The following is a 49,114-nucleotide window of genomic DNA, read 5'->3' as shown; positions in this document are numbered from 1 at the left end:
CAGGAATGCTCCTTTCTTTAACAGTTGATCGGTCGGGATGGTTAGGCGAAACACCGTTTGCCCTGGTTTGCTTTTGACAAGTTCGATGTGTCCGGAGAAGCTTTGCATGATATCGCGCGCATGAGTAAGACCGATGCCTGTTGATGGATTGCCATATGAATCATATTTGGTCGTAAAACCGGGCTGAAAAATCCAAGCCGCGTCTTCTTTGGCGATGCCCGTTCCGGTATCGGTAATTTCGATCACAAGGTGGCGTTCCTGCAACCGCGCATGCAGATGGATTGCACCGGTCGACGGAATCGCTTCCACCGCGTTGGCTACTAAATTGTTAAGAACCGAAAGCAGCGGGTAGACGTGATCGGTGGACAAATCTACTGGGCATGTATGCGTAAATGTAATCGTTTTTCCCGCCATCTCGGCATATTTTTCGTTTGCGCGAATTACCATGCCGCACAGCTCATCAATCGGAAGACGTTCCTTAAGCGGCTGGCGTCCGATTAATTTGGACAGGCCGGCGAAAACGCGCTGTATATCTTTTTTCACTTCATGAATATGTTCGGCGATATAAAGTGCAGCGTGTGGTTCAACTTTTTTTCCTTCTATCAAAAAGGAATATAGTTCATAGCTTTTGCGAGTAATTTCTTCGATTAACTGCATCGATTTTTGTAAATAAAACGTTTCCTCATACATTCCTGTGTTAATCATAAGCAATCGTTCTAATTCCTGCTTTCGCGCCTCCGCCAGTGACTGAAAATGTTTGGTCATCAAAATATTGTACACTCCAATGACACAATAGCTGCGTAAAATGGCAAATAATACTAATACAACCATTGATTGATAGGTAACGGTAAACGGTTCGCCTAGCAAATAGCGGACGAACAATTCACAAGCATTGGAAAAAAAATCAAGCCCCGCGCCAAACACCCCGGCACGGATTGGCATTTTCATCAAGCGGCGAAAGCGAACTGCGGATACGATGAGAGCAAAGCTGATATAGTAACATGCCGCCGGGGCATGGGTGAAAAAGCTATCGGCAACAGCCGCCTCTCCTGTCAATAGATCGAGAAGAACGCGGAAAATGACGACGAAACAGCCTGCACAAATCCCGATTATAAGCGGGGGAAGCGCTGCAAAGGAAATGAGTCCGAAAAAAAATACTGCTCCTCCTAATGAGAATCGAAACGGGCTGTCAAACGGATTAATTTTCATTTCGCCGAAGAAGGCGGTAGCCATGATGAGGATGGTGATCATCAAAAGCCGTTCATGCATTGTTTTTCCCCTGTCCACACGCTATTTCCCCTTTTTTGTTCTATTATATAACAAAAGGGGGAAAATAGACCTAATTACACGAGGTTTCCTAGATTAGCGCTGTCTGTATTCCAGTTTTCGAGAAACAAGCGACAGTGAATAATTGACAGCAAAATACATCAGCGCTACTAAAATGAAAATTGGAATGACATAGTTGACATTTTGTCCGTTAATAATTTGCGCATGGTTCATCAATTCTGGAAGGGAGATAACGATCGCTAACGATGTATCCTTCAGTAATGAAATAAATTGACTGACAATGGGCGGCACCATTCGGCGCAAGGCTTGCGGCAAAATGATATACCATAATGTTTGCACATACGTGAGCCCGGAAGAGCGCGCCGCTTCGATTTGCCCTTTGTCAATCGAGTTGAGCCCGCTGCGCACAATTTCCGACAGCATCGCTGATTCAAAGACAACTAGGGCGACAATGGCGGCATAAAATTTATCCAGCTTCAACCCTACTTCCGGAAGGGCGAAATACGTAAAGAAAATAATCAAAAGCAGCGGGAGATTGCGAATCGTTTCCACCATAACAGCAAAAATTTGCGAAATGCCAGGAATTTTTGTATAGCGTATCACACCAATGATGATTCCAAAGATAAAACTAAAAATAATGGATATAAACGCAACTTCTAACGTCACTAAAAATCCTTGCAATAAAAAGGTGAGATGCGCTGGGGCGTATGCACCGGCAAAGTCCATCGCTGTGTCCCTCCTCGCTTACCGGGTTTTGGCCAGGCGGCGTTCCAAATAGCCGACGCCTAAACTTAACGGTATGGTTAATACAAGATAAAATAGAGCGACGAAAATATAGACATCAAAGGTGACGAACGTTTCCGACGAAATTAAATCGCCGAAATACATAAGGTCGAACCCGGCGATCACTCCTAACACAGATGAGTTTTTCACTAGATTGATAAATTGGTTTCCAAGCGGCGGAATGACAATTTTAATCGCCTGCGGCAAGATGATGTAGCGCATCGTCTGCAAGTACGTCAGTCCCGAAGAGCGCGCGGCTTCCATTTGTCCTTTTGGAACGGCCAATATTCCTGAACGGATGACTTCGGCGATAAATGCGGCGGTGTATACCATCAAACCGAGCGTGCCCGCGGTAAACGGATCAAGGCGGATGCCAACGGCGGGCAGACCGACGAAAAAGACAAAGACGATTAAAACAAGCGGAATGTTGCGGATGAATTCGACATAGGCCGCACCAAGCCAGTTTAACGGACGGATCGGCGCAATCCGAAAAATGGCGATAATGATGCCGATGGCTAAGCTTCCGATGAGAGCGAGAACACTAGCTTTTAACGTATTGGTAAACCCTTGCAAATACATATCCCAATGGTCGAACAAAATGGAATATCGTAACATGACGGCTTTTCACCTCGTTTCGTCCTGAAGATGAAACAGATGAGCGAAACCAATACCGCTCATCTGTTTTTTCGTATTATTGTTGCGGTTTTTTTCCGATCCATTTTTCGTAAATTTTGTCGTACTCGCCGTTTTCTTTAATTTCTTTTAAGTATTCGTTAATGACTTGCAATAATTCTTTATCTCCTTTGCGGACGGCGATGCCGTATGGTTCTTCGGTAAACGTTTCGTCAAGAACGCGGTAGTTTGGATCTTGTTTTGCCATTCCCCAAAGCAGCGCATTGTCTGTTGTAAGCGCATCGCCTTGTCCAGCTTTTAAGGCCGTAAACGCTTCGGCGTAGTTTTCAAATTCTAATACATTGACTTGTGGTGCTGCTTTGCGAATGTTTTGCGCGGAAGTAGAACCTTTTGCCGTTAACACGGTCATCCCTTTTTTCAAATCTTTCACGCTGTTAATCTTGCTGTCTTTTTTGACTAGCAGCGATTGGCCGGCCATAAAATAGACATCGGAGAAATCCACTTCTTTTTTCCGCTCTTCCGTGATGGTCATCGTAGCGATAATCGCGTCGATTTCGCCGTTATTCAGCATTGGGATGCGTGTTTTGGATGTTACTTCTTTTAATTCGATTTTGTTTTCGTCACCGAGAATTTTTTTCGCCAACCCTTTGGCGATATCGATATCAAATCCTTCTACTTTTCCGGTTTCCGGATTTTTGAGCCCAAACAGGTTTAAGTCATATTTGACGCCGACAATCAGTTTGCCGCGCTTTTTAATTTTCTCTAACGTGTTCGTCCCGGCCGACGTTTCCGTCGATTTCGCCCCGTCCCCTTTGTTGGACGTGGATGATTCGCTGCTGCATCCGGCTAAAGCAGTAATACTCAATAATGCGATAAGTGCAAGGGTGATCCATATTTTCCAAACCGTTTTTCTTTTCATAAAAAAACCCCCTTTGTTTGATTCGAAACATTTCTTTGCTCATTCATTAATGGTTGAGAATGCGGCGCAGAAATACTTTCGCCCGTTCTTCTTTTGGGTTGGCGAAAAACTCTTCCGGCGGCGCTTCTTCTAAAATGCGGCCTTGGTCCATAAATACGATGCGGTCTGCTACCTCGCGGGCAAATCCCATTTCGTGGGTGACGACGACCATTGTCATGCCTTCTTTCGCCAATTGTTTCATGACGTCGAGCACTTCGCCGATCGTTTCCGGGTCAAGCGCTGATGTTGGCTCGTCAAAGAGCATAATTTTCGGTTTCATCGCCAAGCCTCTGGCGATCGCCACGCGCTGCTGCTGGCCGCCGGATAGCTCGGAAGGGTAGGCATTTGCTTTGTCAGGAATGCCAACTTTTTCTAAATAATACATTGCCGTTTCTTTCGCTTCTTTCTCAGGAATGCGAAGCACTTTCATCGGCGCTAGTGTAATGTTTTGCAATACGGTCATGTGTGGATACAAGTTAAAATGCTGAAACACCATGCCGATGTTGCGCCGCAGTTGGTTAATGTCGATGTGTTTGTCATTGACTTTGACGTTATCCACGATTAATTCGCCGCTCGAAATTGTTTCCAAACGATTGATGCAGCGAACTAATGTGCTTTTCCCCGACCCGGATGGCCCGATAATGACGACGACTTCCCCTTGATGGATCGTTAAATTAATATCTTTTAAGACATGGAAATCACCGTAATATTTGTTTACTTGATGAAAATAAATCAATAAACCCCCTCCTTTTTGTGAAAATTGTTGTTGTTTTCAGAATTGATTGTAAACAAGAACTACAGAAATCTACCGAAAACGACGATAATCTTCTAAGAGGAGCGATGTGGGATGTAATAGGTATCGGAATATTTTATAAAATTTATTTCCACATGAATATTAAAAGTATTATAATGATTATGTGTACGAGTGGATTTGTCTATACTTTTGGAAAGGGGAGAAAACGATGAAATACCGGAAGCTCGGGCGAACAGGGCTGAAAGTAAGTGAGATTAGTTTAGGCAGCTGGCTTACATACGGCAATTCAATTGAGAAAGAAGCGGCGATTCGTGTCATTGATAAAGCGTATGAGTTGGGAATCAACTCGTTTGATACAGCCAACGTGTACGCCCGCGGGGAAGCAGAAAAAATCGTCGGCGAAGCATTGCGCAAATATCCGCGCGAATCATACGTATTGGCGACGAAAGTGTTTTGGCCGATGGGGGACGGCCCAAACGACCGCGGCTTGTCGCGCAAACATGTGTTTGAACAGCTCCATGCCAGCTTAAAACGTCTGCAATTAGATTACGTCGACATTTATTATTGTCACCGCTATGATAAGGAAACGCCGGTAGAGGAAACGCTCCGTACCATTGATGATCTTGTGCGTCAAGGCAAAGTGCTATATGTCGGTGTCAGCGAATGGACAGCCCAGCAAATTCAAGAAGCGCTTGGCACGGCGGATAAATATTTATTGGACCGCATCGTTGTCAACCAGCCGCAATATAACATGTTCCACCGTTACATTGAGAAAGAAATCATTCCGGTTTGCGAACAAAACGGCATTAGCCAAATCGTTTTCTCGCCGCTGGCACAAGGCGTGCTGACCGGAAAATATAAACGCGGGCAAAAAGCGCCGGAGGGAAGCCGGGCGAGCGACCCGAAATCCAATATGTTTATGAGTGACTTACTAAAAGAGGAAATTCTCGTCAAAGTCGAGCAATTAGAAAAAGTAGCCGCCGAACTCGGCATCACCCTTTCCCAATTGGCGCTCGCCTGGGTATTGCGCCAGCCGAACGTCGCAAGCGCCCTCATCGGCGCCAGCCGGCCGGAACAAGTCGAAGAAAACGTCAAAGCCGTGGACGTCCAATTAACAGAAGATGTGCTTGAGAAAATTGAACAAATTCTTGCATAGGTAAACTAGAGAGAAAGAGACAGGTAAGATGCCTGTCTCTTTTTTAGTCTAAAGATTTTTGTCTATTCAAAGTTAAATTTATGAAGAGTAAATGAGTTGTGTGTTGAAGGAATATTTATAGGGAGAAAAAAAGAAGAACAAATGGCTAACAGTATGATTATAATTTCTGTATACAATCAAACTTATCGTGTGAAATTTATTTTAAAATCTCACTTATCTCATTAATACTCGCTCATCTTTGCGAAAATTGAATAAATGTAACGAAAATCTATATATTAGAAGAGAAGGGATTTCAACAGAATTATGTAGACATTTTTAATAAAAATTTAGCTTGACTATTATGAAAATTTGTAATATTATAAAATCGATTCAATGGCGTTAATTATTTTTATCTATATTATAAAACTGTGTTTTATAATATAAAACAATAATGTTGCTTTCTACCCATACACAAAAACAACTTCTTTGGATGATGATTACCGTCACAGAAATTCTTTTTATCTTGGTTATATTAATAAACACGGTTTTATAATTTAAAACGAAACTTTCTTGTTTTTTAAATATATTTTGAAAGCGCTTAATATATTCACCTTTTCTGGTTGGGTAAGTAGCAAATTTTGTTTCTAGAAATCAAAAAAGAGAGGAGCTGTTCCAAAAAAATGAAAAAAATTGGCGTACTCTTTTTCACGTTTTTCGTTTTCATTTCTGTTATTTTGTCAGGTTGTAGTACTGAAAAACAAGCAGCACAGGGGGGAGGGAAAAATGGAGGAACTAAAGTGATTAAAGTAGCAAACTATTTTGCAGAAGATCATCCACAAAATATTGCTTTGAGAGAAAAATTTAAAAAAATGGTTGAAGAAAAGTCAGGTGGAACTCTTAAAGTACAGATTTATCCCAATAGTACTCTAGGGGCTGAAAAGGAATTTTATGACGGTGTGCGCAATGGCACTATTGAAATGGGGATTCCTGGCTTGATTATGCAAAATGATATTCCAAAAATGGGGGTACCAGAGTGGCCGTTTTTATTTAAAGATTTTGAACATGTAAGAAAAGTATTAAATGGACCGATTGGAAAGGAAATTACGGCAGATCTCGAAAAAAAGCATGGTGTTCATCCGTTAGCATGGAGTGCAAATGGATTTAGAATGTTTTCGTCTAATAAAACAATAAATTCTATGGATGACTTTAAGGGGCTACGCATTAGAATGCCTAATATTCCCAACTATATTACTATAGGAAAATTACTTGGAGCAAATGTTACGCCAATGCCAATATCAGAGGTTTTTACGGCACTGGAACAAAAAGTGGTTGATGGACAGGATAATCCTATTGCCACATTACGTGCTTCGGGATGGTATGAGGTCCAAAGTAATGTACTAGAGTCCAAGCATATGTTTAGTCCAAATATCTATATTATTAACAGTAAATTTTGGCATAGTTTGACCCCGGAGCAACAAAAAATTATTGAAGAAGCTGCAAAAGAATCAGCCAATTACGAATTTGAACTTATGGAAAAGAGTTATGAAGAAGATAAAAAATTTTTAGAACAACATGGAATTAAGTTTACAACACCGAGCCCAGAATTTACTAAACAAATGCAAGAAGCAGTACAACCGTTATATGATGAACTTTTTAAAAAATATGATTGGGCAAAAGACTTATATGAAAGGATAAAATCAGAAGCTAAGTAAAACGGATAAAAATGGAAAAAGGATGGTGAATCTATTGAAGAAACTTAGCAAACTAGTAAATGGTATTTTAAATGTATTGATCGTATTGACTCTTGCCATGATGTGTATTTTGGTATTCGGTAATGTTGTCTTACGTTATGTATTTAATTCAGGTATAACTTGGTCCGAAGAAATGTCCCGTTTCCTATTTGTATGGATGGTCTTTTTAGGGGCAATTGCTGCTTTGAAAGAAAATATGCATCTTGGAGTAGACATAGTTATCAATGCATTGCCTCATAAAGCCAAAAAAGTAGTGTTTATCGTTAGCAATTTGTTGGTTCTATATGTTCTTTGGTTATTGTTAAACGGAAGCTGGAAAATGGCTGTGTTGAATATGGATAGCAAAGCGCCCGCGACGGGAACTCCTTTAGGTTTAGTATATGGCATAGGCGTAGTAACAAGTATAGGAATGGCCATTATAGTCTTAGTCAATATGTTTCGAACGCTTTTTGTACGGAACGCATCGTTATCTATGATTTCCAATTCTGATGAGGCAATTATCACTCAGGTGGTCGGTGATGGTGATCAAAAAAAGAACAATATAAAGGATATCGACGCTAATGATTCTACAAAACTAACCGTTTAAATTAAATTACATAATTGGAGGTAAATTATGGTAGGTATATTTTTAGGATCGTTGTTCGGTTCATTAGCTATAGGCATCCCTATTGCTTTCGCACTTATTATAAGTGGTATTGCCTTAATGATTTTTATGGGAAATTTCGATAGCCAGATTATTGCGCAAAATCTTATAAACGGAGCAAATAACTTTTCATTAATGGCAATTCCGTTTTTTGTCCTTGCTGGTGAGTTAATGAATGCAGGAGGAATATCAAAACGAATTGTTGCTTTTGCAATGTCGCTTGTTGGCCATATACGTGGCGGGTTAGGTTTTGTTGCAATTATTGCAAGTGTTTTATTTGCTGGTTTATCTGGTTCGGCAGTAGCCGATACTGCTGCGCTTGGCGCGATTTTAATCCCGATGATGGTTTCCAGAAAATACAATGTTAATCGGTCAACTGGTATTGTTTGTGCCGCCGGAATTATTGCTCCTGTAATTCCTCCTAGTATACCGATGATTATTTTTGGTGTAACAGCAGGCGTCTCTATTACCCAATTGTTTATGGGAGGAATAGTCCCAGGAATTTTAATGGGAGTAGGGTTAATGATTGTGTGGGCGATACTTTCTAGAAGGGATACATGTGAATTGCCGAAAAGAAAAACAACTAAAGAAATTCTTGCTGCAGTACGCGAAGCTATTTGGGCATTGCTATTACCAGCGATTATTATCGGTGGATTAAGAGGAGGGATTTTTACTCCTACCGAGGCAGGAGTTATAGCCGTGTTTTACGCCTTATTGATAGGAACATTGATTTATAGAGAGTTAAAAATTAAAGATTTGTATCAAGTCTTCCTTGCGGCTGCTAAAACAACAAGTGTTGTTATGTTCGTTGCGGCTGCTGCTATGGTTTCGGCCTGGTTAATCACAGTGGCGAATGTACCAGCGGAAATGGCGAATATGCTAGGGGGGTTAGTTAATAAACCTTTACTACTTATGATTATAATTAATATCTTATTATTATTGGTTGGATTGGTTATGGACCTTACACCAGCGATCCTTATCTTTACTCCGGTTTTATTGCCGCTTGCTAAATTAGCTGGAATCGATCCGATTTATTTTGGGATTATTATGGTGATTAATTTATGTATTGGATTGATTACTCCGCCAGTAGGAACAGTTTTATACGTAGGCTGCGGAATCAGCAAACTCAGTTTGTGGGAATTAACTAAGGGAATTTGGCCGTTTTTGATCGTTCACGTTGTAATATTAATGTTGCTGATTTTATTCCCTTCAATAGTTGCTGTTCCTTTAGGATGGTTTAACTAAATTTGTTTAGGCAATAGTCATAGGATGGGGGACTGAAAATGAAAAGGATGTTAGGGGGATAAAGTATGAAAAAAATCTTTAAGGCTAGGAAATTTATTGTTGGCCTTCTATCAGTGGGGTTACTTTTTCTAAGCGCTTGTGGTTCTAATGCTACCCAAGGAGGAACAAAGTCTAATAATCATGGAATCCAAGAAAGGATTATTAAAGCAGGAATCGGGCTAAATGAAGATCATCCAGAAGGGCAAGGACTTCTGAAATTCAAGGAAATAGTAGAGAAAAAAAGTGGGGGAAAATTGAAAGTTCAAACGTATTTTAGCGCAACTTTAGGCGATGATTTAAAAATGACCGAGGCGCTGCAAAGTGGCACACAAGAAATTACTATCCCATCAACTTCTCCTTTAGTTGGAATAGTCAAAGAATTCGGTATATTCGATTTTCCATTCCTTTTTAATACTGCAGAAGAAGCGGATGCGATTTTAGACGGACCTATAGGTAAAAAATTGTTAGAAAAACTTCCTGAACATAGGTTGATTGGTCTTGCTTATTGGGAGAACGGGTTCCGGAATGTCACTAATAGCAAACATCCAATTAATACGATAGATGATTTTAAAGGCTTAAAATTACGGACCATGCAAAATCAGGTGCATATTGATGCGTTTAAAAAACTTGGTGCTAACCCAACGCCAATGGCTTTTTCAGAAGTTTTCACAGCTCTTGAAAGCAAAACAGTTGATGGTCAAGAAAATCCATTAGCGACAATTAAATCTAATAAATATTATGAGGTACAAGACTATTTAAGCCTTACTAAGCATGTTTACACACCATTTGTTTTCTTAGTCAGCAAAAAATTCTGGGATAGCTTATCACCAGAAGAACAGAAGATTCTACAGGATGCAGCTGTGGAAGCTGGCAAGTATCAACGAGAGCTTAGTCGTCAAGAAGATAAAAAGGCATTAGAGGAGTTAAAGAAAACCGGTATTAAAATTAATGAAGTAAGTGATGGGGAACGGAAAAAGATGGAAGAAGCTATTAAACCTGTTATCGATAAATATGCTAAAGAATTTGGAGAAGATCTCGTAAATGAAATGTATAGCGAATTAGAAAAAATTCGCAAATAATTGGAAAAATATGGTTAATATTTATTAAGCAGGTTTTAAGATGAATGCAAGGATTGATAGATAGGGAAGAGGTACTTCTGGCTTTAGTATTGGCGTTTCTTCCCTATTTCCTCCAAAGATACGCTGATAGAGAATTCTATTGCTGTGGTTTGTTTATGTAATAAAAAAATCAATTTAATAGAGGGAGGAAAAATGGGAATAATTAATGATCTGCTCAAAGACGTGCCAATTCCGAAAATGATCAAGATTAGGCAAAACTTTCACGCTCCTGAAATTGCAGATGTTCCTAAAGCAGTCCATAAGAGTATTCAGCAAGCCAATGTTCTCCATAGAATTTCCCCCGGCGATCGAGTGGCAATTGCTGTAGGAAGCCGCGGCGTGGCAGATATAGCCATTATTACTAGGGAAGTCGTAAACGCTGTTAAACAGGTAGGTGGAAATCCTTTCATCGTACCGGCAATGGGTAGTCACGGGGGGGCAACTGCTGAAGGTCAGAAAGAGGTACTAATACACTTGGGAGTTACAGAAGAATTTGTAGGTGCGCCTATTTGTTCTAGTATGGAAGTAGTAGAAGTAGGAAGGTTAGATAATGGGCTTCCAGTTTACACGGATAAACTTGCATATGAGGCAGATAAAATAATTGTCATAAATAGGGTTAAACCACATACCGCTTTTCGGGGGCCAGTTGAAAGCGGATTGATGAAAATGATAACAATTGGTCTCGGTAAGCAAAAAGGTGCCGAAGCAGCCCATAAATATAGCTTTAAGTATATGAGTAAACATGTGATTGAAATGGCAAAAATAGTTATTCGTAAGGCGCCAGTTATTTTTGGTGTAGCTGTTTTGGAAAATGCATATGATCGCCCTGCCAAAATTGTTACAGTCCCAGCCGAGCATATCGAGACAGTGGAACCTGAACTATTGATAAAGGCAAAAGCATTGATGCCCAGAATTATGTTTAGCCCAATTGATGTGCTTGTAGTAGATGAAATAGGGAAGGATATTTCAGGAGATGGAATGGATCCAAATATTACAGGCAGGTACGCTACTCCCTATGCAACTGGCGGCCCGGAAGTGACACGCATAGTGGTATTAAGTTTATCTGAAAAAACACAGGGCAACGCCAATGGTATCGGTCTTGCTGATATCACAACAAATAAAGTTAAGGAACAAATCGTATGGGAAAAAGGATACGCTAATGCTTTAACAAGCACAGTGGTTTCTGTAGTAAAACTACCAATGTGTTTAGAAACAGAAGAATTAGCAGTGAAAGCAGCTATCAAAACCTGCAATGCTTTTGATATGAACAGAGTCAGAATGGTCAGGATAAAAAATACGCTGGTACTTAGAGATATTTGGATTTCTGAGAGTCTCTTAGATGAAGCCAGACAAATGAAGGATATAGAGATTTTATCAGAACCTTTCGAAATGGATTTTTCAATCACTTAGAAAAAATATAATTTCTGTGTCTAGTGTTAACTAACTTTATCCTCATTCAAATTCAAATAGCCACAAACAAATCTTCTATTTATTGGGGAAGGGGTAATATTATGCCAGCGGTTAAATATCCATATATTGAGAGCAAAGTCAATCCATATCGTGATAACGTGCAGGGAAAAGCAAATGAACCTATATGTGTGGCAGGCCTGCTTGATCGTTCTAAACAGATCCTTGGTCCCGAATTAAAAGGAATGCAGCCAGATTGGACGTTGGAAGAAATATATGACAGATTACATAATAATGCTCCTAGAATTGCAATTATAGGAGGATCCGCTGATCACCCTGCTCATATTATGGATTTTCAAACGATCGCTCGAGCCGCCATTCGCATTTGGCAAAATGGAGGAGTTCCGTTTCAATTTTCGACACCAGTAATGTGTGACGGGACGGCACAGAGCAATCAAGGAATGAGTTATTCCCTACAAAGTCGAAATGCTGTCGCACAGATGATTGTTAATCAGATGGAAGCACATAGCTATCATGGGGCTTTTGTTATTCAAGGTTGCGATAAACAACCGCTTGGGGTTGTCAGTGCTTTAGCACATCTTGATCGTGTTCGGAGGGAAAGAGGCGAAGCTCCTTTCTTTGCCACTTTTGCTCCGGCGCATGTTTTAAAAGGAGGAACCATTCCCCCGCGCTTATATGCTGAATTAGAAGAAGTTGCCCGGCATGCCGAGTCAATAGGGGAGGAAGATATTGCATACGATTTGCGCGATGCACTTTCATATATTTTGCAATGTTCATCAAACACTGCATTCCAAGGTGTATTGGAAAGAGCAAGAGAAAAAGGGATTATTACAATAGAACAACATGAAGATTATGAAAAACGTTTAGCAGTAGCAACTTGCGATAGTCAGGGTGGGGTGTGCGCATTTAACGGAACTGGCAATAGTTCCAGACATCTCATAGCAGGTTTGGGACTGATTCATCCCGCACTGGAGCTTTTAACTGCTCCGCCTACACAGGAACAAATAAACGCCGCGCTGGATAGCTTGGTGCATTTCATTAATAACCCAATATATGGAGTTACTAATATAATGGCTGCGAATATTAAAAATGCCATTAGAATTCACAGTGCTACTGGCGGATCTACCAATATCATGATGCATATTGTGGCAGCAATGCTTTATGGAGGGTACAAGTTTGATTTACGGGAGTACGATAAAATCCATCATGAAGTACCGATTCCAGATTTATTTGACTACAGTTTAACACAAGGAAGAGATATCTACGCTTTAGCCATTCAGTGCTGCAGTGGGAAAATAAGAGGAATGGAAACCGTATTTCATGAGTTGATGAATAACGGAGTTCCAATGGACATTGATGCGCCGACGGTTACGGGAACGACATGGAGAGAAAGACTTTCCGTGAAGAAAGATCAATTGCCAGCCGAAAACGTTGAAAATAATCCGATTATTCTCTCTAAACCAAAACGGCCATTTAGTGGCGTTGATGTTTTATCAGGAAACTTTTTTGAAAGTGCGGTAGTAAAAATTAGCGGAATGTCAACCACACAAATTGATGAGTTCGATAAGAAAATTGCATTTGTTCTATATTATGAGAATGAAGATGACGCAAATGAAGGGCTTCTAGATGTTAATCTGTTAGAAAAACTGAAGTTAAATCGTAGTTTTAATTATAAAAGCTTGATCGCTGTATTAAAACATAATTCCCCGCATCTATTTGATTCGTTAAAAGACAAGGAATATGATGAATTATTCGATACGATGGTGAAAGAAGGTGCACTTAAAATAGCTGTCGTTATATCCGGTCAAGGACCAGAGGCGTTTGGTATGCCGGAAATGTTTACACCAATGCAACATATTAATGCGAACAGACAGTTAAAGCGCATTGCTACTCTCATTAGTGATGGGCGCTATTCAGGTGTAACATACGGTGCGGCTATTGGTCATATGACTCCCGAGGCGATTAAGGGTGGAGGCATACTCTATTTGAAAACAGGAGATCTTCTATATATTGGCCTTCGGGAACGGAAAATTCAGTTTTTAAATGAAAGTGCTTTTCAAGACGGTAAACTTTTATTTGAATTTGAGAGTATTAAACAGGAAAGAAAAGAGATTGCGAAAAACAGACTAGAAAATATGCGGAAACGTCAACGGCGTATTGCAGCTAGCAATCGTTTAATTGGGCATACGGATGCTGCAAATGGGGTAGTTCCTTTCTATGTAGCCGAGGAAGCAGTATACGATTATAAAAAAGATGTTATCTTCCCTGTTTATGGAAAATGAAATAGTAAGTAATTAAGGAGGTGAGGGATATTATTAAGTGCCGAACAATGATACTCAAACAGCAAAAAATAAAAATAGTAGGAATTTTTAGTTAGTATTCTTCACTCTCTATATATTATAATTATAAAGTAATTCATTGCTAAAAATGTTCTAGAAAACACAGGTATAGTTCCAATATCTATTGTTAAAGAGGGTGAAGAATATGCCATTGATTCAATCTGTTGACCGTGCTCTTCGTATCTTAGATCTATTTGATGAATATGAAACAGAGTTAAAAATTACGGATATTAGCGAAAAAATGCAACTTCATAAAAGTACTGTACATTCACTGTTAAAAACACTCCAACACCACCATTATATAGAGCAGAACCCGGAAAACGGTAAGTATAGATTGGGAATGAAATTGTTTGAGAGAGGAAATTTAGTGATTCGCCATCTTGATATTCGGGCAATTTCCAAGAAGCACCTAATTGATATATCAGTAAAAACTGGTAATACCGTTCATCTTGTTATACTTGATGGGAAAGAAGGAATTTATATTGACAAGGTAGAAGGAACCTCGGGGACAGTTTTATATTCGAGGATTGGAAGGAGAGTTCCTGTTCACAGTAGTGCGGTAGGAAAAGCATTAATTGCTTTCAAAGATGATAAAGAACTTAAAGAGTTTTTAAAAGGGTATGTTTATAAGCGTCATACTGCTAACACTATCACTAGTGAAGAACAATTTCTTGCCGAGCTCGAAAAAGTTAGAAAAAATGGCTATGCGCTTGATAATGAAGAAAACGAACCAGGTATTACATGTGTAGCTGTTCCTATTTGGGATCATTCTGGAAATGTTATAGCGGCGATGAGCATATCCCAACCGTCTGCGAAAGTCAATGATTTGGTACTTAAGGAAGAAGTACAGCTATTAAAAAATGCCGCTAATCTCATTTCTAAAGAGTTGGGGTATTCTAAACATGGCAGTTCACATCTGTAAATACCATTTAGGTCCCTTTTTTGTCGAAATAATAAAACAGAGTTTTTTAATATAAAACAAAAGGAGACGAATGTATGAGGATCATTCGATATTTAAACGAAAATTCAGATGCCGTATTAGCTGCTGTTACAGATGATAATCAAATATACCCTCTTCCATTCAACGACTTTATCGATATTATTTATGAAGCAAAAAATGCCGGATTGACCCCTTTAAATTATATTTATGGATTCATTACCGGAAAAAAGAGTTTGCAAAAAGATTTGTCTCAATTAAACCTGCTTGTGCCGATTGTTGCGCCTGAGGTTTGGGCTTCAGGTGTAACGTACGAAAAAAGTCGTGAAGCAAGAAATTACGAAACGACAGATAAAGCAAATGGTGGTGAAACATGTTACGACAAGGTATATAACGCGGCAAGACCTGAGATATTCTTGAAATCTACCGCTGCCCGTACTATAGGTCCTAATGAACCGGTTTATTTGCGGAGTGATTCTAACTGGCAAATTCCCGAACCTGAAGTGGGCTTAGTGATAACCAAAGAAGGGGAAATTGTTGGATATACGATTGGTAATGATATGAGCTGCAGAGATATTGAAGGGGAAAATCCTCTTTATTTACCACAGGCTAAAATATGGAAGAATTCCTGTTCGATTGGCCCAGCAATCCGACTTTCTGAAACGGTAAAAAATCCGTATGATCTTCAAATAACGTGCCGTATATATCGAAACAACCAACTTGTAGTAGAGGAAAGTGCAAATACAAGACAACTAAAAAGAAGATATGATGAATTAGTTTCTTTCTTAATTCGTGATAACAAAGTATTTGATGGAACCGTATTGTTAACGGGTACATCAATAGTTCCGCCAAATCATTTCACCCTTCAAGATCAGGATCGTATTGAGATTGAAATTCCAGAAATAGGTGTGCTTTCAAATCCAGTAAAAGCATTAGCACACAAAACAGTTGTAAAGTAAATATAAAAGTTTTCCTTTATGTTGCAGATAGCAAGGTTATTTAGGTTTCCATATTCAAAAATAATAGGGAATAGGAGTGAAGTTGTTATGACAGTGCAAACAGAAGTAAAAACCTATTTCAACTATATCAATGGAGAATGGGTAAGTTCAGTAACGAATGAAGTGGAAGCAAGCATAAACCCGGCTAATAAAAACGAAGTTGTTGGATATATTCAACGTTCATCTATAGAAGATTTAAACGAGGCAGTGGCCGCAGCGAAACGGGCGCAAAAATCATGGCGGAAACGATCCGGAGTAGAGAGAGGGGAGTATTTATACAGAGCAGCAGATATTCTTGAAAGACGTCTCGAAGAAATTGCGGAAACGATGACAAGAGAAATGGGAAAGACGTTTGGTGAAGCAAAAGCAGAAACAATGAGGGGAGTCCATATATTACGTTATTATGCCGGAGAAGGAGTTAGAAAAATTGGCGATGTTATTCCATCAAGTGATAATGAGGCTTTAATGTTCACTACGCGAGTTCCGCTCGGAGTAGTTGGTGTCATTTCGCCGTGGAATTTCCCTGTAGCTATTCCTATATGGAAGATGGCGCCTGCTCTTGTATATGGAAACACAGTTGTTTTAAAACCTGCAAGCGAAGCTGCTGTAACGGCTGCCAAAGTGATAGAGTGTTTCCATGAAGCCGGTTTTCCGAAGGGAGTCGTCAATATGATATGCGGTCCGGGTTCTGTAATCGGTCAAGGGATCGCGAATCATCCGGATATTAACGGAGTTACGTTTACAGGTTCAAATACTGTAGGAAAACTGGTGGGAAAAGCAGCTTTTGAACGCGGCGCGAAATACCAACTTGAAATGGGAGGAAAAAATCCTGTCATTGTCGCTAAAGATGCGGACTTGGATCTTGCTGTCGAAGGAACGATAAATGGGGGATTGCGTTCAACGGGTCAGAAATGCACTGCTACAAGCCGTGTCTTTGTGGAAAGCGAAGTATATGAAACATTTAAAGAAAAACTTCTCGCAAAAGTAAAGCAACTAAAAATAGGAAATGGGATGGACAGCGAAACATGGATGGGTCCATGTGTAAGTGAGGCACAATTAAATACCGTTCTCTCCTATATTGAAAAAGGAAAAGCAGAAGGGGCAGATTTAATTTACGGCGGCAAAAGATGTATAGAAGGTGAATTCGCCAATGGTTTTTATGTAGAACCGACTATTTTTGAAAATGTAGACATAAACATGACTATTGCACGGGAAGAAATATTTGGACCTGTGCTTGCATTGATCAAAGTTCATAGCATCGAGGAAGCGTTAGAACTCGCCAATGACACAGAATACGGGTTAAGCGCCTCCATTTATACAAAAGATATTCGCAACATTCTCTCGTTTATTAATGAAATAGAAGCTGGACTAGTAAAAGTGAATGCTGAAACAGCCGGAGTGGAGTTTCAAGCGCCTTTTGGTGGAATGAAACAATCAAGTTCTCATTCTAGAGAACAGGGGCAAGCAGCAATAGAGTTTTTTACATCTATTAAAACAGTATTGGTTAAAGCATAAATCATCGTGTTCCCCTCATCCATTTTGAGGGGAACATCCTATCACTTCATTAAAGATATGTGCGGCGACCAATATAGTATGTATCCATCTTTTGATAAACGAAGCTGTATCCACGGAGGGATATAAATTTGGAAGAGAACTTATTGGAGACAAAAAAAGAGCATCTTATTCATCTCTTAAGAGATATGGGAAACGTATTGGTGGCTTTTTCGGGTGGAGTAGATAGTACATTCCTGTTAGCGATTGCAAAGCAAGTACTTGGTGATCGCGTGATGGCGGTTACTGCAGTTTCAGAAACGTTTCCGACTAGGGAAGTACAGTTGGCCTCCAAGCTTGCCAAACAAATAGGTGTCAAACACTTGAAGCTTCAAATAAATGAATTAGAAAATGCCGATTTTGTCAAAAATGACTTTACCCGCTGCTTTCATTGTAAGAATCATTTGTACACACAGTTAAAAGAGTTGGTGAAGAAATATGGAGATGTATATACGATTGTTGACGGTTCTAATATGGATGATTTAGGAGAATACCGTCCGGGACTGAAAGCAGCAAGACAGCTTGGTGTGCGGAGTCCTCTCCAAGAAGCAAGGTTTTACAAAGATGAAATCCGAATATTGTCAAAGGAAATGGGGCTAGAAACATGGAATAAGCCTTCCTTTGCCTGCTTATCATCGCGTATCCCTTACGGAACGAAAATTACAAAAGAGAAAATCGATCAACTTGATAAATCGGAAGAATTTCTTTTGGGGCTTGGTTTTTATCAAGTTCGTGTTCGCCATCATGGAGAAATAGCTAGAATTGAGGTTTTTCCTGAAGAGATGCCGCGTATCATTCAATATCATCAGGAAATCCATCATAAATTAAGAGAACTGGGATTTCTATATGTAACCCTTGACCTAGGAGGATATAGATCAGGAAGTATGAATGAAGTTTTGAAAAAAGGAATGGTAAAATGAAGGATTCGCTTAGAGAAATACTTGAGCAATTAAAAGGCGGGAATATCTCTGTAGAAGAAGCATACGAAACATTGCGCACATACGATGATATTGGATATGCAACGTTGGACATTCACCGCGAAAAAAGGAAGGGTTTCCCAGAAATAATTTTTGGAGAGGGGAAAAATAAAGAACATTTACTTGGTATTTTCGAAAGATTAATGAAATTCCACAAAAAAGTACTTGCTACACGGATTAATAAGGAAAAGGCAGATTATCTGATAATAAATTTACAAGATCGTTATCCTCTCGAATGCTTTCATTATCATCATGATGCAAGGGTTTTTTATTGGGTTTCTAAAGACTATGTGGAAACAAAAAAACAAGGATACATTGCTGTTGTCAGTGCAGGAACATCCGATTTTGCCGTTGCTGAAGAAGCTGCTGTGACCGCTGAGTTTTTCGGTTGCGAAGTCAAGAGAGTATACGATGTAGGTGTTGCTGGTATTCATCGTTTATTGGATAGAGTTTCTGTTATTGAACAGGCACACGTTGTGATCGTAGTTGCAGGTATGGAAGGGGCGCTTGCAAGTGTAGTGGGAGGGCTTGTTTCCAAACCTGTTATTGCTGTACCTACAAGTGTGGGATATGGAGCTAATTTCCAAGGGATTTCCGCTTTGCTTACTATGTTAAATTCATGCGCTAGCGGAGTTGCAGTTGTTAATATTGATAACGGTTTCGGGGCCGGATATTATGCTGCTACTATTCTATCTGTCATTGAACAGTCCGTTGCGAAGGCAATGAAACAAGAGGTGGAGAAAAATGAAGATTCTCTATCTTGATTGTTTTTCGGGAATTAGCGGCGATATGATGGTTGGCGCTTTAGTAGATGCGGGGGTATCACCGGAACGGATTGAAACAGAATTAAAAAAGCTTCCGATTTCAGGATATAAATTACAATGGAGCAAGGTTATAAAAAAGGGGATTTCTGCTACAAAGTTGGATGTAATCCTGGATGATAACTACAGAGACAAACATGATGCCTACTCCCACCATCATGACTCGTTAAATCATTCAACCCTGCATTCACATCGGCATTATTCTTACATAGTCGATATGATCAATCACTCGGAATTACATCCGGAAGTAAAGAAACGCAGCCAACAAATTTTTCATGCTATTGCCACGGCAGAGGCAAAAATCCACCATATTCCTGTTGAAAAAGTTCATTTCCACGAGATAGGTGCAATTGACTCAATTGTTGATATTGTCGCCACTGCTGTCGCGTTAGAAGAGCTTAAAATTGATCAAATCATTTCTTCTCCTATTCCGGTTGGAAGTGGATATATCGATTGTGCGCATGGGACCTACCCTGTTCCAGCTCCTGCGACGTTGGAGATACTTCGAAACGTACCAATCAAGGCTAGCAAATTGCCGTTTGAGTTAACAACCCCAACGGGAGCAGGGATTGTGAAAAGTCAAGTGACTTCATTTGGACCAATTCCGACGATGACCATATCGTATATTGGGTATGGTGCAGGAACACGTGATTTACCGAACCAGCCAAATGTTTTACGAGTTGTAGTAGGCGAAATGGCTGATGCTTTGCTAGAACATGAATATTTATTACCTTTGCAACAAGAGATCATTCATATTCTAGAGTGCCATGTAGATGACATGTCGGGGGAGGCGTTGGGATATGTAATGGAAGGGCTTTTTCAAAGGGGGGCACTCGATGTGTTTTATACACCCATTTTTATGAAGAAAAACCGCCCTGGGGTCCTTCTTACTGTTTTGGCTTCGTCCAATAGTGTAGAGGAATGTGAACAATTTATTTTCAAAGAAACGACAACCCTTGGTGTCAGAAAAAATATATGTACAAGAAGTATTCTAGGAAGAAATAGTGTAAGTGTTCCTACACCGTATGGAAATATTCGTGTAAAACAGGCTATTCAAAATGGAAAAATAATAAGACAAGTACCAGAATACGAGGATGTAAAAAAAGCCGCTACGGATCATCAAGCTGCTTTTTTAGAAGTATATACAGCGGCGGTGGAATATGCTAGGAAAAGATCAAGGGGAGAAGAATCGTAATGGAATTAGGTGTATTTTCAACTTTAATGGTCGGACTTTTTTTAGGAATTAAACACTCTTTGGAGCCTGATCACGTAATAGCTGTCTCAACTATTGCCAACAAAAGCAAAAGCTTGTTTCGCTCCCTGCTGGACGGTATTTTAAATTTATTTTGGAAGGATGAAAGCAATGGATTATAAGTTTAAAGGAATCATCCCACCTGTAGTTACGTTATTTAATAAGGATGGAGAGTTCGATTGGGAAGCCAATTATATGCTTGCGGATCATTTAATCAAAAAAGGCGTTCATGGATTGCTCTATATGGGAAGCATGGGGGAATTCTCTTCTTTGACTGTTGAAGAAAGAAAACTTTTTGTCGAAAAAATGGTTCGATATGTAGATGGGCGTGTCCCTGTTTTAATTGGTACAGGAACTGCCTCATTAAAGGACACTATTTATTTATCACAACACGCTGAGTATATCGGAGCTAACGGTGTACTAGTGGTAAATCCGTTTTATTGGAAATATACGGAGCGCCAATTATATGACTATTATGTAAATGTAGCTAAAAGTATCAAAATTCCTTTGATTATATACAATATTCCTTCACTCACAGGTCAAGATTTATCCCCTAGCCTTATATTAAGGTTAGCAATGGATCAAGAGAATATAGTTGGAGTTAAAGATACGACGGAAAGATTAGGGCATATTCGACAATTAATTGGCATTGCGGAGCAAAGAGCAGATTTCTCTGTTTTTGCCGCTTTCGACGATCTTCTCCTTCCTGCGCTTCAAATGGGGGCAGCTGGCGGAATCAATGGTACTGCTACTTTCTTGCCGGAACTATCTGTCCGATTATTTGAGAGTTTTAAAGCTGGCCAATATCAAACAGCGCTAACTCTAAATGAATCCATCCTCAAGCTTATGTCCATTTATGAGCTTTCCCAACCTTTATTTATTGCGGTTAAGGAAGCAGTTCATCAGCTTATTTTAGGCCATCAAACGAGTCCACGGTTACCTATCGCAGAATACGACGACTTAAAAAAGGCGGTTCAGTTATTTCTAAAACAAAATAATTTATTTTCCTACAGCAATGAAAAACTAAACGCGAAGGGTTGCAAATAGGACTACTAACGAAGAAGCTAATCGATTAGCCGCTCTCTATCACTACACTAAGATTATTTCCTATCAATCGTATTTTAATAAAAGAGAAAGGATGCATTATATTTATGAAAGAAACGAGAGAATTTCTTAAATCATTGGGCTACCCAAGCAGCGATCTCTATGATCTTCCTACGTCTACAAAACGTTTCCCTGACGGGGCACAATACCGTATTGAGATCCCAAGTGTAGAAGGTCCACGTGCTTTACAAGCAGCGCTTGAGGAGGCAGACCGATTGGGAGTAACCATTCACCGCGTATCGCAGGGAAGTGGAATTATGCTGTTAACAGATGATGAGATTAGGGAAATGTGCCAGATTTGCGCGAATCGGGGGATGGAGTTAAGCCTTTTTGTCGGCCCTAGGGGTACATGGGATATTAGCGCCCAACCATTTACAAGTTCAGGGAAAGTTGTGGGGCTTAGACACGAAGGAATCGATCAGCTGGTTTATGCCATTGAGGATTTAAAAAGAGGAGCAAGTTTAGGATTGCGTGGTGCTTTAGTTGCTGATGAAGGTTTGCTGCTTTTAACGAAGGAAATGAAAAAGCAAGGAATATTACCGCAAAATTTTGTGGTTAAAGTATCCGTTCAAATGATGGCATCCAACCCGGTGTCTATTAAGCTGATGGCGGAATTAGGCGCGGATACGTATAACGTTCCTACCGCTTTGACTTTGCCTAAACTGGCGGCTATTCGTCAAGTAATTGACATTCCAATTGATATATATGTGGAGGTACCAGACGGATTTGGCGGTTTTATTAGACATTATGAGATTCCGGAAATTATTCGTATTTTATCACCTGTTTACATTAAATTTGGGTTACGCAATCATCCAGATGTATATCCATCAGGTAGACATCTGGAATCGATTAATATGGATCTATGTCGCGAAAGAGTTCGCCGAGCAGCATTAGGAATGCGGATTATTGAACAATACTACCCGGAAGCAGTGATGTCTGAACTAGGAGCAGAGGGGTTGGGTGTCCCGGTAATCGGCTCGTTCAAAAAATCTACGGTTTGAAAGAGGAGAAGGGGAGAAGCTATATGACGTCTTTTTACCGAACTGTTATGATGAATCCCAAAGATAATGTTGCCACTGCCTTAGACTATATCCCTGCTGGCAGTGTAGTAAAAGTAACATGTCAGGAAAAAGAGTACGAGATTGAAATCAAAGAAAATATTGAGTTTGGGCATAAATTTGCTGTTGTTCCTATTAAGAAAGGCAAGGATATATTCAAATATGGGGAAGTTATTGGAGTTGCCTCTAAGGATATTGCCGTAGGTGAGCATGTGCATATCCATAATGTAGAGGGGAAAAGAGGAAGGGGAGATAAGATAAATGAAAACAGCTCAGCTTTGGGGTTATAGACGTCCTGACGGTCGAGTGGGAGTTCGCAATCATGTGCTTATATTGCCTACCATTGTTTGCGCTACACAGGCAGCAAAACAGGTAACAGAACTTGTTCATGGTACTGTGTCCTTTATTCACCAGCATGGTTGCGCTCAAGTAGGTGTTGATTATGATCAAACATTCCGCACATACGTTGGAATGGGGACCAATCCAAACGTGTATGGTGTAATCGTTATGGGACTTGGTTGTGAGACGCACCAAGGGAGAAGTGTTGCCCAGGAAATTGCCAAAAGCGGCAAGCCGGTTGAACTGGTATCCATTCAAGATCATGGGGGGACGCTTGGAGCCGTTGCAGAGGCGGCGCGAATTGCAACGAAAATGGTACAAGATGCTTCTGCTTTAGTCCGAGAACCGTTTGATATTAGCGAATTAATTGTAGGAACAGAATGTGGAGGATCAGATGCCTGTTCGGGGCTCTCAGCCAACCCGGCAGTTGGTTATGTAAGCGACATGATTGTTGACAGAGGAGGAACAGTGATTTTAGCAGAAACAACCGAACTAATTGGGGCAGAACACCTTTTAGCCAATCGTGCTGTTGACGACCGAGTAGCTAAAAAAGTATATCAAGTCATTGAAGCGATGGAGAAACGGGCAATCATGATGGGAGTGGATATTCGTACCGGAAATCCAAGTCCAGGGAATCGAAAGGGAGGCCTCACAACACTAGAAGAGAAATCACTTGGAGCGGCTGCCAAGGCTGGTACCAGACCTTTGCAAGAGTTAATCGACTATGCTCAGCGGCCGACAAAAAAAGGGTTAGTATGGATGGATACCCCTGGTCATGATATTGAACAGCTGACGGGAATGGTTGCTGGTGGGGCACAAATCGTCTTATTTACAAGTGGACGTGGAACACCAACTGGTTCGCCAATTGCACCTGTCATTAAAATTGCTACCAATACTCCGATGTTTGAAAAAATGAGGGAAAACATGGACATTAATGCAGGAACAATCATTGAAGGAACGGAGTCTCTAGAATCGGTAGGCGAAAGAATTTTCAACGAACTTTTATTAACAGCCTCTGGAAAGCTTACGAAAGCAGAAATTCTAAAACAACATGATTTTGGCATTTGGAGAATTGGCCCAACATTTTAGTAGTTAAAAATATTTGAATATTATTAATAATTGAATTTGTGGGCAATATTTATAGAAATGCCTTACCCATTAAGTTTTGCTTGACTATTCGAACTTCTGGAGCAAGAAATGTGCTATCTATTTTTCGGCTGCCAAAAGGCAAGCCATTGACTTGCCTTTAACAGTCAAGAGATCTGCGCTTTGTTAGTGGAAAATTCAAATGCCAATATTTCTTTGGTGTCTATTCATTCAAGAGATTATCGGTAAAACCTTTTGAATTCATGTTATTTGCCGGGAACAGGCAAGCACAAAAACATACGGGGGGACTTATTGTGAAAGAACTTGATGTTGTAACATTCGGGGAAACAATGGTCTTATTTACCCCCGAACTTACGCTTCCACTCGAATATAGCGATAGATTTTATAAGCAGATTGGAGGAGCGGAATCCAATGTAGCGATTGGGTTGCGAAGACTAGGTCACTCGGTAGGTTGGTTTAGCAAATTAGGTAATGATCCCTTTGGAAGATATATTCACAAATTTATTAGAGGCGAAGGGGTAGACACTTCTAGATGCATCTATACGGATGAGGCTCCCACAGGTATTTTTTTCAAAGAGAAATACTCACCAACAAATGTAAAAGTGTATTATTATCGCAAAAACTCTGCTGCTAGTTTATTATCTCCCAATGACCTTGATGAAGATTATATTGCTCGCGCGAAATTTCTTCATTTAACGGGGATTACCCCTGCCCTTAGCCCATCATGCAGGGAGACAGTTTTTAAGGCTATTGAAATTGCCAAAAAACATGAGGTGAAAATTGTTTTTGATCCGAATATCCGATTAAAGCTTTGGAATATGGAGAAAGCGAGATCCGTTTTATTAGAAATTGCCAAAGAAGCAGATATTATTTTACCTGGATTGGATGAAGGTGAAATACTGTCAGGTCGGAAAACTCCTGAGGAAATTGCGGATTTCTTTGGAAAAGAAAAAATTGTCATCATCAAAATGGGGGAAAAGGGAGCATACTACCGATCTGGGAATGAAAGTGGCTATGTAAAAGGGTTCCCTGTCTCTCAAATAGTAGATCCAGTTGGAGCTGGCGACGGATTTGCAGCGGGGGTAATAAGTGGAATTTTAAGAAATGAGCCTATTTTTTCGGCAGTGAAACGCGGAAATGCGGTTGGAGCTATGGTTGTTGGAGTAAGTGGGGACGTTGAAGGGTTGCCGAGCAGTGAAGAATTGGAAGAGTTTATGAAAGGTGTAATTCACTTTCAAGGTGTAAAACGGTAAGGAGGAAGATGTTTTGGACAAGATTACAAATCTAAACCGCTTAAAGAAATCTAAGTTAGTCGCAGTAATAAGAAAACCAAAACCATCTCAAATTTTCCAAATTGCAGAAGCATTGATAGAAGGCGGGGTAGAGGTGCTAGAAGTTACGGTGGACACCCCTGGAAGCTTTGAAATGATCACTCATCTTAAAGAAAAATTTGGAACAAAGGCTATCGTTGGTGCAGGAACAGTACTTGATGCGCAAACTGCTAAAAGAGCGATTGAGGCGGGTTCAGATTTTATTTTTTCACCGATACTTGACGAGGAGACCATTTATTTAACCAATCGATATGGTAAAATTTCGATTCCCGGTGCCATGACACCAACCGAAATTGTAAGAGCATATCAAGCAGGTGCTGATCTTTTAAAGGTATTTCCTGCTAGTTCTCTAGGACCTAAATACTTTAAGGAATTAAGTGGACCGTTAGGATATATTCCAATGATGCCGACTGGCGGTGTGTCTTTAGATAATGTGGCAGAGTTTATACAAAGTGGTGCAGCAGCGGTAGGAGTGGGGAGCGCATTGCTTAATAAACAAGTAATTGAGGAGGGGCGCTTCGATATTTTGAAAGAAACTGCACAAAAGTTTATCGAGAAAATACGAAATGCGATGGTTATGGAGGAGAAAGTGCAAAATGAGGATTACTAAATTTGAAACTTTTATCGTTCCACCGCGATGGCTATTCCTCAAAATTACCACCGATGAAGGGATTGTCGGTTGGGGTGAACCGATTATAGAGGGAAGGGCAAATACGGTGAAAACAGCGGTAGAAGAATTAAGTGAATATTTGATAGGAAAAGATCCGCTGAAGATCGAGGATCACTGGACCGTTCTTTATCGAGGTGGATTTTATCGCGGAGGCCCGATTTTAATGAGTGCCATATCAGGAATCGATCAAGCGCTTTGGGATATAAAGGGGAAATATTTTAACGCACCCGTTCATCAATTGCTAGGTGGTCCTGTTCGTGATTCTATCCGTGTTTACAGTTGGATTGGAGGAGACCGCCCTAGCGATATCGCTGAAGCAGCAAAAAAGGCGAAAGATGCAGGATTTACGGCCGTAAAAATGAATGCTACCGAGGAACTTCAGTATATTGATTCTCATAAAAAGGTTGATGAAATTATAGAAAGGGTTGCTACAATCCGACAAGTAGCTGGTGATGACTTCGATATAGGTATTGATTTTCATGGACGTGTCCATAAACCAATGGCAAAGATTTTAGCAAAAGAACTAGAACCTTACCATCCTATGTTTATCGAAGAACCTGTATTACCGGAGCATAACGAAGCGCTGCGTGAGGTTGCCAAGCATACCACCATTCCAATTGCAACGGGAGAAAGAATGTTTTCCCGTTGGAATTTTAAAACCATTTTATCCGAGGGCTATGTAGATATTATTCAGCCCGACCTTTCCCACGCGGGGGGAATTACCGAAGTGAGAAAGATAGCTGTGATGGCTGAAGCCTATGATGTTGCGTTAGCTCCTCATTGCCCGTTAGGCCCAATTGCATTGGCAGCTTCTTTGCAAATCGATGCGGTGTCCTATAACGCTTTTATTCAAGAACAAAGCCTTGGTATACATTATAATCAAGGAAACGATCTCTTAGATTATTTAGTAGATTCTTCTGTGCTTGAATACAAAAATGGATATGTAAAAATCCCACAGGGGCCGGGATTAGGGATAGATATTAACGAAGAGTATGTAAGGAAAATGGCAGAAACAGGACATAATTGGAAAAATCCTGTTTGGCGCCATAAAGATGGTTCAGTTGCTGAATGGTAGATATACTTTTTAAGGATTTTTTATCTATATTCTTTCAGGTGGATACAGATTATAAGGATAGTGATATTTTTAAATTTTATGTATTGACCATGTACCGCAGCCTAAAGATGAATGCAGTATAGTATATATTGCTTTCGTTGCAACTATAGTAAACATAGTATGATTGCTTGTCTGCTCTGCCTTTTACGATGGATGAACGAAGGTACAGAAAAATACATAAATAATGTAGGGAGGGAAAAAATGAAAAAATTTAAAGTAGTGGTTACCGATTATGAATTTCAAACATTAGCTCCTGAACAAGAAGTGCTTTCCTCATTGAATGTAGACTTCGTAGCCGTACAGTGCCGTACTGAGGAAGAAGTAATCGCTGCCTGCAAAGATGCAGATGCGATTATTAATCAATATGCCCCTGTCTCTGCGAAGGTAATTGCAAACTTAGAAAACTGCAAAGTTATCTCACGATATGGGGTAGGTGTCAATACCGTCGATGTGGACGCGGCTACCCAAAAAGGCATCATTGTTGCCAACGTAACAGATTATTCGGTAGATGAAGTATCCGACCATGCTTTTGCTTTATTGCTTTCATTGGTGCGCAAAGTTGTCAAATTAAATAGTGAAGTGAAAAATGGAGTGTGGAATTTTAATTTAGGAAAACCGATTTATCGATTACGCGGCAGAACACTTGGACTTGTAGGACTGGGAAGAATTCCACAGGCATTGGCTAAAAAAGCACAATCTTTTGGCTTGAATATCATTGCTTATGATCCATATATTTCGCAAGAGGTAGCCCATCAATTGAATGTTAAATTGGTAGAATTAAACGATCTATTTAAACAATCTGATTACATTTCCGTCCATGCACCGTTGACGAAAGATACACGTGGAATGATCAGCGACGAACAATTTGATCTTGCGAAAAAGGAACTATTTATTGTAAATACAGCCCGCGGTCCTGTTATTGATGAGGCTGCATTAATTCGCGCTTTGCAGGATGGAAAGATTGCGGGTGCAGGTCTAGATGTTACGGAATATGAGCCTATTCAACCAGATAATCCTCTTCTTAAAATGGAAAATGTTATTATTACACCGCATGTTGCTTGGTACTCTGAGGAATCTGAAAGTGAATTAAAACGAAAAACCGCCCAGAATGTTGCTGATGTATTATCGGGATATTATCCCAAATATTTAGTGAATCCTAGCGTGAAAGGGAAAGTGCATTTAAGAGAAAAGGAATTGTACGTATAAAAGCAGTCGCCAAACTCGGCATCACCCTTTCCCAATTGGCGCTTGCCTGGGTATTGCGCCAGCCGAACGTCGCGAGCGCTCTCATCGGTGCCAGCCGGCCGGAACAAGTCAAAGAAAACATCAAAGCCGTGGACATCCAATTAACAGAAGATGTGCTTGAGAAAATTGAACAAATTCTTGCATAAACATAGAAAGAAGCAAGCGGGAGGCTTGCTTCTTTTTTATGATGACAAGCGGAGATAAAGGATTTCTCTTGCTAGCGGCGAAAAATACGAAAATAAACAAATGGGGAAGGAGGGACTTTGTATGAGCGGCAATGTGGATGAACGTGGAGAAATGGTATTGCGTGCTGACCAAACATTAAACGAGGCGCTGCAACTGTTTATCCGCTTTGAGGTAAACGAAGTTCCGATAATCGACCATCAGCGCAGGGAAATAGGCCGGTTGACATGCAGGACATTGCTAAAAGCGGTGGCGGACAAATGGGATGGCCGAACGACTATAGAGTCGCTATGGAACGGAGAGAAAGAAACCGAACAGGTAGGGAGGGAGCCGGCTGATGCCCCAAAGGTAAGCCGTGCGTCCGTGTCAGAGCTGACCGCCATGGTCGAGCGGCTCAAGCGGGAGCTGCAAGAGACGCAAAGCATAGTGGAAACGATGAAAACGGTTCTTGACTCGGCCTATGAAGGCATTGTCGTCGTGGATGCGCATGGCATTATCCAGGAAATAAATAAGGCCTATTGCCAGTTTCTTGGCATTCGCCGCGAAGACGCCGTTGGGAAGCATGTCACCGAGGTTATTGAAAATACGAGGCTACATATTTGTTTGGAATCCGGCATACCAGAGAGAGGATTTATCCAAAAAATTTACGGGCAGCCGATGGTCGTCCACCGCATTCCAATCTGGCGCGACGGAAAAGTGATTGGGGCGATTGGAGTCCTCATTTTCCAAGGTGTTTCCGAGGTTTACCAAATTTTTAAGCGCCTGCAGGATTTGTCGCGTGAGGCGAGCCGAAAGGAAGAAAAAGAAGAACGTGCTGCTCCTTCGAGAAAACAAATTTTCGGCTTAAACAGCATCATCGGCCGCAGCCCAGTGATCGCAGAAATCAAACAAATGGTGAGAAGAGCAGCGCGTGTGCCATCCACGGTGTTAATTACCGGGGAAAGCGGAACAGGAAAAGAAGTGCTGGCGAAAGCGATTCACCAATCGAGTCCGTACGCTGACGGCAATTTTATCAGCGTCAATTGTGCAGCAATCCCTGAATCGCTTCTCGAGGCAGAATTGTTTGGATATGAAGAAGGGGCGTTTACCGGAGCGAAAAAAGGCGGAAAGCCGGGAAAGTTTCAACTCGCCCATAAAGGGACGCTATTTTTGGATGAAATAGGCGATATGCCGCTATATATGCAAGCGAAAATATTGCGGGCCCTAGAGGAGAAAAAAGTGGAGCGGGTCGGCGGAGTGGAGGAAATGGAGCTCGATGTTCGCATCATTGCCGCTACGAATAAAAATTTAGAGGAAATGGTGCGAAAAGGGCAGTTTCGAGAAGATCTTTTTTACCGCCTCAATATTATTCGCATCCATATTCCTGCCCTGCGGGAGCGGAAAATGGATATCCCTTATTTGCTTGCCTACCATATGGAAAGGATTTGCGAGCAGTTCGGTTTAAAACAAAAAGAATTCACAAAAGAGGCGATGCAAGTGCTCATGGATTATTCATGGCCGGGAAATATTCGCGAGCTTGTTAATGTCGTCGAATGGCTTGTCGGCATGGTCGATGGTCAAAAAATCCAAAAGGAGCATTTGCCTGCCCATATTCTTTCCCCACAGCGATTGGCAAAACATGGCGATAAAGAGGGAGAAAAGAGAAAGATTGTGGTGCAGACCGATACAAACTGGCGGGAAATAGTAGACGCTTATGAGCGGGAAAGAATTAAACAAGCGTTGATTGAGGAAAGAGGAAATAAAGCAGCGGCAGCGCGAAAACTTGGCATGCATCGGTCCACTCTTTATGAAAAACTAAAAAAATATAATCTATAAACATGTTGGAATCATGTACAAATATGTCGGGGATATGTCTGGGAATTGTCGGTGCATCATTGTGTTGATGAAAAACTGAATACTTAAATTGATTAGTAAATAACAGACTTCCGGTTTGGCATGTCATTTGCATGATTATGATATTGAAAATGTTACGAAAGAGGGAGGAGAAACGATGTCACAAGTGTATCAACTTCTCATGCCGGGCCGGATTTTGTATGGACGCGGCGCTTTTAACGAAGTCGGAAAACAAGCGCGTCTGTTTGGAAACAAAGTGCTTATTATCAGCGATCCGGTTATGGAACAGCTTGGCAATGTCGCGCTTTGTGAAGAGCATTTACGGAAAGAAGCGCTTCCGTTTGCCAAGTATACAGGAGTAGATACGGAGCCAACCGATATTCATGTGAAAGAAGCGCTTGAAGTTTGCCGCACAGAGCAGTGTGACGTCATCGTTGCCATTGGTGGAGGAAGCAGTATTGATACGGCGAAAGCGGTGGCGGTCATGATGACAAATGAAGGAACGATCAGCGATTATGTTGGCAATGTCAAGCCGTTTGTCAATAAACCGCTTCCGCTCATCGCCGTTCCGACGACTGCAGGAACCGGTTCCGAAGTCACGAAAGTCACGGTTATCATTGATACGAAAACGAACGTCAAAATGATGATTTCCCAGCCAGAATTATTGCCTGCCGTGGCGATTGTCGATCCGCTTCTTACCGTATCGTGTCCCCCGGCGGTGACAGCGGCGACAGGGGTAGACGCGTTATGCCATGCGATCGAAGCCTATATTTCGCGGCGCGCCCATCCAGTGACCGACGTGTTGGCGCTATCAGCGATGGAAGCGATCATGGGGAATTTGCGCAAATCGTATGAAAACGGCAACGATATCGATGCACGCGAGAAGATGGCAATTGGCGCGATGGTGGCAGGTGCTGCGTTTTCGAACGCATCGGTGACGCTTGTCCATGGGATGTCCCGACCGATTGGGGCACTATTTCACGTGCCGCATGGCGTGTCGAATGCGATGCTGCTGCCGGGGGTGCTGGAATTTACAAAAGAGAGTGCGATAGAAAGACTTGCAGTGATCGCCCGTCTGATCAAGCCAGAATTAAAGACTGCTTCCGATGAAGAAGCAGCAGATGCGCTTATTTTGGAAGTAAAGCAGCTCTGCCGGGATCTCCATATTCCAAATATGAAAACATGGGGAATTGAAAAAGAGCAGTTTGACAAGGCCGTTGACAAAATGGCAGCCGATGCGCTAGCAAGCGGCAGTCCGGGAAATAATCCGCGCGTGCCGACTCACGAAGAAATTGTCCAGCTTTATCACGTCTGCTATGACTATCAATTCGATCATCAAGTGATGCGTCACTAAAAAGGCGAGGGGGAAATTTTATGTTAGGGATGGTCGGGTTATTTGTCTCGTTAGGTTTATTAATCTTTTTGACGATGCGGGGGATTAACATTATCATTGCAGCGATTATTTGTTCTGTTTTGATAGCGCTTACAGGCGGATTGAACCTGGAAAAAGCGATGATGGAAAGCTATATGACGGGATTTACCGGCTATTTTGCCAGTTGGTTTCTCATCTTTTTAGCCGGCGCGATTTTTGGAAAAGTCATGGAAGACACCGGTGCAGCCGACTCCATTGCCAATTGGGTAAAAACAAAATTTGGCGCCAAACATGCGGTGTTGGCGGTAGTCGCGGCATGCGCGATTATGACGTATGGCGGCGTAAGTCTGTTTGTTGTCGGCTTTTCCGTCTATCCGATCGCCGTGTCGTTGTTTCGTCAGTCGAATACGCCGCATCGCTTCATTCCGGCGGCGATGGTGTTCGGTTCTGTGTCCTTTACGATGACTTCCCCTTATTCGCCGGAAATTCAAAACATTATTCCAACGCAATTTTTCCATACTACGCCGGGCGCGGGAGGATGGATTGGGATATTGATTGGCATTGTCATTGCTGTTTTAGGATCCGTCTATTTAACGCGCGCGGTGCAAAAAGCAAAAGAAAACGGAGAGACATTTTCGCTTCCATATAGACATGAAGCAATAGCGAACGAGGCAGCAAACGAAATCGCCTCCACATTGGAAGAAACAGAAAGCCGTCCGCTTCCACACATTGTGTGCGCATTGCTTCCATTAATTACTGTCATCATTTCATTGAATATATTGGCGAAGTTTATTTCTTCGACATCGGCGGGAGTCGTTTCGCTTGTTCTTGGAATTGTGTTATGTTGGGTATTAAATGCTAAATTTATCCGTAAGTTTTGGGAGTCAATGGCAGTTGGCGCCCAAGACGCTCTAGTGGCCGCAGCGAATACATGCGCTGTTGTCGGCTTCGGTACCGTAGCGAAAAATGTTCCTGCGTTTCAGACGGCGGTCAATGCGCTCGTGCACCTCCCTGGTCCGGATCTTCTCGGTTTGGCGCTTGGCGTCACCATCATTTGCGGAATGACTGGCTCCGCCTCCGGAGGATTAGGCATTGCCCTGCCGATTTTAGCGCCGATTTATATGGCGAAAGGGCTTGATCCGGGAGCGATGCATCGAGTATCCGCTTTAGCGTCAGGAGGATTGGATTCGCTTCCGCACAACGGCTATATTGTCACAACGATTCGCGCCGTTTGTCATGAAACCCATGAGCGAACGTATAAACCGATTTTTGTTCTTTCTGTTGTGATTCCGTTAATCGGTATGTTCCTTGCAGTGATTCTTTATTCTATTTTCTAACCATTTCAATTGTGATGCCGGATGCCGACTTGAATCTTGCCGTTACGAACATGATCAATGCCGCATTTAGTTCAGTGGGGGAACGATGCATGGCATGTTCCGTTGTCGTAGCTGTCGGCGATATTGCCGATAGGCTTGTGGAACGTTTGAAGAAAGCGGCGGACGAGATGAAAATCGGCAACGGATTGCAGAAAGATGTCTTTTTAGGCCCTGTCATTCGCGAATCGCATAAAGAACGGACAATTAAAATATATTGAAATCGGCGAAAAAGAAGGAGCGCTTCTTGCCCGTGACGGCCGTCGCGACGCTGCGACCAGCGGGGAAGGCTATTTTATCGGCCCGACGATTTTTGACCATGTGAAGCCGGGCATGACGATTTGAACGGATGAAATTTTTGATCCTGTCTTGTCGGTGGTTCGAGGCTCGGGATTTAGATGAAGCAATTCAAAGCGCCAACCAGTCCGAATTTGCAAACGGCGCGTGCATTTATACCAACAGCGTCAAAGCGATCCGCCAATTCCACGAAGAAATCGATGCCGGCATGCTTGGCGTCAACGTGGCGGTCCCGGCGCCGATGGCCTTCTTCCTATTTCTCATTTAAATTCCACAAAATGCTTTTTTGAATTTTTTATAAAAAAATCCCCTCCATAGTAAACAGTATTGACCTTTGTTTCATTCTGTTTACTATAAGGGGACGATGGTAGGAAGGCTCCATTACCTCCTATTTTTCTAAAATATAGATTTAATTATCAAAAATAATACCGATGGACATAAAAGGCAGCCTAATCCGGTATAGAATGTTGCAGTCATTGCTCCGTAAGGTACGAGCTTCGGATCAGTGGCAGCTAATCCACCGGCTACGCCGCTCGTCGTTCCCATTAATCCTCCAAACACAAGAGCGGTTCGAGGGTTATTAAGACCGATATACTTTGCCACAAACGGGGTCCCAATCATTACTAAAACTGATTTTACTACTCCTGCTGCAATCGATAGAGCTATCACCTCGGAACTTGCGCCGACCGCGGCTCCTGTTACAGGACCCACAATATAAGTGACTGCCCCTGCTCCTATGGTTGTCAAACTAACCGCATCCGTATATCCGAATAATACCGCTATTATGACTCCGACAAAAAACGATACAATGACACCGAGAAATAACGAAATAACCCCGCTTGCTCCCGCTCTTTTAATTTCCTCAAAGCTGGCTCCGAAGGCGGTAGCAACGATAGCAAAATCCCGAAGCATCCCTCCTCCCATTAAGCCGATACCGGAAAACAATTGAATATCGGTAAGCCCTTTTTCTCCGCCTGTATGAATTCCACCTAGATAGGCAAGAAGTAATCCAAACATGATGGCAATGGCTGACCCATGAAGCCGCCCTTTCGTTAGTTTGTCGGAAATTTGATAGGATATATACATGATAATTCCGACTAAGGCAAATGAGACAATAAGCCCATTATTTTGAAATACGGCAATAAGTGTATCTATCATATTTATGCCTCCTCATCGTCGTGTAAAATCAATTCAGCGATTTTTTCCCTATTTTGCCAACGACTGGGACAAGCGCACAGCTAGCTACGGTTGCGGCTATCCCAGCCAGTAAGGCCACAGGCCCCCCTTTTACTGCAGCGGCTACATTTTGCTGGGAAGCCATTGCGACGACGATTGGGATATACATCGCTCCCCAAAAGCTTAATCCTTGTTGTGATTGCGAATTTAATTTATTCTTCTTTTTTAAGTAATCTACTATCAGTACTAACATCAACATAGCGATACCGACACCGCCGACATTTGCTTTTACACCAAGCACTTTTCCTAATAAATCCCCTAAAAATACGCCGACTAACATACAGATCGATAATAAAGAAACCCCATAAATGACCAATTTTATCCCTTCTCTCCTTTTCATTATGATATTGGAATAACTAAATGAAGATATCTGGTATAGATGCATGATCATTATTCATCATGATTGGTGGATGTTTGCTGGGGAGGAGTGGTTCATACGCAGGAGAATGCTTTTATCACCTTATTCTACAGCAAGACATATGGCATGAACAGCAAGTTTTTCTTTCCCTCCTTTACACCTTGAATTTATTGGTAAGCGTTTTCAAATATGGTGGATTGTCGCTTATCTACAGTCGACTGTATTCCTAATATACATAGAACAACAAATAAAAATTACTAAATTTTTTTATGTAATATTAAAAAAATAAAAAAATAAACTTTTCATATAAAGGGAATCGACAGTCGACAAAGGAGGAAATCTGCATGGCTAGCATAGATTTCAGTAAAAACGCTCTATCTAACTTAATTGCCGAACATATTGCCGAGCAAATTATAACAGGAGAATTAAAGCCCGGACAAAAATTAATCGAAAATGACTATGCTGCAGAGTACGGGACGAGTAGAGCGCCGGTGCGGGAAGCCTTTTATTTGCTTACAATCGAAGGGCTCGTAGAACGAATTCCAAGAAAAGGGACAGTGGTAAAGGGGTATACAGAGGAGGAAATATACGATTTACTAGAAATTCGCATACTGCTTGAATCACTAGCTATGAAACGGATTATGAAGCACGGTATCGACTCATCAGTTATGGAAGAAATGGAACAAATCTTACATGAAATGCATCATGTAAGAGAAGTAAAAAGGTATACGGAGCTGAATTATTCGTTCCATATGTGCCTAATCGAAATGAGCAAAAGCAATATTATTCGCAGTATGTACTCCCGCTTGGCGCCTCCGCTTTTACGAATACAAAGCTTATCGTTTGCCAATGAAGGAAATATTGAAAAATCGTTAACCGAACATATAATGATAGTCGATCTTTTACAAAAGGGAAACTTATCAGAAGCAGCTAATGTATTAGCGAGGCATAACCATGATGTAATTGTAAGCATTAAAAAACGCCTGAAAAAGATATAAGGTCGGATGTGATGAAATGAAAAGGGCTTCTTTTAGTCGACTGACGACTACAATTATAGAGAAAAGTGGGAGATGGTTATGAGTATCGCATTTTTATTTCCCGGTCAAGGATCACAGCAACCCAACATGCTTCATCATCTTCCCCAACATCCAGTCATTGAGAAAACACTGCACGAGGCAAGCAAAGTACTCAAGGACGATATTTTACGATGGGATTCAGCGAAGGCGTTACAATCTACGGTTGCTGTTCAAGTAGCGCTGTTAGTTGCTGGCGTAGCAGTCGCTAGAGCATTACAAGCGGAAGGAGTACGGCCGGACATGGTAGCCGGTCATTCGGTCGGGGCGTTTGGCGCTGCCGTAACGGCTAATGCCTTAACGTTTCGCGATGCGATATCGCTAGTAAAGCTACGCGGAGAGCTGATGGAAAGCGCTTATCCGCACGGTTACGGCATGGGAGTCGTTGTTGGCATAGAGGAGCGGCAGTTAGCTCGCCTCATTGCAAACCATTTTACTAATGAAAATCCTGTATATATCGCTAATTTAAACTCGCCAAAACAAATTACGATTTCAGGATCGATACGCGGAATTGAAAAAATTTTAGCACTGGCCCGGGAGGAAGGAGCAAGCAAGGCTGAATTTTTAAACGTTCGTGTTCCTTCCCATTGTGTATTAATGAAATCTGTATCATCGCAATTAAGGAATGCGATGGAAATGATTCCTTTTCAACCTCCGCAGATTCCTTATGCAGCAAATCGAACTGCTCGTCCGCTACGCGACCCGGAAGCCATTAAGGAAGATTTGGCACTCAGTGTTTCCCATCCCGTACGTTGGCATGAAGCCATATGTGTGCTGTTCGAATTAGGAGCACAGTTATTTATTGAAATGCCGCCAAAAAACGTGTTGACAAACCTTGCTCAACAGGCTTTTCCATGCAGACGCTCTATCTCAGTGGCGGATAGCGGGATAAGAACGGTTTGTGTTGTTGCACAACGCATGAAAGAAAACAGTAATTGCTAGCAGCAACTTTTTCACTATCAACGCTTATTTCATCGTTAGCGAAAATGTATATCGAGGAAAAGGGGAGAATGAACGATGAATAGAATACACCGGTCTAAACGTTCATGGACAACGCGTCGCGATGCGAAGGCAAAGCGAATGGCAAAATTGGAGCGAGTCGTGAACGGAAAAATTATACCAACAGATAAAATTGTAGAGGCATTAGAAGCGGTTATTGCTCCAGGGGATCGTGTTGTGTTAGAAGGAAATAATCAAAAACAAGCTTCGTTTCTATCCAAGGCATTATCCAAAGTTAACCCTGAGAAAGTGAACGGATTACATATGATTATGTCCAGTGTATCGCGACCAGAGCATTTAGATATATTTGAAAAAGGAATCGCTAGAAAAATTGATTTTTCTTATGCCGGCCCGCAAAGTCTTCGCATGTCACAAATGCTGGAAGACGGAAAGCTTATTATAGGGGAAATCCATACCTATCTTGAGCTATATGGGCGGTTATTTATTGATTTGACTCCGTCTGTTGCACTAGTGGCGGCGGATAAAGCAGACCGATCGGGCAATTTGTATACAGGACCTAATACAGAGGAAACTCCAACGCTTGTTGAAGCTACGGCATTCCGGGACGGAATCGTTATAGCCCAAGTAAATGAACTGGCAGATGAATTGCCACGGGTAGATATACCTGGCTCTTGGATTGATTTTATCGTTATTGCTGACCAGCCTTATGAATTAGAACCTCTTTTTACAAGAGATCCTCGCCTTATTACAGAAATCCAGATTCTTATGGCGATGATGACGATTAGAGGGATATATGAACGTCATAACATCCAATCTCTCAACCATGGAATCGGATTTAATACTGCGGCGATTGAGTTATTGCTTCCAACGTACGGAGAATCATTAGGATTGAAGGGGAAAATTTGCAGACATTGGGCATTGAATCCGCATCCTACCCTTATACCAGCTATTGAAACAGGATGGGTAGAAAGCATTCATTGTTTTGGAGGAGAAGTAGGAATGGAAAAGTATATTGCGGCACGTCCCGATGTGTTCTTTACTGGAAAAGATGGGAGTTTACGTTCAAACCGGGCATTATCCCAAGTAGCTGGACAGTATGCTGTCGATCTTTTTATCGGTTCTACTCTACAGATGGATAGGGATGGGAATTCTTCAACAGTAACGATTGGAAGACTGGCAGGATTCGGCGGGGCACCAAACATGGGGCATGATCCTCGTGGACGGCGCCATTCCACTCCTGCATGGCTAGATATGATAACGTCCGATCATCCGATCGCGAAAGGAAAAAAATTAGTCGTGCAGATAGTAGAAACGTTTCAAAAAGGAAATCGACCGGTATTTGTTGAGTCTTTAGATGCGATTGAAGTAGGGAAAAAGGCGAATTTGGCGACAGCGCCAATTATGATATATGGGGATGATGTGACCCATGTTGTCACTGAAGAAGGAATCGCATATTTGTATAAGGCGAATAGTTTAGAAGAACGCCGTCAGGCCATTGCGGCAATCGCCGGAGTCACACCGATTGGGCTAGAACATGATCCAAAAAGAACTGAGCAGTTGCGAAGGGATGGATTGGTGGCGTTTCCGGAGGATTTAGGCATACGCCGTACCGATGCCAAACGTTCTTTATTAGCAGCAAAAAGCATTGAAGAACTGGTTGAATGGTCAGAGGGATTGTATGAACCGCCGGCTAGATTTCGCAGCTGGTAAGAGGGGGAGTAGAATAAGTGATTTGGAATGACGCTATACAATGCAGCCATTATTTGTCTCAATTAGCGGTTGCTGCTCTTATTGAGGAAGCGGAGCTTACTCCGAAGCCGGGGCTTGTGGATCAACAAAACTCTGGAGCTCATACGGATTTAACATTAGAGATGATGATTCGTTCTGCCCAAGCGCTGCAAACAACGTTTGCTAATATTGCTTATATTGCTTTTCAACGGGAACCTAGCCAACAGTTACGGGAAGAAATCGCGAAAATTGGCCGTTGTGGGGAAAAGGTGATGTTTGAAACGACTGGGGGAATTAATACACATAAAGGAGCGATTTGGGCGCTTGGGTTGTTAGTAGCAAGTGCTGCGATGCATAAGCCGGGAACACCTTCCAAAGAAATCGCCTCTACTGCCGGACGGATTGCTTCCTATCCAGACCGCTATGCTCCGCAACAGATGTCAAACGGATTGAAAGTACAGCAGAGATATGGAGTTCCCGGGGCAAGAGGGGAGGCGCAGCACGGATTTCCCCATGTCATTCATATTGCACTCCCGACTTTACACAAAGCACGACAAAATAACATTCCAGAGACGTTAGCAAGAATTGATGCCCTTATTTCATTAATTGCTTATCTAGATGATACATGTATACTACATCGCGGTGGAATGGAAGCGTTAATAACCGCTAAGAAGCTCGCAAAAGCCATTATTTCGGTTGGCGGTGTGTCCACTTCAGAGGGATGGAATGGACTTCTTCAGCTCGATCAGGAACTATTGACGCGCAATGCCTCGCCGGGCGGAAGTGCCGATTTGCTGGCAGCAGCATTATTTCTTGATCGTCTATATCAAGAAACAGCTAATCAATCAAACAAGTGCGTAACGATGACGATGTAAACAAACATGGATGGAGGGGGATTAGATGGAAACATTATTTTTCGAATATCCAGCAACAAAAACGTTGCCTCGCCGCGCACACGTAGGGGTCGTTGGTTCGGGAGATTTAGAAATTTTAATGGAGCCATCCGCAGAAGCACGCACGAAGGTTACAGTACGGACGAGCGTAAAAGGATTTGGTAAAACATGGGCAAAAGTCCTAGAACGTTTTTTTACTGTTCATGATGTCGCTGCTACGGTTAAAATTAACGATTTTGGCGCTACTCCGGGAGTGGTGACGATGAGATTGGCACAAGCATTGGAGGTGAGTCAAGATAATGCTATTCTTAAAAGATAGTTTCGTGGAGTTGAATGCACGAAACCGTGCGAAGGCTATCCTTGATCAGGGAACGTTTCGCGAAATTGTCGGACCTTTTGACGGCCTCGAATCTCCTCATCTAGTGCCACAAGGAATTGTTCCACAAAGTGATGATGGTGTTATCGTAGCACGTGGGGAAATTGAAGGGGAACCGGCGGTGGTTATTTCGATTGAAGGAAATTTTCAAGGGGGAGGCATCGGGGAAGTATCCGGCGCAAAGATAGCCGGTGCTTTAGAGCTAGCTCTTCGCGATCAGGAAAACGGTATTCGTACCCGGCCGGTCATCGTATTTGATACAGGTGGAGTGCGTCTTCAGGAAGCGAACTACGGATTGCTTGCGATTGCCGAAATTGGGGCAGCGATTGTCGCGTTACGGCAATATGTGCCTGTTGTCGGCGTCATCCCTGGAAAAATCGGATGCTTCGGCGGAATGTCCATTGCTGCAGGATTATGCAGTTCCCTCATTATGACGCGGGAAGGCCGAATTGGTCTGAATGGACCTGAGGTGATTGAGCAAGAGGCGGGGATCGAAGAATTTGATTCTAGCGACCGTCGGTTGATTTGGAATACGATTGGCGGCGCGCAGCGCTTTGCCGCCGGATTTGTCGATGAGCTTGTAGATGATGATATTTCTGCTATAAAAGAGGCAATTCATCGCATTTTTAGAAAAGAAACCGTAGGAAGCCCACGGAGCTCGCAAGTCGATGTGTATCGTTCATTTTTTGCCTCTATCGATCTTTCGCAACCAATAACACCTAACAAATTCCGCGAGCTTTGGCAACAACATATAGCTGGAAAAGGTGTGCATTCCCCAAATTCACTGCAAACCGGAATGAATAAGGATGATGAAGTCGAAAGCCGGGGAAGAACGTGGTTTTACGCCTTGGCGCATGCATTGAAAATAAATAAAGAAGTCCCGTCTGTATTATGTGCCGATGCGATGCTAGGGAAGGAAGAAGTTCGTTATATTGCGGTTGTTCCAAATCGTCATCACCGATTTTATCGAGTTCGTCATGGAGAAGTCGGCATCGAAGAAGGGTGGACTATCGCAAAATACGTCCGTGAAGTGATAGAGGCAGATCAACATGGCAAGAAGAGAGCTATCGTGGCTATTGTGGACGTACCAAGTCAGGCATACGGATATCATGAAGAGTTGTTCGGCCTTCACCAAGCGTGCGCAGCGGCAGTCGATGCGTATGCGACGGCACGACTGGCAGGACATCCTGTGATTGCGCTCATTGTCGGAAATGCGATATCTGGAGCTTTTTTGGCGCATGGTTTGCAGGCGAATTGCATTCTTGCTCTTAATGATGATCATGTTAATATACATGTAATGTCTAAAAAATCGGCTGCAAGAATTACCCGCCGCACCATCGAGGAACTGGAGGAAGCTACAAAGAAAATACCTGCCATGGCTTATGACGTTCGTTCTTTTGCAACGTTAGGGGCATTGCATGAACTCATTGATGGAGTAAACGCAGATATTCCTCAGGTGCAAGACATAGATAAAGTATGTAATAGGCTGATAGAAGCCATTCAAACTGCTCGTTCTTCCCCTCGCGACTTACGCAACCGTCTTGCATCTAAGCAAGCGCAGAAAGGCAGAGAAGCTTCGATTCTTGTACGAAAGAAGTTGGCGGAACAATGGAAGTAAATCCTCACGATTTAATAAGAATAAAAGGATATTCCTATCTCATAACGGATGCCCAAGAACCTGAATGGGTGAAAGTGGCATTAACACAAGCACCTTATGTCGTTGTTCGCCGTGCCCCAATGGAAAAAGGACATATCCCTATAGGAATACGCGGTCAGCAGCGTCATGAACGGTTTGCTGCTTTCCTGCCTCAGGATGCGGTCACTGAGGTCATCACACCAGAGCAACTCGTTACGCAAAAACAATGGCAACAAAGTTCACGATACTACCAGCTTCCGGTATTACGGGCGCTGGATGATATATATGAAATTTTTCAATTTTATGGCCTAGTTTGGGGGCCTGTAGGAAGTGTAGGATTTGAGCTTGTTAGCGGTATACCAACTGCGAAGGATACGAGCGATTTGGATATTGTAGTACGTCTTCCGCATTTTCCTTCCATCGAAACAGCTAGACAACTCGTGGCGGAATTAACGCGCATACCGATAAGAATGGACGTACAGCTAGAAATCCCGGCTGGTGCTGTTTCATTATTAGAATATTCACAAGGAAGTCAGCTCATTTTACTAAAATCCGTATGTGGTCCTAAACTCATTTCTCATCCATACAGGTAGGAACGGTGGGGAAAGGCAGTGTGGTTTCACAACACTGCTTTTCTCATTATTTTATGTATGCGAAAAAGGAATACTTATTGGCGCAAACCGGACGGTATCAAAAGCGCTATTTAGAATATCTTGTTTCGGTTTCCTAAGTGACTGCCGACATGCAGAAAGGACTGAATCAACCAGACTCAGTCCTTTTTTGTTGTACGGCAGTATTTAGCAGTTGAATTGTTGCGGATCTATTTTATTATTAGGCTTTGCTAAATTGCAATGTTACCTTTTAGTATTTTAATACTCTGAATGCTTCTCGAATTTTTCTGGCAAATTCCAGTGGTGGTTCGATGGATTCAAAATGCATATACATTGCTCTTGGCTGTTCAAACAACCAGTGGTTATGGAGTGCTGTTACAATAATGTTTCTTTTTCTTAATTCTGTTAACAACGGGTTAACCTCTTCTTGAAGCAGTACTGTTTCACCTAGATTTAAAGCATTTCCTTGGAAGTCTAAATTTTCAAAGGAAAAAAATTGGGGGTTTACTAGCGGTGAATTTGTTCTTCTTCCAAGTATGGTAAATGGAATATTTCTAAATTTCTGCACAAGACATACTCCATTCGTAACACTTCCAGTTCCGCCAAGGATTCTTGCAAATTCCCGACATAAGTCTTTTATCGATTCCCGGCTCATAAATCATCCCTCTTTCGACAAAAATTTTTAGTATCCCTGTTTATATTTGTATGATTTTAGATTATTTATGAATGAGACAAGGGTCTATGACAAAAGTGGAATTTATAAGTTGTTGAAAAAAGTCGAACCAAAAACGCCTATTATTAAAAAATGACAATAATGTGTCGGACAAAATGATATTTACTTATCGTTGAATTAATGCCTGTAAGCGCTTTAGTATAAAGGTAGAGAAGCAAAAGGAGGAATGCAGCATGACTCATACAACAGAAAATCAGTCTGGCTTTCGGGTAAAGATTCAGCGTTTTGGTAGTTATTTAAGCGGAATGATTATGCCGAATATTGGGGCATTTATTGCGTGGGGAATTATTACGGCACTATTTATCCCGACAGGATGGCTGCCAAATGAAACATTTGCGAAGCTTGTTAGCCCAATGATTACGTATTTATTGCCGTTACTAATTGGATATACGGGCGGAAAAATGATTTATGATGTTCGCGGCGGCGTTGTCGGTGCCACAGCGACAATGGGAGTCATTGTCGGTTCGGAAATTCCGATGTTTCTAGGAGCTATGATCATGGGACCACTCGGTGGTTACCTGATCAAAAAGTTTGACCAGCTGATTCAAGGCAAAGTGAAACAAGGCTTTGAAATGCTTGTCAATAATTTTTCCGCCGGAATTATCGGCGGGCTGTTAACATTAGTTGCATTTAAAGGGATTGGCCCAGTCGTTTCGGCCATTAGCAAAACGTTAGCAGCAGGCGTAGAAAAAATTGTTGATTTGCACTTATTGCCATTGGCAAATATTTTTATTGAACCAGGAAAAGTGTTGTTCCTCAACAACGCTATTAACCATGGAATTTTAAGCCCGCTTGGCATTGAGCAAGCAGCAAAAACAGGAAAATCGATTTTATTCCTGCTTGAACCAAATCCTGGCCCGGGCCTTGGTATTTTGTTAGCATATTGGTTATTTGGAAAAGGAATGGCAAAGCAATCCGCGCCAGGAGCAATCATCATTCATTTCTTAGGGGGAATTCATGAAATTTACTTCCCATATGTTTTAATGAGACCGATTTTAATTCTCGCGGCAATCGCTGGCGGAGTGAGCGGGGTATTAACATTTACCATTTTCGATGCTGGTCTTGTGGCCGTTCCATCCCCAGGAAGTATTTTTGCCCTATTAGCAATGACGCCAAAAGGTAATTATCTTGGGGTTTTGGCGGGCGTATTGGTCGCAACGGCAGTGTCATTCTTCGTCGCATCGATTTTCTTAAAATCGGCGAAAAATAACGAAGAAGAAGATATAACAAAGGCGACTGAAAAAATGCAACAATTAAAAGGGAAAAAGAGCGATGTTGTTGCGGTGTTGAAAAATGAAGAAGAAGTAGTTCCAGCCAAAGTCAAAAAGATTGTATTCGCCTGCGATGCAGGAATGGGTTCGAGTGCGATGGGAGCTTCTATTTTGCGGAATAAAGTGCAAAAAGCAGGGCTAGACATTGAAGTAACGAATACGGCGATTAACCAGCTTCCGCCAGATGCGGATATCGTCATCACCCATAAAAATTTGACGGATCGCGCAAAAGAAAAATTGCCAAACGCTTTCCATGTATCAGTGGAAAATTTCTTGAGCAGTCCAAAATATGATGAGCTCATCGAAATGTTAAAGAAATAAAGGTAGGCGTTTGCTTACCTTTTTCTTTTCGCAAGAATGCATTTTATTAAAAGATGGCAACAATAAAAGGGACGAAAAAGCAATATCTAATTATTGTAATAAAAGGGACGGGGACCTAAAATTTTTATTGAACAGATGATTTATTATTCTAAATCATGTCAACAATTGGTTGCGCAAGGCGGGGAGGTGAAGGGGCCGTGTATATATCTGCGCGAGAGCGAAAAATACTCGATATTTTGTTGTCTAATGACGAAGGAATGACGGTAGGAGAACTTGCCGAGCGGTTAGACGTCAGCAACCGTACCATCCACCGGGATTTAAAAGGGATCGAACCTATTTTAAAGGATTACCGCTTGCGGCTGGTCAAAAAAGCAGGGGTCGGCATTCGGATTGTTGGGGAAGAAGAAAAGAAAAAAGAGCTAGCGCTTCATCTATTTCATTTGTCCAATAAGGAATATACACCAGAGGAACGACAGCTGATCATTCTGATTGCTTTGCTGGAAGCAACAGAGCCTGTCAAGCTTTTATCGCTGGCCAATGACCTCAACGTTACTGTCGCAACCATTAGCCATGATTTAGATAAAATCCATCAGATGATAGAAAAATACGGGCTATCCCTAATCCGAAAACGAGGATATGGGGTAGAAATTGCTGGATCCGAGTCCGCAAAGCGGAGAATGATGAGCGAGCTGCTATTTCGTCATGTGGATGAACATGAGTTTCTTTCGTTAATGAAAAAGTCTATTCAAAAAAAATCTATCGATACATGGAATACGGTCACAGAAAAACTTCTTGGACTAGTCGATAGAAAAAAATTGGCCATCATTGAACAACAAATTGAACGGATCAAGAAGGAGCTTCCTTTTACGATTGCCGACAGTTCACATATTGCACTAGTGGTTCACCTTGCCTTAGCAATAGAGCGGATCAGCCAAGGGGAATCGATTAATTTTGATCAGCAATATTTAGAAACGATTCAAACAACAAAAGAATATAAAACCGCGGAAAAAATTGCGCGATCGTTAGAACATGCTTTTCGCATCACGATTCCAAAAGAGGAAATCGGTTATATTACCATGCATTTAATGGGTGCGAAACTTCGCGACCGCCAAGGTTATATGCTAGAAGAGGCAAGTTTTGAAGTAGGCATCAAAGCGCAAGAGTTAATTCGTTTTGTCGGCGCTGAACTACATGTAGATATTACAAACGATTATACGTTATACGAAGATTTGGTCGTTCATTTAAAACCAGCACTTTATCGCATCCGGCATAACATGGGGATTGCCAATCCGCTTTTAGAAAAAATTGTCCAAGATTATCCGGAACTTTTTGCGGTATTAAAAGAAGGAGTGAAACAAGTATTTCCGGATGTAACCGTTCCAGACGAAGAAATTGGTTATTTAGTTCTCCACTTTGCGGCAGCGTTATTAAGAAAAAAGAAAGGATTGCGTGCGTTAGTGATCTGTTCGAGTGGACTAGGGACGGCAAAAATATTAGCAACAAGATTAAAAAAAGAAATTCCCGATATTGTACACATAGAACAGATTTCTGTTTTTGAATTGAGAAACACGGATGTAACGCCATATGACTTGATCGTTTCGACCGTCCCAATTGATGGATTGGCAAAACCGTATTTTGTTGTCAGTCCAATGCTGCGGGAAGAAGAGATTATGTCGATGAAACAGTTTTTAAAAAGCAGAAATGCGGTTTCTCGCAAGGAAGAGGTAGACGACGCGGCAGGAAAATCTCATGATGTGATCAAGAAAATGGCTTCCATTCAAAAAATGAGCGAAACCATTTTGCGAATTTTGGAAGGTTTTGCGTTACAACAGGTCAATAGCCATTCCATCAAAGAAGCGTTAGCAGAAGCGTGTCATCAGCTATGGAAAAAAGGAATCATTCTTGATTCGGAGAAAGTCCTTACAGAATTGTTGCGGAGAGAAGCATTAGGAGGATTGGGAATACCGGAGACGTCGCTCGCTTTGTACCATACCCGAAGCTCAGCGGTGCTTTTTCCGTCTTTCACGATTTATCGGCTAACCGAATGCCAAACCATTAAAGGAATGCACGATCAGCCAATGGCTGTGAATACCATTTTACTGCTGTTAGCGCCCGATTCACCTAGTCAGGAAACGCTTTCTGTTTTAAGCCACATCAGCTCGTTGATCATTAAAGATGAAGATAGCATGGCATTATTTGCAAACGGAGATCATGAACAGGTGTATTCGTTTTTGAGCTATCATTTAGAAAAGTTTTTTTACGACTATCTTTAACAATGTAGGGAGTGAATGACATTGTCAATGCCAATTTTACAGAAAGAAAACATTGTATTACATGCACGAGTAGAAAATAAAACGGAAGCCATTCGTTTAGCAGGACAAATTTTAGTGAATCAAGGTTATGTAGAAGATGCTTATATTGACAAAATGTTTGAACGCGAAGCGTTAACATCCACATATATGGGGAATTTTGTTGCTATTCCACATGGAACAGAGGATGCGAAGCAGTTTGTCAAACATTCTGGTATTTCGATTGTACAAATTCCTGATGGCGTTGATTTCGGGGATGGCAATATCGCAAAACTATTGATTGGAATTGCTGGGAAAAATAACGAACATTTGGAAATCCTCTCGAAAATCGCCATCGTTTGTTCAGAACAGGAAAATGTAGAAGCGATGATTAAAGCGGCGACAGAAGAAGAGATTCTTCGCCTTCTAAACGAGGTGAATTAAACATGCTAGCTGTTCATTTTGGCGCAGGAAATATTGGCAGAGGGTTTATCGGGAGTTTACTTTCCCAGTCGGGCTATGAAGTTATGTTTGTGGATATTAATGATGAAGTGGTCCGTTTATTAAAGGAAAAACAGGAGTATCGGGTCATCATTGCCGATGAAAATAGACAAGAACAGCTGATTCGCAACGTTTCCGCTGTAAACAGTCAAACGGAACGTGAAAAGCTCATTGATTATATCACAAAAGCCCATCTCATTACAACGGCGGTCGGACCGCATATTTTACCGGCCATCGCCACGATTCTTGCCGAGGGGCTGCAAAAAAGAATCACGATCAATAAAACACCGCTTCATATTATTGCTTGTGAAAATATGATCGGTGGAAGTGATGTGTTAAAAAGCCATGTTTTTGCAAAGATTTCCGAAACAGATAAGCCGTTATTCGAAACGTATTACGGTTTTCTGAATTGTGCGGTAGACCGTATCGTTCCGAATCAGAAAAACGACGATCCTCTTTCCGTCGTGGTCGAGCCGTTTTTTGAATGGGTGATCGAAAAACAAAATATCATTGGTGACATTCCGCCGATTCAAGGAGCACATTTTGTTGATGATCTAAAGCCTTATATTGAGCGCAAGCTTTTTACCGTAAATACCGGGCATGCGATTGCCAGCTATTTAGGATACTATAAAAAATGGAAAACGATACAAGAAGCAATGAATGATGGAGAGATACGCTCGGATGTGGAAAAAGCGCTGCATGAATCAGGTGCGGTGTTAGTGAAGAAATATGGATGGAATGAAAACGAACATCAATCCTATATTCAAAAAATCATTCAACGCTTCCTGAATCCTTCCATCTCCGATGAAGTAGTCCGGGTTGCTCGTTCTCCAATTCGCAAACTTGGGGCGAATGATCGTCTCGTTGGACCGGCTACGCAATATTATGACTTGTTCGGACAAGTACCTCTTGGTTTAGTCAAAGGAATTGCCGCACTGTTATTGTTTGACTATGAAAACGATGACGAAGCAGTTGCATTGCAAAAAACCATTCAAGAAACAGGAGTAGAAGGGGCTCTATACCAATATTCACAATTAGAAAAAGATCATCCTCTTGTTATAGCAATAAAAGATCAATGGCAGCATTTAAAGTAAACGGATGACCTGCCTTGCCAAAATGTTTTGGCAAGGCAGGTTTTTTTATGAACAAAATGCACAAAATTCATTTTATCTTTTTCGCCGAGAAGGCCCCCACCTCTAAGCGGAGCATAGGTGAGGGATGAATCGGCATTTTTTGTTTTTTTTAGTCATCGTAATAGTTGAAAAACGTTCTTCTTCTGTCATAAAATATAAATAAATATACCGAACTTATGTTCTGTTAGAGGTGGAGAAAAGATGAAAAAAGCGTATTTTTCGAGAAGATTGTATAAATCCGAAATAGATATTCTTAATGCTACAGAAACATCTTATGCATTAGAGTTATTCAATCAAGCGAAACGTTTCGCTTTTCAAACA

At 41.6% G+C, this 49,114-nt stretch carries 44 protein-coding genes and 3 pseudogenes; 39 read left to right on the top strand and 8 right to left on the bottom strand.

What is annotated here, in order from left to right:
* The 5 genes from GCA01S_RS13260 to GCA01S_RS13240 all read right to left on the bottom strand — a co-directional run.
* On the bottom strand, positions 1-1,269 hold a 1,269-nt coding region (locus GCA01S_RS13260), incomplete at its 3' end, for an ATP-binding protein (RefSeq protein WP_042410662.1).
* Positions 1,270-1,362: 93 nt separating this feature from the next.
* Positions 1,363-2,013: an amino acid ABC transporter permease gene (locus tag GCA01S_RS13255; protein WP_042410660.1), complete on the bottom strand. Its 651-nt coding sequence runs from the start codon at positions 2,011-2,013 to the stop codon at positions 1,363-1,365.
* Positions 2,014-2,031: 18 nt separating this feature from the next.
* Positions 2,032-2,685 (bottom strand): amino acid ABC transporter permease, encoded by a 654-nt coding sequence (locus tag GCA01S_RS13250; RefSeq protein ID WP_042410657.1) that lies wholly within the window; start codon positions 2,683-2,685, stop codon positions 2,032-2,034.
* Between the two features lie 76 nt (positions 2,686-2,761).
* Entirely contained in the window at positions 2,762-3,622 is an 861-nt protein-coding gene (locus GCA01S_RS13245; protein ID WP_017437279.1) for a glutamate ABC transporter substrate-binding protein, read from the bottom strand.
* Between the two features lie 46 nt (positions 3,623-3,668).
* Positions 3,669-4,397 (bottom strand): amino acid ABC transporter ATP-binding protein, encoded by a 729-nt coding sequence (locus GCA01S_RS13240; RefSeq protein WP_017437280.1) that lies wholly within the window; start codon positions 4,395-4,397, stop codon positions 3,669-3,671.
* Between the two features lie 226 nt (positions 4,398-4,623).
* Between GCA01S_RS13240 and GCA01S_RS13235 the strand changes: the two genes are divergently transcribed.
* The 27 genes and pseudogenes from GCA01S_RS13235 to GCA01S_RS13110 all read left to right on the top strand — a co-directional run.
* On the top strand, positions 4,624-5,571 hold the full coding sequence (locus GCA01S_RS13235) for an aldo/keto reductase family protein (RefSeq protein ID WP_017437282.1): 948 nt from the start codon (positions 4,624-4,626) through the stop codon (positions 5,569-5,571).
* Positions 5,572-6,230: 659 nt separating this feature from the next.
* On the top strand, positions 6,231-7,262 hold the full coding sequence (locus GCA01S_RS13230) for a TRAP transporter substrate-binding protein (RefSeq protein ID WP_042410655.1): 1,032 nt from the start codon (positions 6,231-6,233) through the stop codon (positions 7,260-7,262).
* A 34-nt stretch (positions 7,263-7,296) separates the two neighbouring features.
* Positions 7,297-7,887, top strand: a complete 591-nt coding sequence (locus GCA01S_RS13225; RefSeq protein WP_081804201.1) for a TRAP transporter small permease — start codon at positions 7,297-7,299, stop codon at positions 7,885-7,887.
* 24 nt (positions 7,888-7,911) lie between these two features.
* The gene (locus GCA01S_RS13220; RefSeq protein ID WP_042410653.1) at positions 7,912-9,189 is read left to right on the top strand and encodes a TRAP transporter large permease; all 1,278 of its coding nucleotides are present in this window, start codon (positions 7,912-7,914) and stop codon (positions 9,187-9,189) included.
* Positions 9,190-9,254: 65 nt separating this feature from the next.
* A complete protein-coding gene (locus tag GCA01S_RS13215; RefSeq protein ID WP_042410650.1) occupies positions 9,255-10,307 on the top strand; it encodes a TRAP transporter substrate-binding protein in 1,053 nt (350 codons plus the stop codon).
* Positions 10,308-10,499: 192 nt separating this feature from the next.
* Positions 10,500-11,756, top strand: coding sequence for a nickel pincer cofactor-dependent isomerase, group 22 (locus GCA01S_RS13210; protein ID WP_017437287.1), 1,257 nt, complete (start codon positions 10,500-10,502; stop codon positions 11,754-11,756).
* Positions 11,757-11,857: 101 nt separating this feature from the next.
* Positions 11,858-14,056 carry a dihydroxy-acid dehydratase domain-containing protein gene (locus GCA01S_RS13205; RefSeq protein WP_042410647.1) on the top strand — a complete coding sequence of 733 codons (2,199 nt, stop codon included), beginning with the start codon at positions 11,858-11,860 and terminating at the stop codon, positions 14,054-14,056.
* Positions 14,057-14,258: 202 nt separating this feature from the next.
* Entirely contained in the window at positions 14,259-15,035 is a 777-nt protein-coding gene (locus tag GCA01S_RS13200) for an IclR family transcriptional regulator (RefSeq protein WP_017437289.1), read from the top strand.
* A 74-nt stretch (positions 15,036-15,109) separates the two neighbouring features.
* Positions 15,110-16,009, top strand: a complete 900-nt coding sequence (locus GCA01S_RS13195; RefSeq protein ID WP_017437290.1) for a fumarylacetoacetate hydrolase family protein — start codon at positions 15,110-15,112, stop codon at positions 16,007-16,009.
* A gap of 87 nt (positions 16,010-16,096) precedes the next feature.
* On the top strand, positions 16,097-17,563 hold the full coding sequence (gene gucD, locus GCA01S_RS13190) for an alpha-ketoglutaric semialdehyde dehydrogenase GucD (protein WP_042410645.1): 1,467 nt from the start codon (positions 16,097-16,099) through the stop codon (positions 17,561-17,563).
* 128 nt (positions 17,564-17,691) lie between these two features.
* Positions 17,692-18,519, top strand: a complete 828-nt coding sequence (gene larE / locus GCA01S_RS13185; RefSeq protein ID WP_042410643.1) for an ATP-dependent sacrificial sulfur transferase LarE — start codon at positions 17,692-17,694, stop codon at positions 18,517-18,519.
* Positions 18,516-19,340: a nickel pincer cofactor biosynthesis protein LarB gene (gene larB, locus GCA01S_RS13180; protein WP_042410642.1), complete on the top strand. Its 825-nt coding sequence runs from the start codon at positions 18,516-18,518 to the stop codon at positions 19,338-19,340. The genes larE and larB overlap by 4 nt, the downstream gene beginning before the upstream one ends.
* A complete protein-coding gene (gene larC, locus GCA01S_RS13175; RefSeq protein ID WP_017437294.1) occupies positions 19,321-20,592 on the top strand; it encodes a nickel pincer cofactor biosynthesis protein LarC in 1,272 nt (423 codons plus the stop codon). The genes larB and larC overlap by 20 nt, the downstream gene beginning before the upstream one ends.
* Positions 20,592-20,732, top strand: a pseudogene (locus tag GCA01S_RS13170) (urease accessory protein); the annotation flags it as partial. The gene larC and the pseudogene GCA01S_RS13170, both read left to right, overlap by 1 nt.
* A gap of 28 nt (positions 20,733-20,760) precedes the next feature.
* Positions 20,761-21,696 (top strand): dihydrodipicolinate synthase family protein, encoded by a 936-nt coding sequence (locus GCA01S_RS13165; protein ID WP_042410638.1) that lies wholly within the window; start codon positions 20,761-20,763, stop codon positions 21,694-21,696.
* 104 nt (positions 21,697-21,800) lie between these two features.
* Positions 21,801-22,754 (top strand): U32 family peptidase, encoded by a 954-nt coding sequence (locus tag GCA01S_RS13160; protein ID WP_017437297.1) that lies wholly within the window; start codon positions 21,801-21,803, stop codon positions 22,752-22,754.
* 23 nt (positions 22,755-22,777) lie between these two features.
* The gene (locus GCA01S_RS13155; protein WP_042410635.1) at positions 22,778-23,101 is read left to right on the top strand and encodes a UxaA family hydrolase; all 324 of its coding nucleotides are present in this window, start codon (positions 22,778-22,780) and stop codon (positions 23,099-23,101) included.
* Complete coding sequence (locus GCA01S_RS13150) at positions 23,073-24,239, top strand: UxaA family hydrolase (RefSeq protein ID WP_042410633.1); 1,167 nt, start codon at positions 23,073-23,075, stop codon at positions 24,237-24,239. The genes GCA01S_RS13155 and GCA01S_RS13150 overlap by 29 nt, the downstream gene beginning before the upstream one ends.
* Positions 24,240-24,550: 311 nt before the next feature.
* A complete protein-coding gene (locus GCA01S_RS13145; RefSeq protein WP_017437300.1) occupies positions 24,551-25,510 on the top strand; it encodes a sugar kinase in 960 nt (319 codons plus the stop codon).
* Positions 25,511-25,523: 13 nt separating this feature from the next.
* On the top strand, positions 25,524-26,198 hold the full coding sequence (locus GCA01S_RS13140) for a bifunctional 4-hydroxy-2-oxoglutarate aldolase/2-dehydro-3-deoxy-phosphogluconate aldolase (RefSeq protein ID WP_042410630.1): 675 nt from the start codon (positions 25,524-25,526) through the stop codon (positions 26,196-26,198).
* Positions 26,185-27,333 (top strand): galactonate dehydratase, encoded by a 1,149-nt coding sequence (gene dgoD, locus GCA01S_RS13135; protein WP_042410629.1) that lies wholly within the window; start codon positions 26,185-26,187, stop codon positions 27,331-27,333. Before GCA01S_RS13140 ends, dgoD begins: the two co-directional genes overlap by 14 nt.
* 240 nt (positions 27,334-27,573) lie before the next feature.
* Positions 27,574-28,578, top strand: a complete 1,005-nt coding sequence (locus GCA01S_RS13130; RefSeq protein WP_042410627.1) for a C-terminal binding protein — start codon at positions 27,574-27,576, stop codon at positions 28,576-28,578.
* Positions 28,578-28,763, top strand: a pseudogene (locus tag GCA01S_RS19480) (aldo/keto reductase); the annotation flags it as partial. The gene GCA01S_RS13130 and the pseudogene GCA01S_RS19480, both read left to right, overlap by 1 nt.
* Positions 28,764-28,884: 121 nt before the next feature.
* Entirely contained in the window at positions 28,885-30,615 is a 1,731-nt protein-coding gene (locus GCA01S_RS13125) for a sigma-54-dependent Fis family transcriptional regulator (RefSeq protein WP_042410624.1), read from the top strand.
* A gap of 175 nt (positions 30,616-30,790) precedes the next feature.
* The gene (locus GCA01S_RS13120; RefSeq protein ID WP_042410622.1) at positions 30,791-31,987 is read left to right on the top strand and encodes an iron-containing alcohol dehydrogenase; all 1,197 of its coding nucleotides are present in this window, start codon (positions 30,791-30,793) and stop codon (positions 31,985-31,987) included.
* A 20-nt stretch (positions 31,988-32,007) separates the two neighbouring features.
* Positions 32,008-33,342, top strand: coding sequence for a GntP family permease (locus GCA01S_RS13115; protein WP_017437306.1), 1,335 nt, complete (start codon positions 32,008-32,010; stop codon positions 33,340-33,342).
* 5 nt (positions 33,343-33,347) lie between these two features.
* Positions 33,348-33,934, top strand: a pseudogene (locus GCA01S_RS13110) (aldehyde dehydrogenase family protein); the annotation flags it as partial.
* Between the two features lie 137 nt (positions 33,935-34,071).
* Here GCA01S_RS13110 and madM read toward each other — a convergent pair.
* Positions 34,072-34,833, bottom strand: a complete 762-nt coding sequence (gene madM, locus GCA01S_RS13105) for a malonate transporter subunit MadM (protein WP_042410618.1) — start codon at positions 34,831-34,833, stop codon at positions 34,072-34,074.
* Positions 34,834-34,861: 28 nt separating this feature from the next.
* On the bottom strand, positions 34,862-35,227 hold the full coding sequence (gene madL / locus GCA01S_RS13100) for a malonate transporter subunit MadL (protein WP_042410617.1): 366 nt from the start codon (positions 35,225-35,227) through the stop codon (positions 34,862-34,864).
* Positions 35,228-35,613: 386 nt separating this feature from the next.
* On the opposite strand from madL, the gene GCA01S_RS13095 reads away from it, so the two are divergent.
* From GCA01S_RS13095 to GCA01S_RS21045, 8 genes are all read left to right on the top strand, one after another.
* Entirely contained in the window at positions 35,614-36,267 is a 654-nt protein-coding gene (locus tag GCA01S_RS13095; protein ID WP_017437310.1) for a GntR family transcriptional regulator, read from the top strand.
* A gap of 78 nt (positions 36,268-36,345) precedes the next feature.
* Entirely contained in the window at positions 36,346-37,284 is a 939-nt protein-coding gene (mdcH, locus tag GCA01S_RS13090; RefSeq protein WP_042410615.1) for a malonate decarboxylase subunit epsilon, read from the top strand.
* Positions 37,285-37,359: 75 nt separating this feature from the next.
* A complete protein-coding gene (mdcA, locus tag GCA01S_RS13085; RefSeq protein WP_042410614.1) occupies positions 37,360-39,012 on the top strand; it encodes a malonate decarboxylase subunit alpha in 1,653 nt (550 codons plus the stop codon).
* Positions 39,013-39,029: 17 nt separating this feature from the next.
* Positions 39,030-39,905, top strand: coding sequence for a triphosphoribosyl-dephospho-CoA synthase (locus GCA01S_RS13080; protein ID WP_042410612.1), 876 nt, complete (start codon positions 39,030-39,032; stop codon positions 39,903-39,905).
* A gap of 25 nt (positions 39,906-39,930) precedes the next feature.
* Positions 39,931-40,242, top strand: a complete 312-nt coding sequence (locus GCA01S_RS13075) for a malonate decarboxylase subunit delta (protein WP_042410611.1) — start codon at positions 39,931-39,933, stop codon at positions 40,240-40,242.
* Entirely contained in the window at positions 40,223-41,917 is a 1,695-nt protein-coding gene (mdcD, locus tag GCA01S_RS13070; RefSeq protein WP_042410607.1) for a biotin-independent malonate decarboxylase subunit beta, read from the top strand. Before GCA01S_RS13075 ends, mdcD begins: the two co-directional genes overlap by 20 nt.
* Positions 41,908-42,528 carry a malonate decarboxylase holo-ACP synthase gene (locus tag GCA01S_RS13065; protein WP_042410605.1) on the top strand — a complete coding sequence of 207 codons (621 nt, stop codon included), beginning with the start codon at positions 41,908-41,910 and terminating at the stop codon, positions 42,526-42,528. The genes mdcD and GCA01S_RS13065 overlap by 10 nt, the downstream gene beginning before the upstream one ends.
* Positions 42,529-42,533: 5 nt before the next feature.
* Complete coding sequence (locus tag GCA01S_RS21045) at positions 42,534-42,665, top strand: hypothetical protein (RefSeq protein WP_017437317.1); 132 nt, start codon at positions 42,534-42,536, stop codon at positions 42,663-42,665.
* A gap of 131 nt (positions 42,666-42,796) precedes the next feature.
* On the opposite strand, the gene GCA01S_RS13060 is transcribed toward GCA01S_RS21045, so the two are convergent.
* Positions 42,797-43,201: a DUF1259 domain-containing protein gene (locus GCA01S_RS13060; RefSeq protein ID WP_042410603.1), complete on the bottom strand. Its 405-nt coding sequence runs from the start codon at positions 43,199-43,201 to the stop codon at positions 42,797-42,799.
* 251 nt (positions 43,202-43,452) lie between these two features.
* Here GCA01S_RS13060 and GCA01S_RS13055 point away from each other — a divergent pair, with 251 nt between their 5' ends.
* The 4 genes from GCA01S_RS13055 to GCA01S_RS13040 all read left to right on the top strand — a co-directional run bounded on the left by GCA01S_RS13055 (position 43,453) and on the right by GCA01S_RS13040 (position 48,754).
* Complete coding sequence (locus GCA01S_RS13055) at positions 43,453-44,871, top strand: PTS mannitol transporter subunit IICB (protein ID WP_042410600.1); 1,419 nt, start codon at positions 43,453-43,455, stop codon at positions 44,869-44,871.
* A 197-nt stretch (positions 44,872-45,068) separates the two neighbouring features.
* Positions 45,069-47,144 (top strand): BglG family transcription antiterminator, encoded by a 2,076-nt coding sequence (locus tag GCA01S_RS13050; RefSeq protein ID WP_042410598.1) that lies wholly within the window; start codon positions 45,069-45,071, stop codon positions 47,142-47,144.
* 27 nt (positions 47,145-47,171) lie between these two features.
* Positions 47,172-47,603: a PTS sugar transporter subunit IIA gene (locus GCA01S_RS13045; RefSeq protein ID WP_375154099.1), complete on the top strand. Its 432-nt coding sequence runs from the start codon at positions 47,172-47,174 to the stop codon at positions 47,601-47,603.
* 2 nt (positions 47,604-47,605) lie between these two features.
* Positions 47,606-48,754, top strand: coding sequence for a mannitol-1-phosphate 5-dehydrogenase (locus GCA01S_RS13040; protein ID WP_042410596.1), 1,149 nt, complete (start codon positions 47,606-47,608; stop codon positions 48,752-48,754).
* The last annotated feature ends 360 nt before the right edge of the window (positions 48,755-49,114 follow it).

Origin of the sequence: Parageobacillus caldoxylosilyticus NBRC 107762 (assembly GCF_000632715.1) — a bacterium.
Lineage (GTDB): Bacteria > Bacillota > Bacilli > Bacillales > Anoxybacillaceae > Saccharococcus > Saccharococcus caldoxylosilyticus.
Note: the sequence above shows the minus strand (reverse complement) of the source record. Positions and strands in the feature narration are given on the sequence as shown.

Coding starts and splice junctions, on each gene's coding strand:
- GCA01S_RS13255 (WP_042410660.1), bottom strand. CDS start 2,013: ATGGACTTTGCCGGTGCATACGCCCCAGCGCATCTCACCTTTTTATTG.
- GCA01S_RS13250 (WP_042410657.1), bottom strand. CDS start 2,685: ATGTTACGATATTCCATTTTGTTCGACCATTGGGATATGTATTTGCAA.
- GCA01S_RS13245 (WP_017437279.1), bottom strand. CDS start 3,622: ATGAAAAGAAAAACGGTTTGGAAAATATGGATCACCCTTGCACTTATC.
- GCA01S_RS13235 (WP_017437282.1), top strand. CDS start 4,624: ATGAAATACCGGAAGCTCGGGCGAACAGGGCTGAAAGTAAGTGAGATT.
- GCA01S_RS13230 (WP_042410655.1), top strand. CDS start 6,231: ATGAAAAAAATTGGCGTACTCTTTTTCACGTTTTTCGTTTTCATTTCT.
- GCA01S_RS13215 (WP_042410650.1), top strand. CDS start 9,255: ATGAAAAAAATCTTTAAGGCTAGGAAATTTATTGTTGGCCTTCTATCA.
- GCA01S_RS13210 (WP_017437287.1), top strand. CDS start 10,500: ATGGGAATAATTAATGATCTGCTCAAAGACGTGCCAATTCCGAAAATG.
- GCA01S_RS13205 (WP_042410647.1), top strand. CDS start 11,858: ATGCCAGCGGTTAAATATCCATATATTGAGAGCAAAGTCAATCCATAT.
- GCA01S_RS13200 (WP_017437289.1), top strand. CDS start 14,259: ATGCCATTGATTCAATCTGTTGACCGTGCTCTTCGTATCTTAGATCTA.
- GCA01S_RS13195 (WP_017437290.1), top strand. CDS start 15,110: ATGAGGATCATTCGATATTTAAACGAAAATTCAGATGCCGTATTAGCT.
- gucD (WP_042410645.1), top strand. CDS start 16,097: ATGACAGTGCAAACAGAAGTAAAAACCTATTTCAACTATATCAATGGA.
- larB (WP_042410642.1), top strand. CDS start 18,516: ATGAAGGATTCGCTTAGAGAAATACTTGAGCAATTAAAAGGCGGGAAT.
- larC (WP_017437294.1), top strand. CDS start 19,321: ATGAAGATTCTCTATCTTGATTGTTTTTCGGGAATTAGCGGCGATATG.
- GCA01S_RS13165 (WP_042410638.1), top strand. CDS start 20,761: ATGGATTATAAGTTTAAAGGAATCATCCCACCTGTAGTTACGTTATTT.
- GCA01S_RS13160 (WP_017437297.1), top strand. CDS start 21,801: ATGAAAGAAACGAGAGAATTTCTTAAATCATTGGGCTACCCAAGCAGC.
- GCA01S_RS13155 (WP_042410635.1), top strand. CDS start 22,778: ATGACGTCTTTTTACCGAACTGTTATGATGAATCCCAAAGATAATGTT.
- GCA01S_RS13150 (WP_042410633.1), top strand. CDS start 23,073: ATGAAAACAGCTCAGCTTTGGGGTTATAGACGTCCTGACGGTCGAGTG.
- dgoD (WP_042410629.1), top strand. CDS start 26,185: ATGAGGATTACTAAATTTGAAACTTTTATCGTTCCACCGCGATGGCTA.
- GCA01S_RS13130 (WP_042410627.1), top strand. CDS start 27,574: ATGAAAAAATTTAAAGTAGTGGTTACCGATTATGAATTTCAAACATTA.
- GCA01S_RS13125 (WP_042410624.1), top strand. CDS start 28,885: ATGAGCGGCAATGTGGATGAACGTGGAGAAATGGTATTGCGTGCTGAC.
- GCA01S_RS13120 (WP_042410622.1), top strand. CDS start 30,791: ATGTCACAAGTGTATCAACTTCTCATGCCGGGCCGGATTTTGTATGGA.
- GCA01S_RS13115 (WP_017437306.1), top strand. CDS start 32,008: ATGTTAGGGATGGTCGGGTTATTTGTCTCGTTAGGTTTATTAATCTTT.
- madM (WP_042410618.1), bottom strand. CDS start 34,833: ATGATAGATACACTTATTGCCGTATTTCAAAATAATGGGCTTATTGTC.
- GCA01S_RS13095 (WP_017437310.1), top strand. CDS start 35,614: ATGGCTAGCATAGATTTCAGTAAAAACGCTCTATCTAACTTAATTGCC.
- mdcH (WP_042410615.1), top strand. CDS start 36,346: ATGAGTATCGCATTTTTATTTCCCGGTCAAGGATCACAGCAACCCAAC.
- mdcA (WP_042410614.1), top strand. CDS start 37,360: ATGAATAGAATACACCGGTCTAAACGTTCATGGACAACGCGTCGCGAT.
- GCA01S_RS13075 (WP_042410611.1), top strand. CDS start 39,931: ATGGAAACATTATTTTTCGAATATCCAGCAACAAAAACGTTGCCTCGC.
- mdcD (WP_042410607.1), top strand. CDS start 40,223: ATGCTATTCTTAAAAGATAGTTTCGTGGAGTTGAATGCACGAAACCGT.
- GCA01S_RS13065 (WP_042410605.1), top strand. CDS start 41,908: ATGGAAGTAAATCCTCACGATTTAATAAGAATAAAAGGATATTCCTAT.
- GCA01S_RS13060 (WP_042410603.1), bottom strand. CDS start 43,201: ATGAGCCGGGAATCGATAAAAGACTTATGTCGGGAATTTGCAAGAATC.
- GCA01S_RS13055 (WP_042410600.1), top strand. CDS start 43,453: ATGACTCATACAACAGAAAATCAGTCTGGCTTTCGGGTAAAGATTCAG.
- GCA01S_RS13045 (WP_375154099.1), top strand. CDS start 47,172: ATGCCAATTTTACAGAAAGAAAACATTGTATTACATGCACGAGTAGAA.
- GCA01S_RS13040 (WP_042410596.1), top strand. CDS start 47,606: ATGCTAGCTGTTCATTTTGGCGCAGGAAATATTGGCAGAGGGTTTATC.